The sequence below is a fragment of the Streptomyces sp. NPDC048507 genome, assembly GCF_043199995.1.
In the GTDB taxonomy this organism is placed as follows: domain Bacteria; phylum Actinomycetota; class Actinomycetes; order Streptomycetales; family Streptomycetaceae; genus Streptomyces.
Genome location: NZ_JBICWZ010000002.1, coordinates 222,424 through 280,094 on the forward strand (window position 1 = coordinate 222,424; position 57,671 = coordinate 280,094).

Annotated in this window: 43 protein-coding genes (2 of these 43 only partly in view); 22 read left to right on the forward strand and 21 right to left on the reverse strand. The window is 74.9% G+C overall.

Annotation, left to right across the window (positions count from 1 at the left end; genetic code table 11):
* From ACGFXC_RS06155 to ACGFXC_RS06210, 12 genes are all read right to left on the reverse strand, one after another.
* Positions 1 to 1,081, reverse strand: the 5' portion of a protein-coding gene (locus ACGFXC_RS06155) for a glycoside hydrolase family 13 protein (protein WP_393709995.1). The gene continues 617 nt to the left of window position 1, outside the view; the window shows 1,081 of its 1,698 coding nt (coding positions 1-1,081); its start codon is at positions 1,079 to 1,081; the stop codon falls past the left edge of the window.
* Positions 1,082 to 1,136: 55 nt separating this feature from the next.
* The gene (locus ACGFXC_RS06160) at positions 1,137 to 1,727 is read right to left on the reverse strand and encodes a sugar O-acetyltransferase (protein ID WP_393709997.1); all 591 of its coding nucleotides are present in this window, start codon (positions 1,725 to 1,727) and stop codon (positions 1,137 to 1,139) included.
* The gene (locus ACGFXC_RS06165) at positions 1,724 to 2,722 is read right to left on the reverse strand and encodes a methyltransferase (protein WP_393709998.1); all 999 of its coding nucleotides are present in this window, start codon (positions 2,720 to 2,722) and stop codon (positions 1,724 to 1,726) included. Before ACGFXC_RS06165 ends, ACGFXC_RS06160 begins: the two co-directional genes overlap by 4 nt.
* A gap of 262 nt (positions 2,723 to 2,984) precedes the next feature.
* Positions 2,985 to 3,251 (reverse strand): response regulator transcription factor, encoded by a 267-nt coding sequence (locus ACGFXC_RS06170; protein WP_393710000.1) that lies wholly within the window; start codon positions 3,249 to 3,251, stop codon positions 2,985 to 2,987.
* A 20-nt stretch (positions 3,252 to 3,271) separates the two neighbouring features.
* Complete coding sequence (locus ACGFXC_RS06175) at positions 3,272 to 4,108, reverse strand: HAD family hydrolase (protein ID WP_393710001.1); 837 nt, start codon at positions 4,106 to 4,108, stop codon at positions 3,272 to 3,274.
* Between the two features lie 61 nt (positions 4,109 to 4,169).
* Positions 4,170 to 5,018, reverse strand: coding sequence for an endonuclease/exonuclease/phosphatase family protein (locus ACGFXC_RS06180; protein WP_393710003.1), 849 nt, complete (start codon positions 5,016 to 5,018; stop codon positions 4,170 to 4,172).
* Positions 5,015 to 5,626, reverse strand: coding sequence for a DUF1349 domain-containing protein (locus tag ACGFXC_RS06185; RefSeq protein WP_393710005.1), 612 nt, complete (start codon positions 5,624 to 5,626; stop codon positions 5,015 to 5,017). Before ACGFXC_RS06185 ends, ACGFXC_RS06180 begins: the two co-directional genes overlap by 4 nt.
* On the reverse strand, positions 5,623 to 6,459 hold the full coding sequence (locus ACGFXC_RS06190) for an SDR family NAD(P)-dependent oxidoreductase (protein ID WP_393710007.1): 837 nt from the start codon (positions 6,457 to 6,459) through the stop codon (positions 5,623 to 5,625). Before ACGFXC_RS06190 ends, ACGFXC_RS06185 begins: the two co-directional genes overlap by 4 nt.
* The gene (locus ACGFXC_RS06195; protein ID WP_393710009.1) at positions 6,456 to 7,826 is read right to left on the reverse strand and encodes a glycosyltransferase; all 1,371 of its coding nucleotides are present in this window, start codon (positions 7,824 to 7,826) and stop codon (positions 6,456 to 6,458) included. Before ACGFXC_RS06195 ends, ACGFXC_RS06190 begins: the two co-directional genes overlap by 4 nt.
* Positions 7,807 to 9,615 carry a 1-deoxy-D-xylulose-5-phosphate synthase N-terminal domain-containing protein gene (locus ACGFXC_RS06200; RefSeq protein WP_393710011.1) on the reverse strand — a complete coding sequence of 603 codons (1,809 nt, stop codon included), beginning with the start codon at positions 9,613 to 9,615 and terminating at the stop codon, positions 7,807 to 7,809. The genes ACGFXC_RS06195 and ACGFXC_RS06200 overlap by 20 nt, the downstream gene beginning before the upstream one ends.
* On the reverse strand, positions 9,612 to 10,982 hold the full coding sequence (locus tag ACGFXC_RS06205; RefSeq protein WP_393710013.1) for an aspartate aminotransferase family protein: 1,371 nt from the start codon (positions 10,980 to 10,982) through the stop codon (positions 9,612 to 9,614). Before ACGFXC_RS06205 ends, ACGFXC_RS06200 begins: the two co-directional genes overlap by 4 nt.
* A gap of 114 nt (positions 10,983 to 11,096) precedes the next feature.
* Positions 11,097 to 12,173, reverse strand: a complete 1,077-nt coding sequence (locus tag ACGFXC_RS06210) for a phosphotransferase (protein ID WP_393710015.1) — start codon at positions 12,171 to 12,173, stop codon at positions 11,097 to 11,099.
* 564 nt (positions 12,174 to 12,737) lie between these two features.
* Between ACGFXC_RS06210 and ACGFXC_RS06215 the strand changes: the two genes are divergently transcribed.
* Positions 12,738 to 14,216, forward strand: a complete 1,479-nt coding sequence (locus ACGFXC_RS06215) for an MFS transporter (RefSeq protein ID WP_393710016.1) — start codon at positions 12,738 to 12,740, stop codon at positions 14,214 to 14,216.
* A 92-nt stretch (positions 14,217 to 14,308) separates the two neighbouring features.
* On the opposite strand, the gene ACGFXC_RS06220 is transcribed toward ACGFXC_RS06215, so the two are convergent.
* Both ACGFXC_RS06220 and ACGFXC_RS06225 read right to left on the reverse strand, forming a co-directional pair.
* Positions 14,309 to 14,779: a Dps family protein gene (locus tag ACGFXC_RS06220; protein ID WP_393710018.1), complete on the reverse strand. Its 471-nt coding sequence runs from the start codon at positions 14,777 to 14,779 to the stop codon at positions 14,309 to 14,311.
* 164 nt (positions 14,780 to 14,943) lie between these two features.
* Positions 14,944 to 16,824 carry an APC family permease gene (locus ACGFXC_RS06225; RefSeq protein ID WP_393710020.1) on the reverse strand — a complete coding sequence of 627 codons (1,881 nt, stop codon included), beginning with the start codon at positions 16,822 to 16,824 and terminating at the stop codon, positions 14,944 to 14,946.
* A gap of 296 nt (positions 16,825 to 17,120) precedes the next feature.
* On the opposite strand from ACGFXC_RS06225, the gene ACGFXC_RS06230 reads away from it, so the two are divergent.
* From ACGFXC_RS06230 to ACGFXC_RS06315, 18 genes are all read left to right on the forward strand, one after another.
* On the forward strand, positions 17,121 to 17,873 hold the full coding sequence (locus ACGFXC_RS06230; protein WP_393710022.1) for a DUF4118 domain-containing protein: 753 nt from the start codon (positions 17,121 to 17,123) through the stop codon (positions 17,871 to 17,873).
* A gap of 577 nt (positions 17,874 to 18,450) precedes the next feature.
* A complete protein-coding gene (locus tag ACGFXC_RS06235) occupies positions 18,451 to 18,594 on the forward strand; it encodes a hypothetical protein (protein ID WP_393710024.1) in 144 nt (47 codons plus the stop codon).
* Positions 18,591 to 18,680: a K(+)-transporting ATPase subunit F gene (gene kdpF, locus ACGFXC_RS06240; RefSeq protein ID WP_393710026.1), complete on the forward strand. Its 90-nt coding sequence runs from the start codon at positions 18,591 to 18,593 to the stop codon at positions 18,678 to 18,680. The genes ACGFXC_RS06235 and kdpF overlap by 4 nt, the downstream gene beginning before the upstream one ends.
* 8 nt (positions 18,681 to 18,688) lie before the next feature.
* On the forward strand, positions 18,689 to 20,353 hold the full coding sequence (kdpA, locus tag ACGFXC_RS06245; protein ID WP_393710028.1) for a potassium-transporting ATPase subunit KdpA: 1,665 nt from the start codon (positions 18,689 to 18,691) through the stop codon (positions 20,351 to 20,353).
* Positions 20,350 to 22,449, forward strand: coding sequence for a potassium-transporting ATPase subunit KdpB (kdpB, locus tag ACGFXC_RS06250; RefSeq protein WP_393710030.1), 2,100 nt, complete (start codon positions 20,350 to 20,352; stop codon positions 22,447 to 22,449). The genes kdpA and kdpB overlap by 4 nt, the downstream gene beginning before the upstream one ends.
* A gap of 6 nt (positions 22,450 to 22,455) precedes the next feature.
* Positions 22,456 to 23,172 (forward strand): potassium-transporting ATPase subunit C, encoded by a 717-nt coding sequence (locus tag ACGFXC_RS06255; protein ID WP_393710032.1) that lies wholly within the window; start codon positions 22,456 to 22,458, stop codon positions 23,170 to 23,172.
* A 175-nt stretch (positions 23,173 to 23,347) separates the two neighbouring features.
* Positions 23,348 to 23,716: an SAV_915 family protein gene (locus ACGFXC_RS06260; protein WP_393710035.1), complete on the forward strand. Its 369-nt coding sequence runs from the start codon at positions 23,348 to 23,350 to the stop codon at positions 23,714 to 23,716.
* Positions 23,717 to 23,729: 13 nt separating this feature from the next.
* The gene (lysA, locus tag ACGFXC_RS06265; protein ID WP_393710037.1) at positions 23,730 to 25,064 is read left to right on the forward strand and encodes a diaminopimelate decarboxylase; all 1,335 of its coding nucleotides are present in this window, start codon (positions 23,730 to 23,732) and stop codon (positions 25,062 to 25,064) included.
* 211 nt (positions 25,065 to 25,275) lie between these two features.
* Positions 25,276 to 26,697, forward strand: coding sequence for a hypothetical protein (locus ACGFXC_RS06270; protein ID WP_393710039.1), 1,422 nt, complete (start codon positions 25,276 to 25,278; stop codon positions 26,695 to 26,697).
* Between the two features lie 148 nt (positions 26,698 to 26,845).
* Entirely contained in the window at positions 26,846 to 27,808 is a 963-nt protein-coding gene (locus ACGFXC_RS06275) for a cyclase family protein (protein WP_393710041.1), read from the forward strand.
* Positions 27,809 to 27,918: 110 nt separating this feature from the next.
* A complete protein-coding gene (locus tag ACGFXC_RS06280) occupies positions 27,919 to 30,690 on the forward strand; it encodes a SpoIIE family protein phosphatase (protein ID WP_393710043.1) in 2,772 nt (923 codons plus the stop codon).
* 120 nt (positions 30,691 to 30,810) lie between these two features.
* Positions 30,811 to 32,376: a sugar ABC transporter ATP-binding protein gene (locus tag ACGFXC_RS06285; protein ID WP_393710045.1), complete on the forward strand. Its 1,566-nt coding sequence runs from the start codon at positions 30,811 to 30,813 to the stop codon at positions 32,374 to 32,376.
* A complete protein-coding gene (locus ACGFXC_RS06290; protein ID WP_393710047.1) occupies positions 32,373 to 33,428 on the forward strand; it encodes an ABC transporter permease in 1,056 nt (351 codons plus the stop codon). The genes ACGFXC_RS06285 and ACGFXC_RS06290 overlap by 4 nt, the downstream gene beginning before the upstream one ends.
* A 40-nt stretch (positions 33,429 to 33,468) precedes the next feature.
* Complete coding sequence (locus tag ACGFXC_RS06295; RefSeq protein ID WP_393710049.1) at positions 33,469 to 34,608, forward strand: substrate-binding domain-containing protein; 1,140 nt, start codon at positions 33,469 to 33,471, stop codon at positions 34,606 to 34,608.
* A gap of 153 nt (positions 34,609 to 34,761) precedes the next feature.
* On the forward strand, positions 34,762 to 35,448 hold the full coding sequence (locus ACGFXC_RS06300; RefSeq protein WP_393710051.1) for a response regulator transcription factor: 687 nt from the start codon (positions 34,762 to 34,764) through the stop codon (positions 35,446 to 35,448).
* Positions 35,449 to 35,504: 56 nt separating this feature from the next.
* Positions 35,505 to 36,851, forward strand: a complete 1,347-nt coding sequence (locus ACGFXC_RS06305) for a histidine kinase dimerization/phospho-acceptor domain-containing protein (RefSeq protein ID WP_393710053.1) — start codon at positions 35,505 to 35,507, stop codon at positions 36,849 to 36,851.
* A gap of 82 nt (positions 36,852 to 36,933) precedes the next feature.
* Positions 36,934 to 39,111 carry an MMPL family transporter gene (locus ACGFXC_RS06310; RefSeq protein ID WP_393710055.1) on the forward strand — a complete coding sequence of 726 codons (2,178 nt, stop codon included), beginning with the start codon at positions 36,934 to 36,936 and terminating at the stop codon, positions 39,109 to 39,111.
* Positions 39,108 to 39,851 carry an LmeA family phospholipid-binding protein gene (locus tag ACGFXC_RS06315; RefSeq protein WP_393710057.1) on the forward strand — a complete coding sequence of 248 codons (744 nt, stop codon included), beginning with the start codon at positions 39,108 to 39,110 and terminating at the stop codon, positions 39,849 to 39,851. Before ACGFXC_RS06310 ends, ACGFXC_RS06315 begins: the two co-directional genes overlap by 4 nt.
* Positions 39,852 to 39,860: 9 nt before the next feature.
* Here ACGFXC_RS06315 and ACGFXC_RS06320 read toward each other — a convergent pair whose 3' ends face one another.
* A complete protein-coding gene (locus tag ACGFXC_RS06320) occupies positions 39,861 to 41,000 on the reverse strand; it encodes an amidase domain-containing protein (RefSeq protein ID WP_393710059.1) in 1,140 nt (379 codons plus the stop codon).
* Between the two features lie 247 nt (positions 41,001 to 41,247).
* Between ACGFXC_RS06320 and ACGFXC_RS06325 the strand changes: the two genes are divergently transcribed.
* Positions 41,248 to 43,413: a transglycosylase domain-containing protein gene (locus ACGFXC_RS06325; RefSeq protein WP_393710061.1), complete on the forward strand. Its 2,166-nt coding sequence runs from the start codon at positions 41,248 to 41,250 to the stop codon at positions 43,411 to 43,413.
* 77 nt (positions 43,414 to 43,490) lie between these two features.
* On the opposite strand, the gene ACGFXC_RS06330 is transcribed toward ACGFXC_RS06325, so the two are convergent.
* The 5 genes from ACGFXC_RS06330 to ACGFXC_RS06350 all read right to left on the reverse strand — a co-directional run bounded on the left by ACGFXC_RS06330 (position 43,491) and on the right by ACGFXC_RS06350 (position 53,216).
* Complete coding sequence (locus ACGFXC_RS06330; RefSeq protein ID WP_393710063.1) at positions 43,491 to 44,816, reverse strand: hypothetical protein; 1,326 nt, start codon at positions 44,814 to 44,816, stop codon at positions 43,491 to 43,493.
* A 106-nt stretch (positions 44,817 to 44,922) separates the two neighbouring features.
* Positions 44,923 to 48,888, reverse strand: coding sequence for a hypothetical protein (locus tag ACGFXC_RS06335; protein WP_393710064.1), 3,966 nt, complete (start codon positions 48,886 to 48,888; stop codon positions 44,923 to 44,925).
* Positions 48,885 to 50,231, reverse strand: coding sequence for a hypothetical protein (locus ACGFXC_RS06340; protein ID WP_393710066.1), 1,347 nt, complete (start codon positions 50,229 to 50,231; stop codon positions 48,885 to 48,887). Before ACGFXC_RS06340 ends, ACGFXC_RS06335 begins: the two co-directional genes overlap by 4 nt.
* A complete protein-coding gene (locus tag ACGFXC_RS06345) occupies positions 50,228 to 51,406 on the reverse strand; it encodes a hypothetical protein (RefSeq protein WP_393710068.1) in 1,179 nt (392 codons plus the stop codon). Before ACGFXC_RS06345 ends, ACGFXC_RS06340 begins: the two co-directional genes overlap by 4 nt.
* Positions 51,407 to 51,527: 121 nt before the next feature.
* A complete protein-coding gene (locus ACGFXC_RS06350; protein ID WP_393710070.1) occupies positions 51,528 to 53,216 on the reverse strand; it encodes an oxidoreductase in 1,689 nt (562 codons plus the stop codon).
* Positions 53,217 to 53,318: 102 nt separating this feature from the next.
* On the opposite strand from ACGFXC_RS06350, the gene ACGFXC_RS06355 reads away from it, so the two are divergent.
* Both ACGFXC_RS06355 and ACGFXC_RS06360 read left to right on the forward strand, forming a co-directional pair.
* Positions 53,319 to 54,323: a hypothetical protein gene (locus tag ACGFXC_RS06355; RefSeq protein ID WP_393710072.1), complete on the forward strand. Its 1,005-nt coding sequence runs from the start codon at positions 53,319 to 53,321 to the stop codon at positions 54,321 to 54,323.
* A 433-nt stretch (positions 54,324 to 54,756) separates the two neighbouring features.
* Positions 54,757 to 55,524 (forward strand): CAP domain-containing protein, encoded by a 768-nt coding sequence (locus tag ACGFXC_RS06360; RefSeq protein WP_393710074.1) that lies wholly within the window; start codon positions 54,757 to 54,759, stop codon positions 55,522 to 55,524.
* Between the two features lie 80 nt (positions 55,525 to 55,604).
* Here the strand turns inward: ACGFXC_RS06360 and ACGFXC_RS06365 are convergent, their stop codons facing one another.
* On the reverse strand, positions 55,605 to 57,671 hold the 3' portion of the coding sequence (locus ACGFXC_RS06365) for a hypothetical protein (protein ID WP_393710076.1). 6 nt of this gene lie beyond the right edge of the window; 2,067 of the gene's 2,073 nt are visible here — the last part of the coding sequence; the start codon falls outside the window, past its right edge; the stop codon is at positions 55,605 to 55,607.

Sequence of the window (57,671 nt, forward strand, 5' to 3'; positions counted from 1 at the left end):
GGGCGAGGTCCGTGGGGATGCCGGGGGCGACGGTGGCGAAGTCGAAGGAGGTGTCGGCCCTGCCGTACCGGGTGACGGTGCGGGTGACGTCGTGGTTGCACAGCACCCAGCTCGCGGGGGCCCCGGCCCGGTCGGCGGTGGCGAGCGAGGCGTCGATGGTCTCCCGCATCCGGTCCGCTTCCCAGGGGCTGGCGAGGAACGCGAAGTTGAAGGCGGCGTGGAGTTCGTCGGCGCGCAGGTAGCGGGCCAGCCGGGCCCCGTCCCGGATCCAGATCTCGCCGATGAGGACGCGCTCGTCCGGGTAGGAGCGGGCGATCCGGCGCCACGCGCGGTAGATGTCGTGCAGTTCCTCGCGGTCGACGTACGGGTGCGGGGATCCGTCCGCCACCGCGGCGAGGTCGGGCAGGGCCGGGTCCTTGGCCAGCAGGTTCGCGGAATCGACCCTGATCCCGGCGACGCCGCGGTCGAACCAGAAGCGCAGCACCGACTCGAACTCGGCGCGCACGGCGGGGTGGTTCCAGTCGAGGTCCGGCTGGTCGGGGGTGAAGAGGTGCAGGTACCACTCCCCCGGTTTCCCGTCGGCGTCGGTGGTCCTGGTCCAGGCCGGTCCGCCGAACTCGGAACGCCAGTCGTTGGGCGGCAGTGCGCCCGACTCCCCCCGGCCGGGCCGGAAGTGGAACCGGGCGCGCTCCGGGCTGCCCGCGGGGGCCGCGAGGGCGGCCAGGAACCACGGGTGCCGCGCGGACAGGTGGTTGGGGACGATGTCGACGACGACGGCGAGGTCCAGGGCACGGGCCTCGGCGATGAGCCGCTCCGCCCCGTCCAGGGTGCCGAACGCGGGGTCGATGTCCCGGTAGTCGGCGACGTCGTAGCCGCCGTCGGCCATCGGCGAGCGGTACCAGGGGGTGATCCAGAGCGCGTCGACGCCGAGGGCGGCCAGGTGGGGCAGCCGGGCCCGGAGCCCGGCCAGGTCCCCCGTGCCGTCGCCGTCGCCGTCGGCGAAGCTGCGCGGGTAGACCTGGTAGACCACGCCGTGCCGCCACCAGCCGCGCGGGCGCCGTGGCGATCGGGTTGCGTGCACCGTCGTTGTCCTTTGCGCGCCGGGGCCGGATCTGACAGGGCGGGACGTACGGGTCTCAGCCCGCGGAGCGGACCACGCGCGCCGGGTTGCCCACGGCGACGACGCCGGCCGGGAGGTCCTTGGTGACGACGCTGCCGGCCCCGACGACCGTGTCGGGACCGATCGTGACGCCGGGCAGGACGATGACGCCGCCGCCGAGCCAGGCGCCGTCGCCGATCGTGATCGGTTTCGCGCTCTCCCACGCGCCGCGGCGCAACTGCGCGGATTCGGGGTGGTTGGCGGTGTACAGCTGGCAGCGGGGTCCCATGCGGACGTCGGCGCCGATGGTGATCGGCGCGCAGTCGAGGAGGACCGCGTCGAAGTTGATCCGGGAGCGGTCCCCGATCTCGATGAAGAACCCGAACTCGCACAGGAACCGGGGCACCACCCGCACTCCGTTTCCCACGCCGCCCAGCAGGTCCCGCAGGATCTTGTCCCGCTCGGGCTGGGCGGACAGCGCGGTGGCGTTGAAGCGGTCGAGGAGGTCCTCGCAGCGCTTGCGGTAGGGCCGCAGGGCCGGTTCGCCCGCCAGGTAGGGCTCTCCCGCGGCCATGCGGGCCCGCACCGCGCCGATCGTGCCGCCGGAGTCCCCGGAGTGCCCGGTCATCGCGGCTTGACGCCGACGACCATGGACTCCGGGCCCGCCAGGTGCTGGACCCGGGTGTCGGTGAAACCGCAGTCGCGCATCCAGCCGGTGCAGTCGGCGCCCGTGTAGTCGAAGCCCTGCGGGACTTCCATGTGCATGATGAGGCTGAGGATCAGACCGATGGCGTTGTCGCGCCGCTCGTCGTCGATGAGGGTCTCGTAGACCAGGACCGCACCGCCCGGGGGCAGGGCTTCGTAGGCCTTGCGCAGCAGGAGGCGCTTCTCCTCCAGTCCCCAGTTGTGCAGGACGTGCCCGAGGACGATGACGTCCGCGCGGGGCAGGTCGTCCGTGAAGAAGTCGCCCTCCCGGAAGGTCTGCCGGGCGCCGAGCCCGTGGCCCTCGGAATAGGCGAGGAATCCCTCCCGGGTCGGCGCCAGGTCGAAGCCGGTCGCGGTGAGGTGGGGGTGGCGCAGCAGGACCCGGGTGGACAGGGCTCCTTCCGCGCAGCCGATGTCGGCCAGCGAGCGGTACCGCTCCCACGGGAAGGACTCCGCTATGGCGCGTGCGGAGTCGATGCTCAGGGCCGTCATGTCGCGCTGGAAGGAGCGTACGGAGCCGGACGCGTAGAGGGAGGCGTAGTAGTCCCGGCCGGTGGTGGCTCCACCGAGGGCTTCGCCCGAGCGCAGGACGCGGGTGAGGTCGTCGGCCATGCCGGGGCTGCGCGCGAGGAAGCTGGCGCCGAGGTAGGCCTGTTGTCTCGCGGGGTCGAGGTATTCCGTGGAGGCCGGGGAGTTCGTGTAGTTCCCCGCCCGCTTCTCCAGGAGGCCGAGGGCCACCAGCGCGTCGAAGAAGTCGTCCGCGACGCGGCCGTGGACTCCGGCGCGGCCGGCCAGTTCCGCCGCTCCCAGGGGGCCGTCGGCGAGTTCGGTGAAGACTCCGAGCTCCAGTGCGCTCAGCATGGTCTTCGTTTTCCAGTGCGCCCACATCAGATCGACGACCGGTTGTGCGGAAGTCATGCCCGGAACCTCCCTCGTGCTCGGAAAACCTCGTGTGCCGCCGATCGGGGGCCGGGTGCCCCGGCCCCCGATCGCGGTCACCGGCGGATCAGCGCTGGTAGTGGATCTTGATGGTGCGGGCCTGGACGGTCTTGGCGGCGAGCTCGATCTTCTTCATGGGAATCTCCTTCGTCATGTGGGATGAGGATGGTCGTGCCGTCCGCGGCTTCCGGATTTTCGCTTTCCGTTCGCTGCTGACAGGTATGACTTTGCCGGGGTTCCCTCACGCGGCCAAGTCACGTGATTCCGGGACCGGCAGGGCCGCCGGGGCGGCCGGCTGCGCCGCGCACATGGCCAGGAAGGCCAGCTGGACGCGGGTCGTCGCGCCCGTCTTCCCGCGGATGCGCCGCAGGTAGGTGTCGACGGTGTGGACGCTCAGACCCATGCGGCGGGCGATGGTGCAGTAGGTGTGACCGCCGGCCAGGTGGACGAGGACCTCGCGTTCGCGCCGCGACAGCATGGCGACGGTTTCCTGAATGTTCTCGATCATCACAGAACCTCGGCATTCCTTCACGCGGACAGGGGGGATGGGGATGAGGAAGATGCGGACCGGGGGAATGCGGGCGGGGGTATAACCGGCGGGGGGAATGTCTCCGGTGGGAATGCGGGCCGGGAAAATTCGGGCCGGGGGAATTCGGGCCGGGGGAATGCGGGCGAGGAGGCCGGCCCGGTGAATTCCAGGGCCGACAGGTCCGGCAGGACGTGGTCGGCGCGCCCGTGGTCCAGGCTCCGGGTCAGGGCGGTGGGCACCGCGACGACCGTCATTCCGGCCGCCCGTGCGGCCTCGATCCCGGTGAGCGAGTCCTCGACGGCCAGGCAGCGGCCCGGGGCGGCGGCCAGGGCCGCTGCCGCCCTGAGGTACGCCTCGGGGTCCGGTTTGCGCCGGACGACGTCGTCACCGGTGACGACGGCGTCGAAGTGGCGGCCGAGGCGGTAGTGCCGCAGCCACCGGCGCACCCAGTCGCCGTCCGACGAGGAGGCCACGGCCAGCCGCAGCCCGGCGGCCCGGGCCCGCTCCAGGGCCCCGGGCACGCCCGGCAGCAGCCGGACGTGCTCGGGCGTCATGTAGCGCTCCCACAACGCCTCCAGCCGCGCCCGCAGCAGGGTGTCGTCGGGCTGCGGTCCGCCGCCGCCCAGGTCGCGCATACGGGCGAAGAGCCGCGGGTAGCCGTCGGGGCGCCCGCAGACCTCGCGGGCCCACAGTCCGCGCGGCAGCCGGTGGCCGTGCTCCTCGAACAGGGCGGCGCAGGCGAGGTGGTCGGGGCGGACCGAATCCACCAGGGTGCCGTCGAGGTCGAAGATCACGGCTTCGGGCCGGCCGGCCGCGCCGGGTGCGGTCGCTCTCACGGGGCGTCCACCGCCTTTCGGATACGGGTGGGGGTACGGGTACGGGCGCGCCCACGGGGGCTCACCGGCGGCGCAGCCGGATCGTGACGGGCCGGTGGTCCGAGGCGGGCGGCCCCCCGCCGGGGCGGCCGGGCCACGGGTCGGGGGACGCGTAGGAGACCAGCCCCGGCAGCAGGGACGGGGAGAGCAGGAGCAGGTCGATACGGCGCTCCGCCTCCCCGGGGCCGAGCGTGCCGTAGGTGGGCGAGCGGTCGCCCCGGTGCGCGCCCGCGTCGGCCAGCAGCGGATCGCGGGGATCGCCGAGGAGCCTGCGCACCGGTTCCCGGTCGGAGCGGCCGTCGGCGCCGAGGTGGTCGGCCCTGCGGTGGCGGGGTACGAGCCCCCAGTCGGGCTCCGGGTCGCCGGGCGGCAGGCTGTTGGCGTCCATGCCCACCACCAGCGGCGCCAGGGCGGGGTCGGCGTACCGGCGCAGGTGGTCCGACTCGATCCGCCGCCCGGTCGGGCTGAAGGGGTCGAGGTGGGCCACCAGGAACCGCAGCGGCGTCGTCCACCCCGGCAGGCGCAGGGTGACCAGGCCGTGGCCGTGCCAGTGCGTCAGCTCGGGCGACGGCCGCTCGACGGCGACCCGCCCGATGTCGCGCTGCCAGAAGACGGCCTGGTGGCAGCCGGTCCGGGCGGTGAACAGCTCGCCGTCCATGCCGAAGGCGGCCTTGGCGTCCTCGAAGAGCGCCCCGCCGTCCCGGTGCCAGCCCCAGCCCTCCGTGGTGAGCAGGACCCGCGGGCGCAGCGCGCCGACCAGGGCGCGCTGGGCGTGCCAGCGCTCGTCCCGGCCGGCGAGCCGCTCGATCCCGGCCTCGTACAGGTTCCAGAACATGACCAGGTCGCTCCCGGCGGTGGCGGCGGCGCTCACCGCCGGTCCGCCAGGGCGACGGGGGCCAGCCGGGCCCCGGTGAAGACGGCGGTGCAGGCTTCGGAGAACGGCGCCTGCGCGAACAGCCCGACCCGTACGCCGCCGCCGGCCGGGCCGAGGTGCGTACGGACGAACCGCCACGCCCCGGCCGGGTCCTCGCGGCAGAACACGGCGTGCCGTCCGCCCTCGCGGGTCACCAGCAGTTCGGCCGCCGGGCCGGCCAGGGCCGGGCCGGCCGCCTCGTCGGAGGCCGGGCGGGAGACGACGGTGACGACGGCCCAGCCGCCCGCCCTGGTGCGTTCGACGCAGACCTTGAACCAGCCGTCGGCGCCGTGGACCACGATGCCGCCGGCGTCGCCGAAAGCCCCGCCGGTGACGGCGACCCGGGTCCACACGGTGTGGTCGCCGGAGACCGGGCGGCTCAGCGAGGGGACGGCGGCCGCCTCGTGGAAGCCGGGCATGGCGAACAGGTCGGCGCCGCGCTCCGCGCGGACCTCCAGGGTCGCCGCGCGGCGGACCGGGGCCGTGCCGGGCCCCGAAAACGACCACCGGGGGTCGTCGAAGGGCAGGGCCCGGCCGGCCGGCACGGACGCCGCGGGGGCGCTCACGGGGCCGCCATCCCGCCGTCGACGCTGATCGCCTGTCCGGTCACCCGGGGGGCGGAGGCCAGGTACAGGACGAGGCCCGCGATGTCCCCGGGCGTCTGGAACTCCCGCTGCGGGACCATCGAGCGCATGCGTTCCCAGCATTCGTCCTCGCTCTCCCCGGGCCGGACGAACTCCGACAGGAGGTAGCGCCACATGTTGGACCGGACGATGCCCGGGCAGACGGCGTTGACGCGGATGTTCTCCTTGGCCACCTCCTGGGCGAGGGCGGCGGTGAAGCCGATGACCCCGAACTTGGCCGCGCAGTAGTGCGCCACCTTGGAGAAGCCCGAACGGCCGGACACGGAGGAGAAGTTGACGATGGAGCCGCCGCCGGATGCGCGCAGCAGCGGGAGGGCGGCCCGGGAGGAGAGGAAGACCCCGTCGAGGTTGCCGGACACCACGTGCCGGAACTCGGCGAGTTCCATGGTCTCCACCGGGCTGACGTGGGTGACCCCGAAGGCGTTGACGACCGTGTCGAGGCGGCCGGGGCCGTCCGCGATGCCCGCGTAGAGGCGGCGTACGGCGTCCTCGTCGGTGGCGTCGACCTCGGCGGCGGTGACGTCCAGGCCCTCCGCGGTGAGCCGGGCGGCCAGTTCGCGGGCCTCGGTGTGGCCGGTGACGGCGGTGGAGCGGTAGTGGTTGAACGCGGAGGGCAGCCGGTCGGTGTCGGCGGCGACCACGCGGGCCCCCTGGCGGGCGAAGGCTTCGGCCACGGCGGCGCCGATGCCGCGGCCGCCACCGATGACGAGCGCCACCTGTCCGGCGAGGGGGGCGGTGGGGCGGTCCGTTGTCATGGGGTGTCTCCCGTCGGTGTCGCGCCCGCCGGGGCGGGCGCGAGCGTGTAGGTCAGCGGCGGCAGGACCAGGGCGTCCAGCAGCCGCGGGAAGGCCCGGTAGTCGGCCAGGTTGCGTTCCGGAGCGGCGACGATGCGGCGCAGGGCCTGGTCGTCGTGGCCGGTGCGGGCGGCGAGGCCGTCCAGGGCCTCGGTCAGCGCGCCGTCGCGGCGGGCGAAGAAGTCCTGGAACAGGGCGGTGGCCGCCGCCGCGTCCGGGGCGCCGGTGGTGCGGGGGGCGACCCGGACGGCTGCGGGCAGCACCCGGTCGTGGCCGGCCGGGTCCGGGACGGGGTGGCCGGCCAGGGCCCGCAGGAACGTCGCGTCCGTGTAGGGCGCCACGGAGGTGAGGGCCGCCGGGGCGAAGTCGCGGCCGAGCAGCTTCGCCACCAGGACGTCCTCGTCGACCCGGCCCAGGGGCCCCACCCGTCCCATGTCGAAGCCGCCGCGGGTGTCGAGGACGGTGGGCAGCAGATTGCGGTCGGGGAGCAGTTCGACGGCCGGGCCGACGGCGGCGGCCAGCACCGGGACCCCGTGGGCCAGGGCCTCCACGACAACCCGGCCGAGGGTCTCGCGGGACGCCGTGCTCGGGAAGAGCAGCACGTCGACGGCGGCGAAGAAGGCGCCGAGTTCCTCCTGCGGCCGGACCCCCTCCATGCGCACCGCCTCCGGGGGAACCCCGCAGGCGCGCAGCGCGGCGCGCACGGCGCCGGTCTCCCAGCGCGGGTCGTTGGGCTTTCCCGCGCAGACCAGGGTGACCGCGCCGCCCGACTCCCGGTGGCAGCGGGCGAACGCCGACACGACCTGGTCGAAGTTCTTGGCGAGCGAGAGCGCTCCCAGGTAGCCGATGCGCAGGGGCGCGCCGGGCGGCGGGAGGGGACGGGGCGCCGTGCGGGGCAGCCGGTCGAGCATCGGGTAGGCCACGGCGGAGCCGGCGGGGGTCAGGGCCGGGAAGTTGCGCAGGAACAGCCGGCGCGTGTACTCGGTCGGGAAGAGGGCCAGGTCACCGTCCCTGAGCAGCGGGGCGCACAGCTCCTCCTGGGCCCAGTAGCCCGACCAGAGTGCGGTGTGTGCCTCGCGGACGATCCGGAACCGGCCGCCGCGCAGGGCGCGCCAGTGGTGGTAGAGGAAGGCGTACGGTCCCGAGCCTGCGTACACCACGTCGTCCTCGCCGAGTCCGGCGACGCAGTCCGCTCCCGTGGTCAGGTCGTGCAGGGCGACGGAGCCCCGGCGGGCGAGCAGCCGGGACATCTCGCGGTGCATGAGGACGGCGCCGTCGACGATGCCCTCGGTGTCCGGGGCGCGGTAGTCATGCGTATGCAGGCGCATGGCCGGACCCCTCCCGCTTCGAGGCCAGCCGGGCGAGGCGCTCGCGCAGCTGGTCGGGGCCCATCGCGTGCAGCGGCAGCTGGTGGCGGTGGACCCGGGTCTCGATGTCGCGGCGTACGGCGTGCACCTCGACCGGGAGCAGGTGCTCCGCGCGCAGCCGTTCCCCGAAGCCGCCGCCGGCTCCGTTGTACTCGACGCTCAGGACGCGGCGGGCGCGCCCGAGCACGGCGAGGGTGGCGGGGTCGAGCCGGGGCGCGAGGGCGGCGCAGTGCAGGTGCGCGACGCCGGTGTCGCGGTTGGCGGCGTCGACGAGGACGCCCGCGTAGCCGAAGGTGACCACGACGGCGTCGGGGTCGCCGCCGGGCGGGGTGATCCAGACGCCGCCGTCGATGTCGGCGGAGCAGTCCGGTGCCGCCGGCGGTTCGAACGCGGCGTCGATCATGCTGACCACGTGGGTGGTGGCCGGGTCCCGGGCGAGCCGGTCCAGGCAGGCGTGGAACTCGGCGGTGGTGACGGGCTCGTAGACGCGGGTGTGCAGGAGCAGGCCGAGCAGGTTGGTGGCGTTGTGCGCGCCGCCCCAGGCACCCCAGCTGCGGCCGGCCAGGACGAGCAGGTTGCGGACGCTGGTGGTGGCTTCGGTGAGCATGCTCAGCGAGTCCATGTAGTACATGGCGTCGGTGGCCACGACCTTGGTGACGTGGTCGGGGAGGGACAGCGTCATGCCGACGGTGAGGGTCTCGGCGAGTCCCGTGTTGGTGTACGGGACGTGCCCGCCGAGCCCGAACCGGGCGGCCATGTCGGGGGTGAAGACGGCCAGTTCGCCCTCGGCGCGCTCCCGGTGCGCGGCGAGCATCCGGCCGGCGGTGGAAGCGAACGACACCGGGGGCCGGGGGGCGTCGGGGGCGGTGACGGTGGCGCGGTCGGGGGCGGGGGCGGCCGCGGCCGGTTTGAAGCTGTGGTCGCCCTTGTGCGTGCGGCAGACGAGGGCGGCGGGGCCGGGACGGGCGAGCAGGTCGCCCAGGGCGGCCTCGACGGCCGCGTCGTCGCGGCCGTCGGCCTCCGTGAGGGTGCCGAGGTAGGCGGACAGGTAAGCGGTGTTGAGCGGTTTCGCCAGCGGCTCGATGCCCTTGCCGTTGGCGTCGACGACCAGCAGCAGGTTCGTCAGCCCCGCGTCGTGCGCGAAGCGCAGGGCCTCGAAGGCGGCGCCCTCGTGGAGTTCGCCGTCCCCGGCGAGGCAGACGACCTTGCGGTCCTCGCCTCGGCGCGTCAGGTCCCACGCGAGGCTGACGGCCTGCGCCACGCCGACGCCCAGGCTGTAGCGCATGGTGCTGCGGAAGCCCAGGTCACGGTGGACGACGCCGGTCAGTCCGCCCTGGTGGAGGGTGGCAAGCGGAGCGAAGGGGAGCGCGCCGCGCACGTAGTGCTCGGCGTAGAAGGCCGGCGCGATGTGCCCGCGGCCCACGACCAGTTCGGCCGGGCCCTCCCCCGCCCCGTCGGCCAGGCCGTGCGCGAAGCAGGCCCGGACCAGCGCGAGGGAGGAGAGGTTGCTCTGCAGGTTCCCGGAGCCCGCGATCTCGTGCATCCGCAGCAGGACCTCGGCGCTGTCCGCGTAGAGGCGTTCGGGGACCAGGGCGGCGACCTTGCGCAGGCCTTCCAGGAGGGTTCCGTCGTCGTGGCCGTGCAGCTCCAGCTCCGCCAGCTCCCGCTCGCTCACGCGCCGTTCGGCGGCGGTCAGGCGGGGCATCGCCTCGCGGGCGGGCGCGGCGAAGCGCTCGTACAGGCCGTTCACCGCTCGTCCCCGCGGACCTCGTCGAGGGTCCGGCAGACCTCGTCGAGGGTCCCGCAGACCTCGTCGAGGGCCTCGCCGAGGATGCCGGTGATCTCCTCCACCTCGGCGGTGGTGGTGACGAACGCGGGCGCGAGCACCACCCAGTCGTCCTGGCCGCGGATGATCAGACCGCGGCGCAGGCAGGCCGTGGCCACCCGCTCGCCGAGGCGTTCGTCCGGGCGTCCGGCGGCGCTCTTCAGCTTGATCCCGTAGAGCAGGCCGACGGCGCGGACGGTGCCGCGCCCGGCCGTGACCGCGCGGAGGCGGGTCTCGGTGTGAGCGGCCAGTTCCCGGATCCGTTCCTGGTAGCCGCCCTCGCGGAAGAGGGTGACGGAGGCGAGTCCGGCCGCCGCGGCCAGCGGGTTGGCGGCGTAGGTGTGGGAGGGGGCGAAGGACACCGGCCCGCCGTGCTCGCCGAGGTGTTCGGCGAGGTGGGAGCCCATCAGTACGGCGGCGAGCGGCGCGTACCCGCCGGAGATGCCCTTGCCGACGCAGAGGATGTCGGGGGTCACGCCGAAGGTCTGGGCGGCGAAGGGGGCCCCGGTGCGGCCGAAGCCGGTGACGATCTCGTCGAAGACCAGCAGGACGTCGTGCCGGTCGCACACCTCGCGGATCCGGGCGAGGTAGTCCGGCGGCGGGACGGCCATGCCCCGCAGGTGGATGACGGGTTCCATGACGATGGCGGCGACCGAGTCGGGCCCTTCGGCCTCGATGGTCCGCTCGATCATGGCGGCGGCGAGCGCGCCGGAGCGCTCCGGCGGTACGTCCCAGAAGGCTTCCAGGCAGTCCGGCGGCCAGACGTGCACGACGCCCGGCAGGCCGGGGCCGAAGCGGGTGACGTCGGGCCGTCCGGTCAGCGAGAGGGAACCGAAGGTGGCCCCGTGGTAGCCGTGGTAGTAGCTGAGGATCTTCACCTTGCCCGGGTTGCCACGGGAGTGATGGTGGAGGCGGGCGAGGCGCATCGCGGCCTCGATGGCCTCCGAACCTCCGTTGACGAGCTTGGCCGCCGTGATGCCGGGCGGCGCGAGGTCGACGAGGGCCCGGGCGAGTTCCAGGGCGGCGCGGTTGGTGCCGTGCAGGGGCGGGTTGAAGGGCAGCGTCCGTAACTGGTTGGTCACGGCGCTGACGATGGGCTCGCAGTCGTAGCCGAAGCAGGTCACGAAGACGCCGGAGAGGGCGTCGAGGTAGCTGCGGCCCGCGGCGTCGGAGAGGCGGATGCCCTTGCCGGATTCGAAGAGGAGCGCCTCGGGCGAGTGCGGGACCTCGAAGCAGAAGGCCGAGAGGTCCGATGGCCAGGACGAGAGGGGCCCGGTCGGGGTGGTGGTCACGTACGGCTCCTTCACGAGGAGGGGTGGAGGTGGGGGTGGAGGGAAGGGACAGGACGGGGCGCGGGCACGCCGGAGCGGCCCGTGCCGCGGGAGGGATGGTCTGTGGACCGGTGGTCAGCGGGCCGCGGGCCCGGCGAGCAGCCGGTGGGCGGCGAGTCTTCGCGCCGGGGAGAGCAGCTCGAAGTAGGCGAGCCACTGCGGGGTCAGGACGCCGCGGTCGAGGATGTCCTTGGCGATGTCGACGATGACGGGCAGCGAGTGCGCCATCAGGACGGGCATCAGCCGTACTTCGTCGCCGGGGCGCAGCAGCCCGCGGCGGCGGCCCGTGTCCAGGAGGCCGGCGAGGACGTCGCGGGCCGCGCCGGTGTCGGCGCCGCAGGCGAGCAGCGCCGTGTCGGCGGTCCAGGCGAGGTCGAGGAGGCGGTCGGCGACGTGGAGGTTGTCGAAGTCGAGGACGGCCAGCACACGGGGGACGGCGCCGTGGTCGAGCAGGAAGTGGTGCACGTGCAGGTCGCCGTGGACGACGGCGGGGCGGCCGGCTCCGGCCGTGAGCTCCGTGCCGCGCAACAGTGGTGCGGCGACGAGCAGTTCGCGCAGCACCCGGGCGGCGGCGCGGTGCCAGGGATCGTCCGCGCCCCGCTCCGCCCGGGGCAGGAGCCGGTGCTCGGCGTCCTCCAGGGCCGCCGGCCAGTGCTCCTCCTCCACCATCAGCGGCAGGTGTACGCGGGCCAGTTCATCGGCGACCGTGGCGTCCAGGCCGTCCAGTGCCGCGCGCAGGTCGAGCCCGGTGGCGACGATGGCCGCGGCCTGCGCGCGCCCGCCGTCGGCCCGCGCCCCGGGGCTCAGGGGCGACAGCTCGCACAGCACCCCGTCGTGGCGGACGGCGGGCCGGCCGTCGCAGGACGGTACGACGGGGAGGACGGGCACCCCCCGGTCCGCGCAGTGCGCGAGGATCCGCTCCTTGAGCGGGTGGAAGGCCTCGGGCCGGGTGCCTTCGGCGTTCAGCTGCGCCTTGAACACGTGGTCGCCGCCGGCCGCCGTGACCCGCCAGATCCCCGCCGTGTGCGTGAGCGGTGCGGCGCCCCCCACGGTCAGCGGGCCGAGTCCGGCTCCTCCCCACGCTTCGCCCCAGTGGGTGGCGAGGACGTGGCGCACCCAGTCCGCCGTTCCTGCCGGGGCGGCAAGGGTCATGGGGTGACCTGACCTTCCTGAGACGTACGAGCGCAGGAGGCCTGGGATCCTTTTGGGCCAATTGACGTTCCTGCGGCAAATGGGCTTCCCGAGGCACTGTTCCCGAGCCGACTCCGGCCTCGGTCACGATTTCCTCGCACCCCGCTCGTGCGCTCCTCGAACGACGTGCGCCGCCGCCCACCCGTCGCGGGCCCCCCGCCGGTGTGAGCTGCCTGCGGGGGCGGGCCCGCTGTCCGGCGTGCGGCGGGGCCCCGGGCTGTCGTATGGTGGCCCGGTTCCCGCGCCGAGCTGTCGGCGGCGGTGACCGGACCCCGCGTTCCTTCGATGCCGATCCCGAGGTGACTTCCCATAGCCCAGGCCATGTAGCCGTCCGCGTTCCCCACGTGCTGGTTCTTCGCACGTGTCCGGGGGCGGACGTCGCGCTGGTCTGAGTTGCGTCACCCTCCCCCGTCTTCCGTCTTCCCGGGTGCAGCTCTGCCGTCTGCCCCGGGTTCCGTGTTGTCCGGCCCCGGCGCGGCCGTCGGCATGGGCTCCCCGATCCCCCCGGATCAGGAGTTTCCCCCCGTGTCTTCCTCCGCGCTCGACGACGAGCCACAGCACACCCGCCCGTCCCCGGACGACCCGGCACCACAGCGTCCGAGAACGGCCCTGGCCGCCCGGATCGCCCTCCTCGTCCTGCTGACCGCCGAGCTCATGGACCTCCTCGACCAGTCGGTGGTGCTGACCGCGCTGCCCGCGATCCAGGAGTCGACCGGCGCGGGACCGTCCGCCGTGCAGTGGCTGACCACCGGCTATTCACTGCCCGTCGCCGTCGGGCTGATCACCGGCGGCCGACTCGGCGACCTCTACGGCCGGCGCAGGATCCTCCTGACGGGCACCGTCGTGTTCACCGCGGCCTCGCTCCTGTGCGGACTGGCCGCCGGGCCGGACGTCCTGGTCGTCGCCCGCATGCTCCAGGGGGTGGGCGTGGCGCTGATGATCCCGCAGGTCCTGGCCACCCTCCACGTCACCTTCGACGGCGAGAGCCGCAGCCGGGCGTTCGGCCTGTACGGGGCCGTCCTGTCCCTCGCCAATGTCCTGGGTCCGGTGATGGGCGGCCTGCTCACCGAAGCCGACCTGTTCGGGCTGTCCTGGCGGCCGGTCTTCCTCGTCAACGTGCCCGTCGGCCTCGCCGTCCTGCTCCTGGGACGCAGGTTCATCCCCGAATCGACGGTGAAGAAGGCCGCCCGGCTCGACCTGACCGGTGCGGCGTTGTCCGCGCTGGCCGTCGTCCTGATCGTCTTCCCCCTCTCCGAGGGACACCTGCACCACTGGCCGCTGTGGTGCTTCGCCGTGCTCGCCGCAGGTCTCCTCGTCCTGGGCGTCTTCGTGGCCCACCAGCGGAGCAAGCAGGATGATGCCCCCCTCGTGCCCCTGTCCCTCTTCAGGGGGCCGCAGTTCTCCGGCGGCACGGCCGCACAGCTGATGCACGGCCTGCTGTGCGGGCTGTTCTTCATGACCTGGACCCTGTACCTCCAGGACGGCCTGGGCATGAGCCCCGTCCACGCGGCCCTGGCCTTCGTCCTGCTCGCCCTGGGAGAACTGGCCGGCGCGACGGTCGCGGCGAAGAGCGCCGGGCGCTTCGGCCGCCGCCTGCCCCAGAGCGGAGTTCTCGTCACGATCGCCGCGATGGCCGGCCACGGCTTCCGGGCCGCCGCCGGTCAGGGGGACCTGACGCTGCTGGGGATGGCCGCTCCGGTGGTCCTGATCGGCTTCGGTCTCGGCATGGTCGGCGGCCCGCTCGCCGACCTGTCACTGGCACGGGTCCCGCACGAGGACGCCGGGGCCGCCTCGGGCCTGTTCAACACGGCGATCCACCTGGGCATCGCCCTCGGGACCGCGCTGACCGCCCTGGTGTTCTTCGCCACCACAGGCGGTTCACCCGACGCCGGACTCAACCGCGAGGCGTTCATCGGCGTGCTGTGGTGGGCCGGCGGCTTCCTCGCCCTGATGTGGGCCCTGATGTTCTGTCTGCCCGGGCGGACGGACAGCCGGGCCGGCTGACCCACGGCCGGTGCCCCGGCCACCACTCGGGTGGCCGGGGCACTGGTGCAGCGTGATCCGGATGTGCAGGGCGTCCCGCCCCGCCGCCCGGATCAGGCGGTTTCGGCGCGGAACATCCACTGGTGCTTTTCGAGGTCGCCCGTCAGGCCGATCAGGATGTCCTGGGTCACCGGGTCCGGGCCGTCCGTCGCGCGGATGCGCTCGCGCATGCCCGCGATCACCTCGGCCAGCGCGTCCACGAGGATGCTCACGGCATCGGCGTCCTTAATCCATCCCTCCGGGACGGCCTTGATCGCGCTCGAGTCCGCCACCGTCGCCGCGCGGCCGTCCGGGGACACGCCGAGGGCGGAGGCGCGCTCGGCGACCACGTCGGAGTGGGCACGGGCCGTGGTGACGACCTCGTCGAGCTGGAGGTGGACGGAGCGGAAGCGGGGGCCGACGACGTTCCAGTGGACCTGCTTGGCGACCAGCGCCAGGTCGATCAGGTCGACCAGCGCGCCCTGCAGCGCGGCGCCGACGATCTTCAGGTCTTCTTCCGGAAGGGCGTTCCTGACGGTGGACACAGGGAAACACTCCGTTCTGCGATCGGCCGCGTCGGTTTTCGTACGCGGACAAAGGCTCCTCTACCCCGGCCTTCGCCGTGAAAACGGTGCATACAGCGTCTTTCTGCCGAGTCTCCAGCGCCCCGGATCTCCCTCCCGCCCAGAGCGGCGCGTCGGGGGCCCGCTCACTTGCGCCCGGCCGCGAGGCGCAGCCGCAGCCGGCAGATCACCGCGTCCGTGTCGCGGCGTACGGCGCGGGCGACGACGGACCCGCGCTGGTTCTGCAGCAGCCGCTGCCACGGCCGCGCCGCCTCGGTCTCCGGGATGAGGACGGTGACCTGCGTACCGGGACGCGCCCGCGCGAGCTCGCTCACGTACGCCGCCACCGGGCGGCCCAGCGCGCCCGCCCGCGCCGACAGCTCGACCAGCTCGACGCCGGGGTTCCACGACTCCCAGTCCCGGCGCAGCCCTTCGGCCTTCGCCCGGTCCCCGGGCTCCGGGTGCGTCACGGTGACGGCGAGGACCTCGTCCCCCAGGGACCGGGCCGCGGTCAGCGCCTGACAGGTCAGCTTCGACAGCCCGGACACCGGTACGAGGACCAGCGAAGGGGACCGCCGTGGCGCCGGCGGCACCGAGCCGAGCTCCAGCCGTTCCCCGATCTCCGCGTACGCGCGGTGCACCTTCTCGAAGCCGAGGACGAGCAGGGGCAGTGCCAGGACGACCAGCCAGGCGCCCTCGGCGAACTTGGTGGCGGTCACGACGGCCGCCGATACGCCGGTCAGCGCGGCGCCGAGGCCGCTGAGGACCGCCTTTCCCCGCCAGCCGGCCGGCCGGTCCCCGCACCAGTGCCGGACCATGCCGGCCTGGCAGAGGGTGAAGCCGACGAACACCCCGATCGCGAAGAGCGGCACGAGTGCGTTGGTGTCGCCGCCGGAGAGCACCAGCAGGGCGGCGGAGACCACGGCCAGGGCGAGGACTCCGTACCGGTGGACCTGCCGGGCGGCCCGGAGGGCGAACAGGTGCGGGAGGTGGTGGTCCCGGGCGAGCAGGCCCATCAGCACCGGCAGTCCCGCGAAGGAGGTGTTCGCGGCGAGCGCGAGCAGCACCACGGTGGCGAACTGGACCACGTAGAAGGCCGCACCGTGCCCGAGGGAGGCGTCCGCGAGCTGGGCGAGGACGGTGACGCCCTCCACCGGCCGCAGGTGGAAGCGGCCGATCAGGACCGACAGCCCGATCAGCATCACGCCGAGGAGGGCCCCCAGGGCGACCTCGGTGCGCTGCGCCCGCCGCACCGCCGGAGTGCGGAAGGACGGCACGGCGTTCGCGACGGCCTCGACGCCGGTCAGGGCCGAGCAGCCCGCCGCGAACGCCTTGAGCAGCAGGAGCGCGCCCACCGCCGTGGCCCCTTCGCCGAGGGCGGCGGCGGGCGCGGCGGCCGGGGCGGTGTCCGCCGGGGCGTCCCGCAGCAGCCCGGCCACGATCACGGTCAGGACCGAGCCGACGAAGACCGCGGTGGGGACGAGGAAGGCCCTGGCCGCATCGACGACCCCGCGCAGGTTCACGGCCGTGACCAGCGCCAGGACGCCGAGGCAGAGCGCCACCCGCTCGCCGTGCAGGCCCGGGAACGCCGAGGTCAGGGCGGCCACGCCGGCGGTCACCGAGACCGCCACGTTCAGTACGTAGTCCAGGACCAGGGAGGCCGCGGCCACCAGCCCGGCGCGCCGCCCCAGGTGCCGAGCGGCGACCGCGTACGAGCCGCCGCCGTCCGGGAAGGCGGCGATCACCTGCCGGTACGAGGCCACGAGGACGGCGAGCAGCGCGGCGATGGCCAGGGTGACGGGCAGGGTGCACCCGAGGCCCTGGGCGCCGGCGGCCGCCAGCACCAGGACGACCGCCTCCGGCCCGTAGGCCACCGAGGCCATCGCGTCCAGGGACAGCGCCGCCAGGCCCTGCGACGCGGTGAGCCGGTGCCGCTCCGCGGGGTCGTCCGGGCGGGTGCCGGGAGGCTCCGCCCGGGCCGGGCCGCCGGGGGCCGTCGTCGTGCGTGTCGCTGTGCGTGGGGCCATGTCGCCGTTCCTCCGAGTGGGCAAGGTCAGGACAGCGTCCGGACGCCCCGGCCGCGGGACCAGAACCTTGGCGTGATCCGTACGTCCCCGGGGCGCTTCTTCACGCGTCCCTTACGCCCGGTGCGGGCCGGGCGTACGGGCTGCGTCAAGAGGGCCCCGGTGACCGCGCGCGATCCGCCCGGCGGGGTGACGCTGGTGGTGGGCGGTCCTGCGCACCCGGCCGCCGCGGGGACGCCCCCGAGGCCGGCCCCGGACCGCACCGCACCGCACCGTCCGACGGGACTGGAGGCACCCAGATGTCCGGGTACCGGCTGCACGACGGCGCCGCGCTGCTGGCGGCCCTCGTGGTCCCCTTCCTCGTGGCGCTCGCCCTCGTGCCCTTCCGCACGGGCCTCTCGGCGACGAACGAGGCCCTGATCGTGGTCGTCGCGGTGGTCGCCGTCGCCGCGTGCGGTACGCGGGCGGCCGGAGCGCTGGCCGCCCTCTCGGCGGCCGCCTGGTACGACTTCTTCCTGACCCGGCCCTACGAGAGGTTCGCCATCGCCGAGGGCGACGCGGTCCAGACGGCGGTGCTCCTGCTGGTCGTCGGGCTGATCGTCTCCCAGCTGGCCGTGCACGCGCGCCGGCTGCGCACCGTCGTCGTCAGCGACTCGGCGTATCTCTCCGGCCTCCAGGCGACGGCCCGGCTCGCCGAGGGCGGCGGCTCCGCCCAGGAGGTCGTCGAACGCGTCCGCCGCGAGCTGGTCGCCCTGCTGGAGCTGCGCAGCTGCCGCTTCGAGTACGGCGCCCTGCTGGGGCACCTGCCCCGGCTTGAGCACGACGGCGGCGTCTGGCTGCGCCGCGGGACGCGGATCACGCAGTACGCGGAGTGGCCCGAGGGGGAGACCGAGCTGCGGATCACCGGCGGCGGGCACTACTACGGCCGCTTCCTGCTCGGACCGGGTACCGGCCGGCCGCTGCCGCCGGAGCAGGCCCGGCTGGTGGCCGTGGCGCTGGCTGCGCAAGCGGGCGCCGCCCTGGACACGGCCGGCCTCTCCCGCCGCGGCTGACCCCTCGCGGATCCCGCCCCGGATCCCCCACCACCCGCCCCCGCCCGCGCGACCACCCGAACGCCCTGCGTGGGTAACCACCGTCGGCCCCGCCCGAGTGGCCACCGTCGACCCCGCCCGCGCGACCACCGTCGGCCCCGCCCGAGTGGCCCCCCTCGACCCCGCCCGCGCGACCACCGTCGGCCCCGCCCGAGTGGCCCCCCTCGGCCCGCACAGGTGAGCACCCGAACGCCCCGCGCGTGGGTGACCTGCCGCAAGCCCCTGCGCGGGTGAGCCCCGGCCCCCCGCAGGGGCCCTACGGCCCTGCACGGGGCGTCCGCCGCGGGTCGAACCGCGGCGGGCTCCCGCAGGTACCCGCCGGGGTCGGCGCCCCGGATACGCGCGGGCCCCACGCCCGGGCCCGCCCCCGGGATGCCGCGCCGGGCTCCCGCAGGTGCCCGCCCGGGCCGGCCCCCGGGATGCCGCGCCGGGCTCCCGGAAGCCGCCGCAGGCGGCCCCGCGTCAGGGAGGCGTCAAGAGTTCCCAGGGGCCCGTATGGAGCCCGTCAAGGTGGCTCAACAGCGGGGTGAAGACACGGTTGTCTCGACATCGGCCACCTGGCCGATTCGTTTCTTCCCACTTCACTCAGGAGCTCGCGATGGCCGATCTGGCCTTCGTCGTCACCACGGTCGCGGTGTTCGCGCTGGTGGCCCTCGTCGCCCGGGGGGTGACCAAGCTGTGAGCGCCGAAAACGTCGTCGGCCTCCTCGTGGCCGTCTCCCTGCTCGGATACCTCGTCCTCGCCCTCGTGTACCCGGAGAGGTTCTGAGCCCCGCCATGAGCCCCGTAACCGCTGGCGTGCTCCAGCTGCTCGCCCTGGCCGCCGCGCTCGCGCTGGCCTGCCGGCCCCTCGGCGACTACATGGCCCGCGTCTACTCCTCCGAGCGGCACCACCGGCCCGAGCGGTGGATCTACCGGGTCATCGGCGCCGATCCGGACGCCGGGATGCGCTGGCCCGCGTACCTGCGCGGCGTCCTCGCCTTCTCGGCGGTCGGCGTCCTGTTCCTCTACGGCCTCCAGCGGGCCCAGGGCGTGCTGCCCGGCTCGCTCGGCTTCTCCGCGATCGACCCGGACCAGGCCTTCAACACGGCCGCGTCCTTCGTCGCCAACACCAACTGGCAGTCCTACGCCGGTGAGCAGGCCATGGGCCACGTCGTCCAGACGGGCGGCCTGGCGGTGCAGAACTTCGTCTCCGCCGCCGTCGGCATGGCCGTCGCGGTGGCGCTCGTACGGGGCTTCGCGCGCTCCCGCACCGGCGAACTCGGCAACTTCTGGGCCGACCTGGTCCGCGGCACGCTCCGCATCCTGCTGCCCCTGTCCGTGCTCGGCGCGCTCGTGCTCGTCGCCTGCGGGGCGATACAGAACTTCGCCGGGATCCACGAGGTCGGCCAGTTCCTGGGCGGCCCGCAGCAGTGGAACGGCGGCGCGGTCGCCTCGCAGGAGGTCATCAAGGAGCTGGGCACCAACGGCGGCGGCTACTTCAACGCCAACTCGGCCCATCCCTTCGAGAATCCGACCCCCTTCTCGAACCTCTTCGAGATCTTCCTCATCCTGCTCATCCCCTTCGCGCTGACCCGCACCTTCGGCAGGATGGTCGGCTCCCTCAAGCAGGGGTACGCGATCCTCGCCGCCATGGCGGCCATCTGGCTGGGCTTCACCACTCTCATGATGTGGACCGAGTTCGCCCACCACGGTCCGGCGTTCGACGTCACGGGCGGCGCGATGGAGGGCAAGGAGACCCGCTTCGGCATCGCCGGTTCCGCGATCTTCTCGGTCGCCACCACGCTCACCTCCACCGGCGCGGTCAACTCCTTCCACTCCTCCTACACCGGTCTCGGCGGCGGGATCCAGCTGCTGGGCATGCAGCTCGGCGAGATCGCGCCCGGCGGCGTCGGCTCCGGCCTCTACGGGATGCTGATCATGGCGGTGATCGCGGTGTTCCTCGCGGGACTGATGGTCGGCCGCACCCCCGAGTACCTGGGCAAGAAGATCGGTACCCGCGAGATCAAGCTCGCGGCCTGCTACATCCTCATCACCCCGGCCCTGGTGCTGGGCTTCACCGCCGCCGCGATGGCGCTGCCCACGCCCGTCCACTCCATGGCGAACTCCGGCGCCCACGGCTTCTCGGAGATCCTCTACGCCTACACCTCCGGCGCCAACAACAACGGCTCCGCCTTCGCGGGACTGAACGCCGACACGCAGTGGTTCAACAGCACCATCGGCATCGCCATGCTGCTGGGCCGTTTCCTGCCGATGGTCTTCGTCCTCGCGCTCGCCGGCTCGCTCGCCGGGCAGCAGCCCGTCCCCGAGACGGCGGGCACCCTGCGCACCGACAAGCCGCTCTACTCGGGCCTGCTCGTCGGCACGATCGTCATCGTCACCGGCCTCACCTACTTCCCGGCCCTCGCTCTGGGTCCGCTCGCCGAAGGGCTCGCATCATGAGCACCGTCACGCCCACGAGGGCTCCGCAGCAGGACGCGTCCCCCGGCCACGGGCCGGCCGCCGGACGGGTGGGCGCGGGCCTGTTCGATCCCCAGCAGCTGCTGAAGGCCCTCCCGGACGCCGTCCGCAAGCTCGACCCGCGCGTCATGGTCAAGTCACCCGTGATGTTCGTGGTGCTGGTCGGCTCGTTCCTCACCACGGCCCTGGCCCTGAAGGACCCGACGGACTGGTTCGGCTGGGCGATCACCGTCTGGCTGTGGCTGACGACCCTGTTCGCCAATCTCGCCGAAGCGGTGGCCGAGGGCCGCGGCAAGGCCCAGGCCGACACCCTCCGCAAGGCCAAGACCGACTCCGTGGCCCGCCGCCTGGGCGCCGCCGGGGAGGAGCGGGTCCCCGGCACGCAGCTGCGCGTCGGCGACCTGGTGGTGTGCGAGGCCGGGGACGTCGTCCCCGGCGACGGTGACGTCGTCGAGGGCGTCGCCTCCGTCGACGAGTCCGCCATCACCGGCGAATCCGCCCCCGTCATACGGGAGTCCGGTGGTGACCGCAGCGCCGTCACCGGCGGTACGAAGGTCCTCTCCGACCGGATCGTCATCAAGATCACGACCAAGCCGGGCGAGACGTTCATCGACCGCATGATCGCCCTCGTCGAGGGGGCCGCCCGCCAGAAGACCCCCAACGAGGTCGCCCTCAACATCCTCCTGGCGTCCCTCACGATCGTCTTCCTGCTCGCCGTCGTCACCCTCCAGCCGTTCGCGGTCTACGCGGGCGCCAGGCAGTCGTTGATCGTCCTGACCGCACTGCTGGTCTGCCTCATCCCCACCACCATCGGCGCCCTGCTCTCGGCGATCGGCATCGCGGGCATGGACCGTCTCGTCCAGCGCAACGTCCTCGCCATGTCCGGCCGCGCCGTCGAAGCCGCCGGGGACGTCTCCACGCTGCTGCTCGACAAGACCGGCACGATCACCCTCGGCAACCGGCAGGCCGCCGAATTCGTACCCGTCGAGGGCACCACGGAGGCCGAACTGGCCGACGCCGCCCAGTTGTCGTCCCTCGCGGACGAGACCCCGGAGGGCCGTTCCGTCGTGCTCCTCGCGCAGGAGGAGTACGGGCTGCCCGCCCGGCGGCGGGACGGGCTGACCGGCGCCGAATGGATCGCCTTCACCGCGCAGACCCGCATGTCGGGCGTCGACGTGGCCGGGCGCAAGACCCGCAAGGGGGCGGCCGGTTCGGTCATCGCCTGGGTCGAGGAGCGGGGCGGACGGGTCGCCCCGGACGCGGGCCCGCTGACCGGCCGCATCGCGCAGGCCGGCGGTACTCCGCTCCTCGTCGCCGTCGAGGACGAGAACGGCGCCCGGGTCCTCGGCGTCATCCACCTCAAGGACGTCGTCAAGGACGGCATGCGCGAACGCTTCGACGAGCTGCGCCGCATGGGCATCAAGACGGTCATGATCACGGGCGACAACCCGCTGACCGCCAGGGCCATCGCCGAAGAGGCCGGCGTGGACGACTTCCTCGCCGAGGCCACCCCCGAGGACAAGATGGCCCTCATCAAGCGGGAGCAGGCCGGCGGCAAGCTCGTCGCGATGACCGGCGACGGCACGAACGACGCCCCGGCGCTCGCGCAGGCCGACGTCGGCGTGGCCATGAACACCGGCACCTCGGCCGCCAAGGAGGCCGGGAACATGGTGGACCTGGACTCCGACCCCACCAAGCTCATCGAGATCGTGGCGATCGGCAAGCAGCTCCTCATCACCCGGGGAGCCCTGACCACCTTCTCCATCGCCAACGACGTCGCCAAGTACTTCGCGATCATCCCGGCCATGTTCGCCGTGGTCCACCCCGGCCTCGACAAGCTCAACGTCATGGGCCTGGCCTCGCCCGAATCGGCGATCCTCTCCGCCGTCATCTTCAACGCGCTGGTCATCGTCGCCCTCGTCCCGCTCGCCCTCAAGGGCGTCCGGTACCGGCCCACCAGCGCCGACCGGATGCTGCGCCGCAACCTCGGCCTCTACGGACTCGGCGGCCTCGTCGCCCCGTTCGTCGGCATCAAGCTCATCGACCTCCTCCTCTCCCTCATCCCCGGAATCGGCTGATCCGCCATGAACTCTTCCGTAGCCAACGCCGCCCGCCCCCTCGGTGCCGGCCTGCGCGCCCTGCTGGTCCTGACGGCGGTCTGCGGCGTGCTGTACCCGCTCGCCGTCACCGGGATCGCCCAGGCCGCCTTCCACGACAACGCCAACGGCTCCGAGGTCAGGGACGGCAGCGGCCGGGTCGTCGGCTCCTCCCTCATCGGCCAGAGCTACGACCTGCCGAAGCGGAACCCGCAGGACGCCGCGGAGGCGGCGGCGGCGGACCTCAGGTGGTTCCAGCCCCGGCCCTCGAACGGACGGGGCGCCAACGGCGTCAACACCCGGTACGCGCTGATCCTCTCCGGCGCCACCAACCGCTCCGCAGACGACGGCGCGGTGGGCGGCCGCTGCACCGGGGACGCCGCCGAAGGCACCCTCTGCGCGCAGGTCGTCGCCGCGAAGCGGGCCGTCGTCGCCGACAACTCCACGGCCACCCACCGGGTCGACCCCCGGGACGTGCCCGCCGACGCCGTCACCTCCTCCGGCTCCGGCCTCGACCCGGACATCTCCCCCGCGTACGCCCGGCTCCAGGCCCACCGGGTCGCCGAGCGGAGCGGGCTGCGCGTCGAGCAGGTCGAGGAGCTCGTCGCCCGGCACACCCGGGGCCGCACCCTCGGCTTCCTGGGCGAACCCCGCGTCAACGTCCTCGAACTCAACACCGCCCTGCGGGCACTGACCCGCGGCTGACCCCCCGGCCCGGCCGCCGTCAACGACGCGTCAGCGGCGGGGGCCGCGCCGTCAAGCGCGCGTCAGCGACGGGGCCGGGGCGGGCCGGGGACGGCCGGGCGGGCATACCTTCGCGGGAGCGCCGTCCGGCCCTCCCGCCGGCCGGCCACCGCACGCTCCCCGCTGGAGGAACACCATGGCCACCACCGACCGCTGCGAAGACCCCGAACCCTGCGAACGGGTCCCGGCCGGACCCCTCCTCGTCCCCGTCCGGCCGGGACCCGCGGGCCGCACGGCCCGCTTCTTCCGCACCGCCCCCGGAGAGCGGACCGCCGTCGCCTTCACCACCGCCGAGCGGCTCACCGCGACCCTGGGTGCGGACCAGCCCTGGATCAGGCTCTGCGAACCGGCGCTGCGCGCCCTGGCCCGGCCGCTGGGCATCCGCCTGGTCACGATCGACCCCCAGCTGTGCGCCCCGGCCGCCGCGCCGCCCGCCGACGCCGCGCCGCCCGTCGCCGCCGGGCCCGCGGCGGCCGTCTCCCGCCCGCACCTCCTGATCGGCTGAAGGGCCCGCCACCGTGTCCGTCACCTTCGCCACCGCTCCCGCCACGGCCGCCGACGGCCTGGGCGTCTGGCCGTCATCGGCCCGGCCCGCCCCCGGGGGCGACGTCACCGTCGCCGGGGTCTCCCTCGCCGAGGCCGCCGACCGGTTCGGCACCCCGCTCTACGTCCTGGACGAGGGCGAGGTGCGCGACCGCTGCCGCGCCTACCGCGCCGCCTTCCCCGACGCGGACGTCGTCTACGCCGCCAAGGCCTTCCTCTGCCGGGCGGTGTCCCGCTGGATCGAGGAGGAGGGCCTGGGCCTGGACGTCTGCTCCGCGGGGGAACTCGGCCTCGCCACCACCGCCGGGTTCCCGGCCGCACGGATCGTCCTGCACGGCAACGCCAAAAGTCCCGACGACCTGTCCACCGCCCTGCGACTCGGCGTCGGGCGGATCGTCCTCGACAGCGCGCCGGAGATCGCCCGGCTGGCCGGGCTGGTCCCCGACGGCGACCGGCAGCCGGTCATGGTGCGGGTCGTACCCGGCATCGCGGCGGGCGGCCACGCCAAGATCCGTACCGGTACGGAGGACCAGAAGTTCGGCCTGTCCGTCACGGACGGCTCCGCGCAGCACGCCATCGCCCGGGTGCTGGCCCGGCCCCGGCTGGAACTCGTGGGCCTGCACTGCCACATCGGATCCCAGATCACCTCGGTCAAACCGTACGTCGCCGCCGTGCGCCGGATGGTCGGGCTGATGACCCAGGTGCGCGACCACCACGGGCTGGAACTCCCCCAGCTGAACATCGGGGGCGGGCACGGCATCGCGTACCGTCCGGGCGAGCCCGTCCTCGGCCCGGCGGTGCTGGCCGCCCGGGTCCGGGCCGAACTGGAGGACGGCTGCGCCCACGCGAGGCTTCCCGTGCCCCGGCTGACGGTGGAGCCCGGCCGCGCGCTCGTCGGCCCGGCCGGGGTGGCCGTGTACCGGGTGCTCACCGTCAAGGAGACCGCGGGGCGCACCTTCGTCGCCGTCGACGGCGGCATGAGCGACAACCCCCGGCCCGCCCTGTACGGGGCCCGGTACGCGCCCCGGCTGATCGGCCGCGGTTCCACGGCCGCGCCGGCCGTCGTCACGGTGGTGGGCCGGCACTGCGAGGCGGGCGACGTCCTCGCCGAGGACGTCGCCCTGCCGGGCGACGTCCGGCCCGGAGACCTGCTGGCCGTTCCCGCCGCCGGCGCCTACCAGCTGTCCATGGCGTCCGGCTACAACCTGGTCGGCCGCCCGCCGGTGGTCGCGGTCCGGGACGGCGTGGTGCGGCTCCTGGTGCGCCGCGAATCCCTCGCCGACCTGAGCAGCCGCGACATCGGCCTGTAGGCCCGGCCGAAGGGCCCCCCGTCCGCCCCCGCCGGGCCGCCGCCGGCCGGGGGCGGACGTTGCGCCCCATCTGGATGAAGTTTCAACGGCCTTCCTTCACAGGCGAGTTGGCCGGACCCGGAATGACTCCCACCGGGTCGGCGTGACATGATCGACTTTCGCGTTACCCATCAGTAACGACCCCTCGCCGCCAAGAAGGTCACACACTCACGTGCGCACGCTCACCCGCCGGCTCCTGCTGCCCGGCATGACCACCCTCGCGCTCGCCGCCACCGCCTGCTCCACGGCCGCCCCCACCGGCGCGACCGGGACCGCCTCCGCCCCCACCGCCGCCGCCGCGCGGACCGACGACGGCGCGCGGGAACTGGACGTGAACGCCGTGCCGCAGGAGCCTGCCGCACCGACCGCCCTCGCCCGCACCCGCGCCGACGGCGGCCGCCCCGAGAAGGCCCCGCTCCAGGTGGCCTCGTACGACAGGGCGAGCGGACGGGCCGTCATATCCAAGGCGGCACCCGCCTCCCCCGCCTCCCGCGCCCCTTCCGCCTCCGCCTCCTCCCCCGGCCGCTCCGCCGCACCCGACGCGCCCGTGGCGGTGGGGGACGTCATCGCCAGCGCCCCGGTGCCCGGCGCCCCGGACGGCCTGCTCGCGAAGGTCACGGAGGTCGTCGGGAAGACCGGGCGCGGCACCGAGGTCAAGACCGCCTCCACGACGCTCGCCGCCGCCCTGGGGAACGACACGGCCGACGGCAAGGTCCCCGTCGACCCGGCCGCGTTCCGCGTCGAACCCCTGATGAAGGGCGTCACCGTCTCCTGGGCCAAGCCCGGTGGCGTGCGCTCCGGACCGCACGGCGCGCAACTGCCCCTGGGCAACCTGCGGCTCGACGTGGACGCCGCCGTCGACACCGCCGAGGGCGCTCCCGCCTCGGCCGGGGCCTCGGTCTCCGGTTTCGTCCAGCTCGCCCCCGAGGTGGAGTTCTCCTACGACGGCGGCCCCGGCGCCGCCCCGGGCGGGGCGTTCCTGGGCATGAGCGGCGACTGGTCCTCCCAGTGGGAGCTGGCGGGCCGCGCCGCGGCGAGCACCGGGACGCCCCGGCGCATCCCCTTCGCCAGGCTGCACAGCGACCCCGTGATCCAGGTGGGGCCGGTGCCGGTGGTCGTCAACCTCGACTTGACCTGCTACGTCCAGGTGGAGGCGGACGGCCGCGTGACGCTCGACGTCCGGCAGGACGTGAAGGGCGGCTTCCGCGTCGGCGGCGGCTATGCGGCGGGGCGGGGATGGACCCCGGTCAGCACCTCGACCGTGCGGAGCACCCCGGTGAAGGCCGAGGTCAGCGCGGCCGGGAAGGTCAGGGCCGCGGTCGGCGCCGAGGCCTCCGTCGGTCTGTACGGGGCCGTGGGCGTGACCGCCGACTTCGCGCCCTACCTGCGGGGCGAGGCCGACGCCGGGGCGACGGCCTCCGGTGACGGCAAGGCCGCGGCGGCCGGTTCCTGGGCCGTGCACGGCGGCTTCGACCTGAGCGGCCGGCTCCGGTTCGGGCTGTCGCTGTTCGGCACCCCGGCGTTCGCGCACGACGTCCCGCTGGGCAGCCTGAACCGCGAGTGGCCCCTGGCCCGCGGCCGCGCCACCTCCTGACGGACCCCGCCCGGCGCGGTCCCGCGCGTCCCGGGCCGGGCGGCGCCCCGGGGCGGGGATGCTGGCCGAGGGCGGGCACCGCGCGGTACCGGCCCCGCCGTGCGGCCACCCGGGCGGCGGCCGTACGCACCTGGAGGGCCGAGTCCGCATGAGCAGCGATCCCGCACCCCCGCCGGCCGGTCACGGCAACGGCCCGGCCGTCTCCCGGGCCGAGTTCGACGCCCTCTTCGCATCGGTCCGGACCTGGGGCCGCTGGCCCGCCGGCGCCGCGGACCGGGGCGCCTGGAACGGCGTGGGTCAGGAGCACGTACGGCGGGCGGCCGCCCTGGTCCGGTCGGGCACGGCCGTCCCGCTCGGGCGCCCGTGGGACACCGGTGCGGGCCCGGACAACCCGCGGCCCGCCCTGCACTACATGTCGGACCTGGGGGACGTGGAGGCCGCCGAGCCGACGGCGTACAAGGACTTCCTCGGCGCCGACTACCACGGCAAGGCGGTGACCCACCTCGACGCGCTCTCCCACCTGGCCTACCGGGGGCAGCTGTACGACGGGCGGGCCGCCCGCGCGGCCGTCGGCGCCGGCGGTGCCCGGTTCGGCGCCGTCGGGGCGCTCGGCCCCCTGGTGACCAGGGGCGTCCTCCTCGACCTGCCCGCCGTCCTCGGCGTCGACTGGCTGGAGCCCGGCCGGGCGGTGCGCGCGCAGGACCTCACCGGGGCGGAGCGGGCACTGGGCGTGACGGTGTCGGACGGCGACGCGGTGCTGCTGCGGACCGGCCGGTTCCGGCGGCGCGGCGCGTGCGGCCCGTGGGACCCGGGCGGGGCGAGCGCGGGGTGGCACGTGGACGCCGTGCCGCTGCTGGCCGGGCGGCGCGTCGCCCTGCTCGGCTGCGACGGGGACAGCGACGTACGGCCCTCGCCGGTCGAGGGGGTGCACTCGCCCGTCCACACCCTGGCGATCACCGCGATGGGGGTTCCGCTGCTGGACAACCTCGATCTGGAGGCGCTCTCCGCGGCGTGCGGCGAGGCGGGCCGGTACGCGTTCCTGCTCGTCGTGACGCCGCTGAACGTGCCCGGCGGGACGGGTTCGCCCGTCAATCCGGTCGCGGTGCTGTGACTCCCCCGCCCCGTCCGTTCCCCGCTCCCTCTCCACCCACCCTCCGAAAGGGTGAGGAATATACTCAAACCGGGCGATCGAGAGCGTTCCGGCGAGGGGAAGTGGTGCAGATGGGGGCCGTGGGAGACCGCGTCGGCCCCGTGCGTTCCCGTGACCGGTTCCTGCACGGCGACCGGCCCGGACCGGGCGGGGGCGGGGAGGGCGTGCGCGGTCCGATCCTGAGCTCCTGGGAGCGTTGCGTGCTGCTGGGCCTGTCGCCGGACCAGTCCGAGCTGCCCTTCACCGAGGAGTACGACCCGGACGGTCCGCTAGTCCGCGCCGCCGTCCCCGTGCTCGACCGGCTCCAGTCGATCTTCACGGGCAGCCGGATGAACATCTGTCTCGCCGACGGGCACGGCACGGTGCTGGCGCGCCGCTTCGGCGACCCGGCCCTGCCCCGGCACCTCCCGCCGATCCAGATCCTCCCCGGCTTCGTCTTCGCCGAGCGGGTGGCGGGGACGAACGGCATCGGCCTGACCCTCGCGGAGCGGCGGCTCGTCCAGGTCCACGGCGCCGAGCACTTCGCCGAACGGTCCCAGTCGAGCGCCTGCACCGCGATCCCGGTACGCGACCAGCTCAGCGGCCGCATCGAGGGCGTGCTGTGCCTCGGCTACCCCTACACCGACGCCGATCCGGCGCTGGTCCCGCTGGTGCGCCGGGCGGCCGAGGCCGTGGAGCGGCGCCTGATGGAACAGAGCTCGGACCGCGAACGCGGCCTGCTGCGGGCCTACCTCGACGCCGCGAACCACACCCCGCACGACGGGCGGGAGGTCCACGACGGCCACCCGCTGGCCATGGCCGAGCTCCTCCAGAGCGAGCTGGACCAGTCCGACCGCTCGCTCCTGAAGGAGCGCGCCACCGAGCTGATGTCCACGGCCCGGCGGGCGGCCACCGAGGTGCCGCTGTCCCGCGGCCGCCGGATCACCCTGATCAGCCGCCCCGTGACCAGCGCCGCGGGGGTCGAGGGGGTGGTGATCGAGGCGCTCATCCCCGAGGACCCCGAGCGGCACGCCCCGGCCCCCGGTCCCCGTCCGGCCCCGTCCGCCCCCGCGGGCGCCCGTACCCTCGGCCCGGAGCCCGCGCCCGCCGGACCGCCCGCCGGACCGCGCGGTGACGGCACCGTCCGGGGGCTGGTGCTGGTGGGCGAGCCGGAAGTGGGCAAGTACGCCGTCGCGGCCCGGCGCCGGCTGGAACTGCTGGCCGAGGCCGGCAACCGCATCGGGACCACCCTGGACGTGGACCGCACCGCCCGGGAACTCGCCGAGACGGCCGTGCCCCGGCTGGCGGACTTCGTCACCATCGACCTGCCCGAGGCCGTCCTGCGCGGCGAGGAGGCCCCCAACCCCACCACCGAGATGCGCCGTACGGTGGTCCACGGCATCCGCGATGACTGCCCCTTCTACCCGGTCGGCTCACCGGTCACCCTCGGCCCGAGCACCCCGCACGTCCGCTGCATGACCAGTGGGGAGCCGGTCCTGGAGCCCGATCTTCGGGCCGCCTTCGGCTGGATCGCCCAGGACCCCGGGCACACGGAGCGGCTGCTCGCGCACAACATCCATTCGCTGATCACCGTCCCGCTGCTCGCCCGGGGCGTCCTGCTCGGCATCGCCTGCTTCTACCGCTCGCAGGACCCGGCGCCGTACGGGGACGACGACCTCGCCCTGGCCCGGGAGCTCGCCGCCCGCGCCGCGCTGTGCATCGACAACGCCCGCCGCTACACCCGCGAGCACACCCTGGCCCTGGCCCTCCAGCACAGCCTGCTCCCGCGCGGGCTCCCCGCCCAGGGCGCCGTCGAAGTCGCCCACCGGTACCTGCCCGGCGAAGCGGGTGTGGGCGGCGACTGGTTCGACGTCATCCCCCTGTCCGGCACCCGGGTGGCGCTGCTCGTCGGGGACGTCGTCGGCCACGGACTGCACGCCGCCGCCACCATGGGCCGGCTGCGGACCGCCGCCCGCAACTTCGCCGAGCTGGAACTCGCCCCCGACGAACTGCTCACGCACCTGGACAACCTGATGGTGCGCCTGGACCGGGAGGAGGGCGGTGACCACCCGGCCCCGGGCAGCACCGGCATCGTCGGCGCGAGCTTCCTGTACGCCGTCTACGACCCCACCTCGCGCGGTTGCGTCCTGGCCCGCGCCGGTCACCCGCCGCCCGCACTGGTCCTCCCCGACGGCAGCGTGTCACTCCTCGACCTGCCCGCCGGACCCCCCCTCGGCCTCGGCGGGCTGCCCTTCGAATCCGCCGAGTTCACCCTCCCGGAACACAGCCAGCTGGTCCTCTACACCGACGGGCTGATCGAGGACCGGCGCCGCGACCTCGACGTGGCCCTGGACCAGCTGCGTACCGCCCTGTCCCACCCCGACCGCGCCCCCGACGACACCTGCCGGGCGGTCCTGGACGCCGTGGCCCCCGCCCACCCGGGCGACGACATCGCGCTGCTCGTCGCCCGGACCAACGCCCTGCCCGCCGACCGGATCGCCAGCTGGGACCTGGCCGCCGACCCGTCCCTGGTCGGCGAGGTGCGCGCCGCCGCCGTGCGGCAGCTCCGCCGGTGGGGGCTGGACGAGTCCGCCTTCGCCACGGAGCTGCTGCTCAGCGAGCTGGTCACCAACGCCGTCCGGTACGGCACCGGGCCCGTCCGGGTACGCCTGATCCACGACCGCACCCTGATCTGCGAGGTGCACGACGGGAGCAGCACCGCCCCCCGCATGCGCCACGCCGCCTCCACCGACGAGGGCGGCCGCGGGCTGTTCCTCGTCGCCCAGCTCGCCCAGGCCTGGGGCACCCGGTACACGGCCTCCGGGAAGGTCATCTGGGCCGAGTGCGCCCTCGACGCGGCGTGACGCGCGCGGCCCGCTCCCGGCGGCGTCGAGCGGGTCCAATATCGGAAATAACGGTCCTGATCGGCATAGAATCCCCCATGTAGTCGGGAACACCTCGGAGGCCGACCCCCGGAGAAGTCTGTGCATCACGCTCCCGACACCGGGGCGGGCCCGGCCCCGCGGCCGGACACGGAACCCCTCGTCCGCATTCGGGGCCTCGGCAAGCGGTTCGGCGGCACCCGCGCACTGGACCGCGTCGACCTCGACGTCCACCGGGGCCGCGTCCTCGCACTGCTCGGCCCCAACGGCGCGGGCAAGTCCACGCTCATCAAGGTGCTCGCCGGGGTCCACCACGCCGACGAGGGCGAGGTGACGGTCGCGGGCCATCCGCTCGGCTCCCACGCCGCCGCCCGGAACATGGCCTTCATCCACCAGGACCTCGGTCTCGTCGAGTGGATGACCGTGGCCGAGAACATCGCTCTGGGCACCGGCTACCCGCTGCGCGGCGGCCTGATCTCCTGGCGGCGCGCCCGGGAGCGCTGCGCCGGGGCGTTGCGGCTCGTCGCCGGGCACCTCGACGCCGACGCCCCGGTCGCCGCCCTCGCCCCGGCCGAACGCGCGCTCGTCGCCATCGCCCGCGCCCTGGCGGCCCGGGCCGCACTCCTCGTCCTCGACGAGCCGACGGCCACCCTGCCCGCCGCCGACTGCGCCCGGCTGTTCGACGTCCTGCACGTCCTGCGCGACCGGGGGCACGGCATCCTCTACGTCAGCCACCGGCTGGACGAGGTGTACCGGGTCGCCGACTCCTTCGCGGTGCTGCGCGACGGCCGCGTCGTCGACCGCGGTCCGCTCGCCGGACACCGCCCGGACCGGCTCGTGCGCGCGATCGTGGGCGGCGGCGCCACCGCCCGCCACCCGGCGCCGGGCGCGCGGAAGGGCCCCTCCCCCGGCCCACCCCTCCTGCGACTGGAGGGCGTGAGCACCCCGCGGGCCCGGGACGTCAGCCTGGAGCTGCGGGCCGGCGAGGTCCTCGGCATGGTCGGCCTCACCGGCGCCGGCCACGCCGACCTGGGCCGCGCGCTCGCCGGGGCCCGGCCGATCCTCGGCGGCCGGGTCCTGCTGGAGGGCCGCCCGTACCGTCCCCGTACGGTCCGCGCCGCCCTCGAAGCGGGCGTGGGCCTGGTGGCGGGCGACCGGCAGGAGGAGGGCTGCGCGGCCGAACTGACGGTGCGGGAGAACTTCCACGCCAATCCGCGCGCCACCGGCGGGCCCGCACCGCGCTGGATCTCCCCCCGGCGCGAGCGCGCCGGGGCCGCCGCCCTGATCGACCGGTTCTCGGTGCACCCCCGCGACAGCGAGGTGCCCATCGCCACCCTGTCCGGCGGCAACCAGCAGAAGGTCATGATCGGCCGGTGGCTGCTGCGGGGCGGCCCGCGGCTGCTCGTCCTGGAGGAGCCGACCGCCGGCGTGGACGTGGGCGCCAAGGCCACCGTCCACCGGCTGCTCGACGACGCGCTGGCCGGGGGGCTGGCGGTGCTGCTCGTCTCCACCGATTTCGAGGAGGTCGCGGGCGTGTGCCACCGCGCGCTGGTGTTCGTCCGCGGGACCGTGGGCGCCGAGCTGAGCGGCGCCGCCCTCACCGTCGCCGAACTCACCCGCACCGCCTCTGCGATGCCCCCCGTCACCGGGGACGGGACGGGCCGATGAGCGCCGCGCCCCGGCCGGTGCGGGACCGCCTCCACGGCCATCACATCGGCGCCTACGGCCTCCCGTCCCTCGCCGTCCTGCTCTTCCTCGTCTTTTCCGTGGCCCTGCCGGCCACCTTCCCCACCCGGGACAACGTCTTCGCGGTCCTCTCCAGCCAGTCGATCCCCGCCGTCCTGGCGCTCGGAGCGACGATCCCCATCGCCACCGGCAAGTTCGACCTGTCCATCGGCTACGGCCTCGGCCTGGCGCACGTGCTGGTGATGGAGCTCGTCGTCACCGAGGGCCGGCCCTGGCCCCTCGTCTGTGCCGCGGTGGTCTGCGGGGCGGCGGCCGTGGGCGCCCTGAACGGCGTCATCGTCGAGTTCGGGCAGATCGACTCCTTCATCGCCACCCTCGGGACCGGCAGCATGATGTACGCCGTCACCGGCTGGATCACCGACGGCGCCCGGATCGTCCCCGGCCCGGCCGGGCTGCCCCCGTCCTTCACCGCCCTCTACGACTCCCGGTTCCTCGGTCTCCCGCTGCCCGCCTTCTACGTCCTGGCCGTCGCCGCCGCGCTCTGGGTGGTGCTGGAGCGGCTGCCGCTCGGCCGCTACCTGTACGTCATCGGCTCCAACCCGCGCGCCGCCCGCCTCATCGGCATCCCCACCCGCCGGTACTCCGTGTACGCCTTCGCCGGATCGGGCCTGGTCGTCGGCTTCGCCGGGGTGCTGCTCGCCGCGCAGCAGCAGACCGGCAATCCGAGCGTCGGGCTGGACTACCTGCTGCCCGCCTTCGTCGGGGCCCTGCTCGGCTCCACCACCATCAGGCCGGGCCGGGCCAACGCCCTCGGCACGGTCGTGGCCGTCGCCGTCCTGGCCATCGGCCTCGCCGGGATCGGCCAGCTCGGTGCCCGGTTCTGGGCCACGCCCCTGTTCAACGGCGCCACCCTGCTGATCGCCGTCGGCCTGGCCGGGTACTCCGCCCGCCGCCGGCTGCGCGCCGGGGCCACCGCAACCGCAACCGCCACAGCCGCAGGCACCGGCACCGGCACCGGCACCGGTCATCCGTAGGCCGGCCCCGTCCCGTACGCGCACCCGAGCCAGGAGCACCGTGCACCCGAACCGCCAGGCCACCCTCACCGCCGCGGCCCTGCTGGCCGCGGCCGCCGCCCTCCTCGCCGGGTGCGGGGGCGGCCGTACGGACGGCGGGGGTCCCACGCCCTCGGCCGGCTGTCCCGCCGTCCTCGGGCGGGCCCTGGCCGCCGTCCGGCAGGCCGAGAACACCGAGACCTCCTGGACCGGTCCCACCGAGGGCCCCGCGGCCGTACCCGGCAAGACCCTCGTCTACGTCGCGCAGACCATGACCAACCCCGGCGTCGCGGGGGTCGCGCAGGGCCTGCGGGAAGCGGCGCGGGCCATCGGCTGGCAGGTCCGGGTGATCGACGGCGGCGGCACCCCCGCCGGACTCCAGGCGGCCATCGGCGAGGCCATCACCCTGGGACCCTCCGGCATCGTCATCGGCGGCTTCGACCCCCGGCTGACCTCCCGCCAGGTGGAGCAGGCCCGGCGGGAGCACATCCCGGTCGTGGGCTGGCACGCGGTCGGCTCCCCCGGCCCGGACGAGGCGGCCGGGCTGTTCACCAACGTCACCACCAAGGTGGAGGACGTCGCGCGGATCAGCGCCGACTGGATCATCGCCCGGTCCCGCGGCGACGCCGGGGTCGTCGTGTTCACCGACGACTCGATCCCCTTCGCCCGCACCAAGTCCGAGCTCATCAAGAAGGAACTCGCCGCCTGTCCCGGCGTGCGGGTACTGGCCTACGAGAACATCCCGATCCCGGACGCCAGCAGCCGCACCCCGCAGGAGGTCGCCTCCCTGGTGTCCCGCTTCCAGGACCGCTGGACGGACTCCGTCGCCATCAACGACCTGTACTTCGCCGACGCCGCCCCGGCCCTGCGCGCGGCCGGCAAGCCGGCCTCCGGGCCGCCCTTCAACATCGGCGCGGGCGACGGCGACCCCTCCGCCTTCCAGCGGATCAACAGCGGCCGCTACCAGGCCGCCACCGTCCCGGAGCCGCTGTCCCAGCAGGGCTGGCAGATCGTCGACGAGTTCAACCGCGCCTTCGCGGGCCGCCCCGCCAGCGGCTACGTCGCCCCGGTGCACGTCGCCACGGCCGCCAACAGCGCGGGCGCCACCTCCTGGGACCCGCCCGGCTACCGCGAGGCGTACCGCCGCATCTGGGGCCGCTGACGACCGCCGGGGGACCGCCGGGGGACCGCCGGGCGGCCCGGCCGCGGGGGGAGCGCGGGATTGTTCGGGGAGTGTACGGGGGGACGGCGCGGCCGCCGGGCGGCGGTCCGGCGCGGTTACCATCGACGGGGTCGCCGCAGGTGAGAGGCAGTGATGACGGACTCAAAGGGCCTCGTGCTGATCGTCGAGGACGAGCGCCACATCGCCGACGTGCAACGGCTCTACCTGACCCGGGAGGGCTACGGCGTCCACGTCGAGGCCGACGGGAACTCCGGACTGGCGGCGGCCCGGCGGATGCGGCCGGTGGCGATCGTGCTCGACATCGGCCTGCCGGGACTCGACGGCATCGCATTCTGCCGCGCGCTGCGGGACGCCGGAGACTGGACGCCGATCCTGCTGGTCACCGCGCGCGGAGAGGAGGCCGACCGGATCCTCGGCCTCGAACTGGGCGCGGACGACTACCTGACCAAGCCGTTCTCACCGCGCGAGCTGGTCGCCCGGGTCAAGACCGTGCTGCGCAGGACGGCGGGACCGCCGCCGCGGGCCGCCGAGAGCGTCGGACGGCTCAGCCTGGACCCGGTCGGCCGCACCGTGCGCCGCGACGGCGCGCCGGTCGAGCTCACCACCACCGAGTTCAACCTGCTCGGGCACCTGCTGCGGCACGTCGGGCAGGTCTTCACCCGTGAGCAGTTGCTCGCCCAGGTGTGGGGGTACCCGGGCTACCGCGACACCCGGATGGTCGACGTGTTCGTCTCGCAGCTGCGCGCCAAGCTCGGGGACGCGAGCCCGATCCGTACGGTCCGCGGCGTCGGCTACGGCGCGACGGCACCCCGGCCGTGACGGGGCCGGCCGTACGGGGGCCCCGCCCGGGCCGCGGTTCCCTCGCCCGCAACCTCGTGGCCCTGACGACCCTGGTGGCGGCGCTCGCGGTCGCGCTGACCGGGCTGATCGCCTGGCAGACGGCGGCGCACGAGGCCGAGCGGCGCGAGCGCGACCAGCTGGCACGGCAGGCCACCGTACTCGGCCGGCTGCCGCTGCTGAACGAGGCGCTCTTCAACGGCGCCCAGGCCCTGGGCGGCCCCAACGGGGTCGCGATCGCGGTCATCGCGCCGGACGGGACGGTGACCGGCAGCGCCACCCCGGCGGTCGGGCTGGCCTCGAAGTCGGCCCTGCTGGCGGGACGGGCCGTCTCCACCTCGGGCGTCCTGGACGGCCGGGAGGTGCTGATCGTCGGGCGGCCGGGCGTACGCGGCGGCGCGGTGGTGCTGACCGAGCCGTACGCGGTCGTCGCGGACCACACGGACCGGATCCGCCGCAACGTCGTCGCGCCGCTCGTGGCCGGCATGCTGGGCGCGGCGCTCGCCGGGGCGCTCCTGGCCCGCCGCATTGCCCGGCCGCTGGTGCGGGCCGCGCGGGTCGCGCACCGGCTCGCCGACGGCGAACGCGGGGTGCCCGCCCCGGTGGACGGCCCCCGGGAGACCGCGGAGATCGGGCGGGCGCTGAACGTCCTGGACGCGGCGCTGGCGCGCAGCGAGAACCGGCAGCGGGAGTTCCTGCTGTCGGTCTCCCACGACCTGCGCACCCCGCTGACCGCGGTGCAGGGGTACGCCGAGGCGCTCGCCGACGGACTGATCGAGCCGGACCGGGTGGCCGAGGTCGGGGGGATCCTGGCGGACGAGACCCGCCGCCTGGACCGGTTCCTGGCGGACCTGCTGGCCCTGGCCCGTCTGGAGGCGGACGACTTCCGGCTCGCCGCGGCCCCCGCCGACCTCGGCGCGGTCGTGGCCGCGGCCGCGGCGTTCTGGTCGGGGCCCGCGGCGCGGGACGGGGTCGACCTGCGGGTGGAACGGCCGGCCGGGCCCGTCGTCGTGACCACGGACGCCTTCCGGGTCCGCCAGCTCCTGGACGGCCTGGTCCGCAACGCCCTGCGGGTCACGCCCCGCGGCGCGCCGCTGGTCCTCGCGGTCGCGGCGGCCCCGGACGGCGGGGCGGTCCTCCAGGTCCGCGACGGCGGGCCCGGGCTGAGCGAGGAAGACGTCCGCGTCGCCTTCGACAGCGGCGCCCTGCACGCGCGCTACCGGGGCGTGCGGCCGGTCGGCAGCGGCCTGGGACTGGCCATCGCGCACCGGCTGGCGGGCCGCCTCGGCGGAGCCGTCCGCGCCGAGGGCCACGGCCCGGAGGGCGGCGCCGCCTTCACGGTCACCCTCCCTCCGGGGCCGGAGCCGGAGCCGGCCACCGGGTGAGGGGGCGCGGACGGGGGCGGCCTTACGTTCCCCGCACACGGCGCCCACGTTCGCCTTACCGGCGCCGGGCACCGTGGGCCGCATGAACATTTCCTCGGCCGGGGAGCCCGGACTCCTCCACCGCGGCGGGCGCTGGTGCGCCCTGCACGCCCGTCGGGTCGTCGCCGTGTGGGTCCTGCTCCTCGCGGGACTCGCGCTGGCCGACCACAGCTGGGGCGGCGGCTTCGCGGACAGCTTCTCCCTCCCCGGGACCAGCGCCCAGAGGGGCGCCGACCTGCTCGACGCGCACGGCGGCGCGGCCGGCGGCGCGGCGGCCCCGATCGTGATCGCGTCCGGCGCGGGGCCGGTCGGCGAACACCGGACCGCGCTCTCCGCCGCCGTCGCGGGCTTGGGGCGGCTGCCCGAGGTCGTTTCCGTGGCCGATCCGCTGACGACCCCCGGGGCGCTGTCCGCGGACGGCGCCACCGCCCGGATCACGGTCCGCTTCGCGCGCAGTCCCACGGGCTTCGACCCGGCCTACCTGGCCGGGGTGGACGCCGCCGTCGCCCCGCTGCGCGCCGAGCACCTCACCGTCGAGTACGGGGAGCCGCTCGGGCAGCTGGCCGCCCCGAGATCCGCCGACCGGGTGTCGGAGGCGGTCGGTCTGGCCGTCGCCGTGCTCGTGCTGCTGCTCGGGTTCGGCAGCGTCGCCGCCACCGGGCTGCCGCTGCTGACGGCCGTACTGGGCCTGGCCATCGGCCTGAGCGGGCTCGGGCTGCTGGCGGGGCGCTTCGACTTCGGGCAGGCGGCGCCGACCCTGGCCGCGATGATGGGCCTGGGCGTCGGCGTCGACTACGCGCTCTTCCTCGCCACCCGCCACCGGGCGCTGCTGGCGGCCGGGGCCGAGCCCGCCGAGGCGGCCGGCCGTACGGTCGCCACCAGCGGCCGGGCCGTCCTGGTCGCCGCCGCCACGGTGGCCATGGCCCTGGGCGGGCTGTACGTGTGCGGGGTGGGTTTCATCGCCACCCTCGGTGTCGCGGCCGGACTCAGCGTGCTGGTGGCCGCCGCCGCGTCGGTGACGCTGACTCCCGCGCTGCTGGGCCTGCTGGGGCACCGCGTCGACCGGTGGTACGTGCGCCGGCCGGTCGCCGAGCCCACCGGGGACTCCGATCTCTGGCAGCGCTGGGCGGTGCGGGTCAGCCGTCGGCCCTGGGCGTTCCTGACCGGCGGTCTGCTGCTGCTCGCCCTGCTGGCCGTCCCGGCCGCGTCCCTGCGGCTGGGGCACGTCGACGCCGGGGCGCAGTCCGCCGGCCGCACCGACCGCCGGGCGTACGACCTGATCGCCGAGGGGTTCGGGCCCGGCGCCAACGGCCCCGTCACCGTGGTCGTCCAGCTCGACAGCGGCCGCGTCGCCGATCCGCAGCGGCGCCAGGAGCTCGCCGACTCGATGCGGCGCGAGCTGGCCGCCGTACCCGGTGTCGCCTCGGTGACGCCTCCGGCCCCGAGCCCCGACCACGTCCTGCTGATCAGTACCGTCACCCCCGGCGCCGCCGCGCGGGACGCGGCGACCGCCCGGCTGATCCGTACGCTGCGGGACGACACGCTGCCGCGGGCGCTGGCCGGCACCGGCGTCACGGGCTACGTCACCGGGCCGGCCGCCGCGGGGCAGACCTTCACCGACACCCTCGCCGCCGGACTGCCCCGGACCGTGGCGGTGGTGGCGGCCGCGGCCTTCCTGCTGCTGCTCACCGTCTTCCGCAGTCCGCTGATCGCGCTCAAGGCCGCCGTGCTCAACCTGTTCTCCATCGCCGCCGCCTGCGGCGTGGTCGTCGCGGTGTTCCAGTGGGGCTGGGGCGGGGCGCTGCTCGGGGTCACGGAGAAGGTTCCGGTGGAGTCGTACGTGCCGATGATGATGTTCGCGATCGTCTTCGGGCTCTCCATGGACTACGAGGTGTTCCTGCTCTCCCGCGTCCGCGAGGCGTGGCTGCGGCTCGGGGACAACCACCTGGCCGTCGCGACGGGCCTCGCGGCGACGGCCCGGGTGATCACCTGTGCGGCGCTGATCATGACGAGCGTGTTCCTGGCGTTCCTGCTGTCGGCGAACGTGGCCGTGAAGATGCTGGCGCTGGGACTCGGGGTGAGCGTCGTCATCGACGCGACGGTGGTGCGCCTGCTGCTGGTGCCGGCGTCCATGTACCTGTTCGGGCGGGCCAACTGGTGGCTGCCCGGCTGGCTGGACCGATTGCTTCCGCGTCTGGACCCGGAGGGGGACGACCGATGAGGAACCCGTTGCGCAGGCGCGTGCGCGCGATGTCCCGGCGCCGTCGCGTCCCGGCGGTCGTGAGCGCCGTCGTCCTGCTGGCCGTGGGCGGGGCGGGGGCGGCGGAGCTGACGGCCCGTGCGGCGGTCCGGGACCGGGTCGCGCGGGCGGCTCCCGCGCTCGGCGCGGACGTGACGGTCGGGACGGGGGGCGACTGGGCCCTGTGGGACCTGGTGAACGGGAGCGTGCCGCGGCTGGAGATCAGCAGCCGGGACGCCCGGTTCGCCGGCCTGTCCGGGATCCGCGTCCGGGCGCGGCTCGACGACGTGCGCCTGGGGCCGGCGCCCTCCGTGGGCGCCTCGCGGGCCCTGGTGGAGGTGTCCACCGGGTCGATCGCCGACGCGATCCGCTCCCGGGCGCCGTCCGTACCGGTCGCCTCGGTCACCACCGTGCCGGCGGACGGGACCGTGGTCGCCGCCGTCGGTCCGGGCGGCGCGGGACGGCTGACGCTGCGGCCCGTGCTCGCGGACGGCAGGGTCACCCTGAACGTGGACGGTTTCACCCTGTTCGGGCGGTCCGTTCCCGCCGGGCGGTTCGCCCCGGACGGCTCGGGGCCGGGGCCGGGACCGGGGCCGGGCAGCGGTGCGCGCTATCCGCTCGGGCTCCGGGCCACGTCCCTGCACGTCGGGGCGGAAGGGCTGGACGTCACGCTGACGGGCGGTCCCGCCCGCCCCGGGGATGCCGCGGCGGGCGGGACCTGAGGGCAACCGTCAGGTGCGGTACGCGAAGTAGACGGCGTCCGGGTAGGACGCGATCAGGCTCGCGAGCGACTTCCGGTAGGTGTTGGTGGAGTGGTAGGTCACGTACGGCATGCCGGCGGCACTGCGGTACGTCACCATCATGGAGTGGTCCTTGGACCCGTCCTTGTTGAAGTCCACCTGCACGATGTCGCCGACGTCCGTCTGGTAGACGTTGGCGAGGTTGGCGGCCCGCTCGTTGGAGAGCGTGAACCAGGCCCACTCGTTGGCACCGACCCACGAGTCGGACTGGCGGGCGCCGTCGTACCACCAGTTGCGGTAGTCCGAGGTGGAGCCCGGAACGGCCTTCCAGCCGCCCGCCTTCAGCGCCTGGCTGATGAAGTTGGTGCAGTCACCGCCGGCACCGCTGAACTTCCGGTACGCGGGGTTGTAGTTGCTCCAGTACTTCTCGGCGTACTTCGCCATGGCGGCGTAGTCGTAGGCGCCGCCGGTCTTGGCCTTGGGCTTCGCCGGCGCCGGGTACTTGGTGGACGCGGGCGTGCCGTCCGGGTACTGGTTGCCGTCGTCCTTGACCACGTTCGCCTTGGCTGCCACGGGCTCGTTCACCGCGACGGGACCGGCTTCCTGGGACTTGATCGAGGTCAGCTCCCAGGCACCACCCTTCTTGCTGGTGAGCTTGAGCTCGTAGCGGGTGCGGAAGTCGGTCGTCGCCGGCTCGTCCCCGCGCAGCTTCTTGTAGGTGAGCGTGGTCTGCTCGGTGACTTCCACGGTCGCCTTGCCGCCGGTGACCGTGGCCTTGTCCACGGAGACCTTCGTGTCGGCTCCCGTGTAGGCCTCACCGAGCGCCGCCAGCCGGGTCTTGCGGGAGCGCAGCGACGATATCGCGGCGTCCTCGTCCTTCTTCAGCTGGGAGGACATGCGCGCCTTGGTGGAGTTACGGGCGGAATTGTGACGGCCCGCCTGTTCCTCGACCAGGGCTTCGGTGCGCTGGGAAAGCACGTCGTCCGCCATGCGGGCGAAGGTGTCGACCGTCTTACGGTCGGCTGCTTTGGGGCCGGATTCCGCACTCGCAGAGGAAGCGAGCAGACTTGCGGACGCCACGCCCACGGTCAGGGTCGCACCCACGGCGAGCCTGAACCTCTTTGGTATCACTATTTTTCCCCTTGTCACCCGGTCCACTCGAACCGAGGCACGGAATCTTCGCACAACTTCTCCACACCTTCGTCCCGTTCCGTTTGGCGGACCCCCGCCGCGGCCCCGGCGGTGCCCGAACCGTGCCCGCGGGTTCCGGATCGCCCGCGCCGGGCCGCCTCCGCGGCGGTGCGGGGCAGCCCCACACGGGGCGCACAGGCGGTGCATCTAGGGTGTGGGGAAAAGTACGGCGGAAAGGGCATACGGAGTGGGCAGGCAGGAGAAGGCCGGAAGAGGGCGTTCGCACGGCAGGCGGGCGGCTCCGGCAGACGGCGGCGCAGCCCCCTCGGGCCGCCGCAGGAGCACCGGTTCGCGCCGTCGCACCCCCACGGGCCCCGGCCGGCTCCGTACCCTCACCGCACCCCTCGCCACAGCCCTCGCACCGGCCCTCGGCTCCGCCGCCACCGCCGTCCGGCCGCTGCTGCGGCGGCTGCGGCCCGCCTATCCGCGGCCGGGCCGGGCGGGCTGGCGCCGCTGGATACCCTCCTGGCGCCAGTGGCTGGGCGCGTGCCTGTACGCCTTCATCGGCATGGTGGGCTTCGTCGCGTGCGCGTACGCGGTGACGGACATACCCGACGATCTCAACTCATTCGCCAAACAACAGGACAACATCTACTACTACGCCGACGGTTCGACGATGGCCCGGACCGGCTGGGTCAGCCGGCAGGAGATGCCGCTCGACAAGGTCCCGGCGCAGGTCCAGGGAGCCGTCCTCGCGGCCGAGAACTCCAGCTTCTACTCCGACCCCGGCGTCTCCCCCTCCGGCGTCCTGCGCGCCGTGCGCGCCGCGGTGACCGGCGGCGAGACCCAGGGCGGGTCGACCATCACCCAGCAGTACGTGAAGAACGCCTACCTGAGCCAGGACCGCACCCTCTCGCGGAAGTTCACCGAGCTGCTCCTCGCGGTCAAGCTGGACAACCAGAAGGACAAGAAGCAGATCCTCCAGGACTACCTCAACACCAGCTGGTTCGGCCGCGGCACCTACGGCATCCAGCGCGCCTCCCAGGCCTACTACGGCAAGGACGTCTCCCAGCTCAACGCGAGCGAGGGCGCCTTCCTGGCCTCCCTCCTGAAGGGCGCGGGCCTGTTCGACCCCTCCCTCGGCAAGGAGAACCACGAGCGGGCCGTCGAGCGGTGGAACTGGATCCTGGACCGCATGGTCGAGACCGGCCGGCTCTCGGCCAAGGAGCGCGCCACCTACACGAAGTTCCCCGAGCCCTCGCAGACCTCGCTCTCCGGCACCCCCGGCGCGCAGACCGGCTACCTGGTGGAGCTGGCCAAGCAGTACGCCATCAAGGCCGGGCACATCAAGGACTCGGACTTCGACCTCGGCGGCTACCAGGTCTACACGACCTTCGACCGCAACCGGATGACGGCCCTGACCGCGGCCGTGCAGAACGCGCAGAAGGCCTTCGACGCGGAGAAGCGGCCCGACACCGACAAGCACGCGAAGATCGGCGCGGCGAGCATCGCCCCCGACGGCCGGCTGCTGGCCGTGTACGGCGGCCCGGACTACCTGAAGCAGGGGTTCAACGAGTCCAACGCCACGACGATCCCGGCCGGCACGGCGTTCACTCCGCTCGTGTACGCCGCCGCGCTGGAGGAGGGCATCACGCGCACGCGCGGCAAGGCCCGTACGCCCCTGTCCCCCGCCGCCCTCTACGACGGCAACGACCAGGTCACCGTACAGACGCCCGAGGGCCCGTACTGGGACCGCAGCGGCAAGGTGGTCAAGGGCCGCAACGACGGCGCCCGCAACTGGGGCCAGGTCACCATGCGGCAGGCCGTCGCGAACTCCGTCAACACCCCGCTGCTCCAGCTCGGCCTCGATGTCGGCCTGGACCGGGTGGACACCTTCGCGCAGCGCGCGGGGCTGCTCGAATCGAGCCTCGGCCCGCGGATCCCGACCTTCGCGCTCGGCGAGAACTCCACGCCCAGCGCGATCCGGATGGCCGGCGCGTACGAGACCTTCGCCGCCCAGGGCATGCACACCGACCCGTACTCGGTCCGGTCGGTCACCCGCAACGGCGCGTCGGTGCCCGTCGCCGCGCCGAAGCCGGCCCGGGCGGTGTCGGCCAAGACCGCCCGCACGGTGACGGAGGCCCTGCGGGACGCCGTCAGTGACGGATCGGCGAAGACGGCGGCCAAGGCGCACCCGGGCGCGGCGGGCAAGACCGGTACGACGGCCGCGAACACGGCGGGCTGGTTCGTGGCCAGCACCGAGCAGGAGTCCACGGCCGTGGTGGTCTACCGGATGTCGCTGACCGACCTGGTGCCGCTGCCGCTGACGGGACTCGGCGGGGACGCCCCCGGCACGCTCGGCAGCGACCGGGCGGTACGCCTGTGGGCCGACTACATCAAGGCCGTGAAGTAGCCGCGAAGCGGCCCCGGGAGCGACGGAACGGGCCGGGGGGCGGCCCCCCGGCCCGTCGGCGGTCCGCCCGGCGGCCGCTACTTGATCAGCGTCTTCCAGTCCGGTTCCTGCGCCGGGTCGAGCATGCGCAGCTGGGCCAGCACCTTCGGGTCCTGCGCGTCGAGCCAGTCCGACAGCTCCTTGAAGGAGACGCAGCGGACCTCGCTGCGGGGGCACACGTCCCGCATCACGTCCTCGACGGCCTTCATGTAGATGCCGCCGTTCCAGTCCTCGAAGTGGTTGCCCACGAACATGGGCGCCCGGCTGCCGTTGTAGACCCGGTTGAAGCCGTTGAGGTACGACATCCGGGTCTGCGTCTCCCAGGCGGAGAACTTCGTCGGGTCGCCCTGGGTGCTGTCGCCGGACTGGTTGTACAGGAAGTTGAAGTCCATGGAGAGGACTTGTGACTCCTTGCCCTGCAACGGCACGAGTTGGAGGGGGAAGTTCCAGATGTCCTGCTTCTTGGACGGCCACATCTGGAAGTCGCCGGAGGAGCTCGCGTCGTAGCGCCAGCCGTACGGCTTGATCGCGGTCAGCAGGTTCTTCTGGCCCTCCAGGCAGGGTGCCCGGCCGCCGACCATCTCCCGGTCCGGGTCGAAGGGCAGCGGCGCCTCCTTGGAGAAGCCGGTGTTGGTCTTCCAGTTCTTCATGAAGGAGTACTGCTGGTCGATCTCACTCTTCCACTCGTCGACGCTCCAGTCGCCGCCGCCCTTGGGACCGCAGAAGTGCCCGTTGAAGTGCGAGCCGATCTCGTCGCCGTCGGCCCAGGCGCCGCGCAGCTGCTCCAGCGTGGTCTTCACGTGCGGAACGGTCGGGTAGGAGATGGCGGAGGCGCCCTGGGGGTGCTGCGGCGGGCGGTAGAGCTGCTTCTTGCCGTCCGGCAGCAGGTAGATGCCGGTGAGGAAGAAGGTCATGTGGGCCTTGCTCTCCTTGGCCACCTGACGGAAGTGCGAGAAGAGGTGGTCGTCGCCCTCCAGCGCGCCGTCCCAGGAGAAGACCACGAACTGCGGCGGCTTCTCGCCCGGCTTCAGCCGCTCGGGCTTGAGCTGTCCGGGCTGCGGTCCGGTGTTGGAGGTGGAGCCGTCGCCCAGCACCTTCACCTTGCCGTCCCACGGTTCCTGCGCCGCCTTGCCGGCGCCGTTCCCCGAGGTGCCGCCGGCGGCGGAGTCCGCGAAGTTCGCGTCGCCCCGGGTGGCTCCCGAGGAGTCACCGAGGGTGAACGCGTACGCGGTGGCGGCGGCCCCGCCCAGGGCTATCACGGCGGCGGCCACGCCCAGCCGCTTGCGGTTGCGTGCCTTGCGGCGGACCTTGCGGGCACTCCTGGAGTCCGCCCGGGCGTGCGGAACGGCGTCGGTGTCGGCCATCGCAGTCGTATTCCCCCCTGATCACCGCAGCAGGGCCGCGCGTGGATGGTTCGTACGAATATAGAACTTGTCGCCACACCGGCCGCACCCGTCCCCCTCGGCTACGTCACTTCACAGCCAACCCACAGCCCTCGACGTCGCCCACCACGGCGCACGCGGCGGCCCTGGGATCGCGTGCCAGGCGCACCACCGAGGTCGCGTCGTGCTCGCGCACGAAATCGACGTTGCCGATGAGCACCCGGCCCGGAGCGAGGCCCAGGGCCTCGAAGTGGCGGGAGGACTGGTATCCGACGCGGAAGGGTTCCGTGCCCGGCCGGACGAACCACACGGTCAGGTCGATCAGCCCGGTCGTGACGGCGATGGCGCCCCAGTCACCCGCGCCCACCACCTGCATGCCGGTGTTTCCCTGGGGCACGGGAAGCGCCCCAACCTGCCGGGGCGCGTCCGGATCGCGCAGGTCCCAGCCCTCGGTGCCCACGCGCACCACCCGGCCGTCCTCGGCGAACAGCAGCCCACCGGCCGCGCCGGAGCGCACGGTGGCCCTGCGGCGCGGCTTCGCGGGGTTCTCCAGGTCCCACACGGCCAGGTCCGCCGGTCCGCCGCCCAGGACGAGGAGGCGGTCGTCGGCGGAGAGGGCCGCCCCGCGGTCGTCGGAGCCCGTCGGGGCGGGCGCGGTCGGGGCGGGGGCCGCGGCCGCGGCGTTCGGGCCGACGGCGGCCGGGAGCGGACCGGGCCGCCCGGCCGCGAGCGCCCCGGCGGGGCGCACCCCCGCACCGGCGGTCGCCGAGGAGGCGGCGGGCGAGGGGGCGGGCGTCGAGGGAGCGGGGTACGTCTGTTCGTCGTCGCCCGCGCCGTCGCCCTCGCCCGAGTACTCCTCCGCGGTGGTGGGCCTGATGGAGGCCGACGTGGGCCTGATGGAGGGTGCCTGGTCTTCCGGGAACCCGGTGTCGTCGTCCATCGGGGCACCCGGGCCCCTGTCGGCCGGACCGGCGGAGCTCGTCGTGGACTCCCCCGTGATCCGGGCGGGCGGCCCGGCCGGGACGCCCTCGTCCCCCACCGTCCAGACCAGCGCCTCGCGACCCCCGGACAGCACGGCGACCACGAACCGGCCGCCGCGTCCGATCATCAGCCCGGTGATCAGGCCGGTGGCGTTGCCGGGTCCGTCCGGCGGGGGCCGGACGTCGGCGGGCAGCGGGAAGGCCACCTTGAGCCGTCGGGGCCGGCCGGGATCCTGCACGTCCCACACCGACAGGACGTCGCCGTCGAGCAGCGCGAGCCGGGTGCCGTCGTGGTCGATCGCGATCAGGTCCGCGGCGGGCACGGCCGACCGCCGGCGGTAGGGCGTCCCGGCCGCCGTGTCGTACAGGGCCACCTCGCGCTCGCTCTTCCTGGTGGCCGGGACCAGCTGGTTGAGGGCGAGCAGCCCGTTCCCCGGCGCGTGGGCGGCCGCGGTGTAGGGCGTGACGGGCCCGGGATCCATGGCCCCGCGCAGGTCCGCCACGTCCCAGAAGCGCACGACGCGGTCTTCGCCGCAGACCGCCAGCCGCGTCCCGTCCGGGCTGTAGGTGAACAGCGGGTCCTCCGGACTGTCCGGCCCTGACGACGCCCGGTCCGCGCCGTTGGTGCGCAGCACGACGTCGGATCCGATCAGCGAGACCCCCGTCTGGTCCACCGTGGCGCCGCCGCCGCGCGGTCCGGGCACCATCACGTTCGCCCCGCGCACCGCGTCGACGAGCCGTGGGGTGTCCCCGTCGAGCTGCCAGAGGTCGACGAAGCGGTTCTCCATGCCGAATCCGGCGGCGAGCGGGTGTGAGGTCGTGGTGTAGAGCAGCGTGCCGTCGGTGCGGGAGAAGGCCACCCCGGTGTTGGGGTTGATCTGGCCGCCGCCACCGGGACGGGGATCGGCGGACGCGGTGTACTGGCCCGGGTCGATCGTGACGGTCTCGGGGAACCCGTCCCGGGTCAGGTCGTGGACGTGCACGGCGCGCGTGTCGGCGACGGCGGCCCGCCGCCCGGTGACGTCGACGGAGATGCCGATGAGGCCGTTCTCCCGCTGGGCGGCGGTGACGGGGAGCTCGCCGAGGCGGCGCGGGGCATCCGGTTTCTCCACGTTCCACAGGGTCACCGTCTCCTGCGCATCCGGATCGTTGGCCGGGACCGGAGCCGGGGCCGGCACGGGGCCGGCGGTGGCCAGGATCCTGCCGTCCCCGCTGACGGCGGCCTGGAGGACCACTCCGCCGGGCAGGACGGCGAGGCGGCGCGGGTGGGCCGGATCCTCGAAGGTCCACAGTTCGGCCGTGCGGTCCCGCATGCCCACCAGGACCGCGGCGCCCGCCGGGGAGGACAGCGGCAGGAGGACCTGACCCGTGTCGCGCAGGGGCCGCTTCGGCTCGGTGTCGGGCGCACCGGTGCCCAGCGTGGCGACGGAGGCCCGCGAGGCCGTGTCCCAGACGGTGATCCGCCCGGGCTCGCGGGTCAGGAAGGTGCGGCCGGCGTTGGTGTAGCCGACCGCCTCCAGCGCGGGCCGGTCACCGGATCCGGGCGGGAGCTCGCCGCGGTAGCGGGACTGCAGGAGCGTGCGCAGCAAGGAGTCCAGGCCCGCCGTGTCGGGGGCCCGGTGGTAGGCCGCCAGGGCCAGCCGCAGTGCGCGGGCCGGATCGGACGCCCGGACGGTGTCGGCCTCGTTGAGCATCTTCTTGGCCTGCTGGAGGACGCGTTGGTGCCGCTGCTCCCGCCACTGGTAGGTGCCGATGCCGCCGGCCACCACGGCCAGGACCAGGGCCAGGACGAGTCCGCGTTTGAACATCTCCCGGCCGTTCCAGCTGCGCGCCTTGCGCAGCGCCGCCTCCCACCGGGCGGCGGTCAGCACCTCCGGGCGCGGCGGCCCGTCGGGCAGTTCCCGGGCCGCCGCGCGGGCCACGGGCCCGTCGGGCTCCGCCACGACGACGAGCTTGAGTCCGCGGGCGGCGCGCAGCTTCGGCCGGAAGCCGTCGACGGCCGTCAGCTCCCCCCGGGCCGAGACGCCGCCGGTGACCGCCCGGTCGGCGTTGACCCGCCTGATCGCGACGGACAGCCGCAGCGCGGTGCGCAGCCAGGCCCCGCCATTGCCCCGGGCGGCCGGGACCCGGATGCGCGCGGTCTCGCCGAGCAGCACGGCGAAGGCGGCTCCCAGGGAGGGACCCACGACCTGGGCGGGCGGCCTGGCACCGCGTTCGGCCAGGTCGATGCCGTGCAGCGACCACACCACCGTGCCCGTCAGCGCGTTCCCGGCCGTGGCCCAGGCGTGGGTGAGGGACTGCCCGAAGTCTTCGTCGCCGGCGAACAGGGGCAGCGTCGCGGGATCGGGCACCAGGCCCCGGGGGCCGTGCGGGTGCAGGGTCATGGACAGGTTCCCGGCCGCGCCCACGCCCTGGAGGTCGAACAGGACGCGCAGCGAAATGGGTCTGCGCGCGCGGCCGGGCAGATCGCGCCGGGCCAGCCCGGCCAGGGCCAGGGCAGCCGCGAAGGCGGGACCGCCGGTGGCCCGCGGCCCCGCGGCCGTCACGAGCCGGTCGAGTGCCTCCCGCAGCCGGGCGTCGCCCGCGGCCAGTCCTTCCGGCGACCAGGGGACGGTCGTGTCGCGGGGGGTGGAGCGGGCCTCCTCGTACCAGCGCAGGACGGTGGCCGTGCGCCGGGGGTCCGGTCGTACCGCGAGGAGTTCCAGGCCGAGGGCGGCCTGGACGCGTACGGCGAGCAGGTCGACGGGGTCCTCGTCGTCGAAGGCCTCGGTGAGGCCCGAGGCCTCCCGCAGGATCCCGGTGGTGCGCCGGTTCTGCAGGAGGGTGACGTCCGAGGCGAGGGCGTCGTGCAGTCCGGTGTTCTCCTCGTACAGGAGGTGCAGCGGGGCCGGATCGCCGCCCGTCACGAGCCGGGTGACCCAGGGGACGAGCAGGCTCGGGATGCCGGACAGCAGCCACCGGGCCTCGGCGGAGTCGATGGCGTCGAGGCGGCCTGCGGCGAGGTACCCGTCGAGGCGATCGAGGGCGCGGGCCGTGTCCCGCGTGGCGGTGGCGGCGGGGGCGGTGTCCGTCACGACTGGGGGTCCTCCTTGATGGCCGCCCGTACGGGGTGGCCCTCGGGCAGTGCGCCGGCCAGGGTTCGCCAGGTCCGCCGGTCGGTGCGGGGGATGGTCGCGCTCATGGTGGCGCGGACGGCCCGCACGTCGAGGAAGGGCAGCTCCTCGGCGCCCAGCGGGGGTCCGGACTGGTCGGCGGAGATCTCCGCGCCGGGGACGGCCCGCAGGCCCAGGTCTCCGCTGAGGCCCGCGCCGGTGGGGACCAGCAGCACGTACAGCTCGGGGTGGCCGGCGACGCCCGTGACCCGGACGGGGAGCAGTACGACGCCGTAGTCGGTGGGCAGGCTCCGGGCGGTGTCGGCGGGGAGGGTCGCGGTGATCACGACCGACACCTCGTCGTGGGAGTCGACGGCCAGCCGGAGCGTGACCGCCTCGCGCTCCACGCTGTCCTCGGCCTGCTGCGTGCCGCCCGAGGCCGTCGGGGCGAACTGGTTGCGCACCCTCGCGGGGCTGCCGTAGTACAGGACGGTCCGGCCGCTCTCGCGGGCGGCGAGCCGGGCCGCGGCCGCGCGGGCGGTGGCGCCGAGCAGGGCGTCGGACTCGGCGATGGCGGTGAGCAGTTCGGCGAGCTCGCTCCGGGTTCCGGCGGGCATCCGGTCGGCGGGCGCGGTCATCAGGCGCGTGCACAGGGCGGTGGTGGCGACCCGCCGGATCCGGGGGTCGGCCGCCCGCTGGGCGGCGGCCAGCTGTTCGAGGGCCGCGCTGAAGCGGGAGCCCGTGGGGGCGAAGTAGTGGCGCAGTCGGGGCGTCGCCCCGGCGGGCGCCGTGCCGGGCGCGCGCAGGGCGCGGGTCACCTCGGCCGCGAGCCGCTCCACCCTCTCCCACGGCAGGACGTGGAAGCATTCCGGTTCCGGCCGGCCCTCGTCGGCGAGCCGGTCCAGCAGGCTGAAGCTCAGTCCCGGGTCGGCCGCGGCGAGCAGGTCCCGTTCGGTGTCCGCCAGCCGCAGCGCGGGCCAGCGGCGCTCGATGGCGGCGACGGCCTCGGCGGTGTCGGGGTCGGCGGGCAGGGGGCGTGCGTCGTCGTCGAGTTCGAGGTAGGCCTCCCCGGTGTCCGGGCGGTACAGGCCGAGGGCCTCGCCGCCGTCCGTCAGCGGCAGCGACCGGCGCTGCCATCCGTCGGCGAACCGGGGCAGGTCACGGGCGTCGGCGCGCTCGTCGCCCTCGTTGAGCGGCCCGTACGCGGACCAGCGGACGGCGCCGCGCGCCGGGCCCCCGTCGTGCGCGGGGCCGGGCTGCGCCGGGAGCGGGGCCGGGCGGGCGGCGCGGACCCAGAGGGTCAGCGGCCGGTGTACGGCGGTCATGCCCGCTCCTCCCCTGCCGTCGTGCGGCGTGCGTGCGGCCCGGTGACGGGCTCGTTGTCCGGTTCGGCCACCGGGCTGGCGGCGGGTGGGGCTGGCGTGATGGGCTGGGTGGGCGCGGTGGGCGGGGTCTCGGTGGCAACGAGCCGGGCGACGAGTTCCACCGTGGCCGGGCCGAGCCGGCCGGCCAGCTCCAGCGCCCGTTCCCGTCCCTCCTCGGGGACGCCCTTGCGCCACGCGTACCCCAGCGCGCCCCAGTGCTCCTCCCCGATCCGGCCGACGAGGCCCGCCGGCACTCCGGCGGCCCAGCGCACCAGGTCGGTGACGTCGGCGTCGGGGTGGCGGACCGCGAACTTCAGGAACCGCAGCAGGACGTGCGCCTGCCGGGACGGCTGCCGTTCGGCGTTCAGGCTGGCCAGCACCCGCGGGCGGGACCTCAGATGGGTCAGGCCCAGGCCCGTCGGATCGGCGAGGACGCGGTGGGTGTGGTCGTAGTAGAGGCTGTTGACCGTCAGGTCCCGGGAGGTCACGTCCTCGCGGAGGTCCCCTCCCCAGGCGGGGAAGAGGAAGTCGGTCACCGCGAGCGCCTTGTACTCCAGGATCCGCGGCGTGCGCAGCCGGGGCGGGGCCAGGTGCACCACCAGGCTGTCCGGGCTCAGTCCGTGCCGGTAGTCGCCGAGTCCCGCGAGCTCCTTGCGGCTCACGACCTCGCGGAGCAGCGCCTTGGGCGGGAGGGTGCCGGCGAAGTCGAGGTCGTTGGGGCGGGCCGCCGGCCCGATGTCGGCCAGGTCCCGTACCGCCCCGCCGATCAGCCAGAACGGGTGCCCGGCGGCCGGCACCGCTTCCATCAGCCGGCGGACGAAGGCCCCTTCCGTGCCGCTCTCGTCCAGGCACCGGTCGACCGCGGCCGCCATGCCGGGCACGATGTCCTCGGCCGGGTGCACGTCGCGCTCCGCGCAGCGCTCCGCGGGAGCCGGGCCGCAGCGCTCCACCCGGTCCGGCGTGGGCAGCGGCCGGTCCCCGGGGGGCGTCAGGGCCTGCCGGTTCCCTTCGAACAGCACCACCTCGTCGCCGTCGCGGGTCAGGGCCAGCCCCAGCAGCGGCTCACCGTCCACCCGGTCGCCGCGTGCCAACGACGCGTCACGCGCCCGGGGGTAGAGGTCCCGCAGATCCTTCATCGCGTTCTCCCCGTGCAAGGTTCCTCCCTCGTTCCGTGCTGCCGTTCCGCGCCGCCGCGCCGCCCGTTCACGGGACCGCCCCGGGCCGGTGGCCGCCCGGCGGGGAAGGTCCGCGTCCCGCTCAGGTCCGTGACAGGGCCCGTCCCACCCCGAGGGCCACCGCCGACGCGAGGACCCAGCCGACGCCGATCAGCGCATAGCTCAGCCACTGGGTCGCTCCCCCGGCCTGGTACGCCGACGCCTGGCCGAGATCGACCAGCGGAAGGAGCAAGTCCATTGTGTACGCGGCCGCATGGAAGCGGGGCGCCTTCCCGGGATCCAGTGGTGTGGGCCCCGCGACGGTGAACACGGCGGTGCCGAGCGCCACCAGCGCCACGAGCCAGCCCAGCGCCCGCCACGGCCGGAACCCGTACCCGACCGTCAGCTCCAGTACGGTGTTCGCCGCCCGGGCGAGGCCGGTCAGCGAGCGGCGCCGTCGGCGGCGGGCCGCGTACCGCACCAGGCGGCTGTCGGTCGGACGCCCCAACCCGGTGTAGTGCTGGGCCAGTTGTTCGTAGGCCTGGGCCGCGGACCCGTCCTCGGGGTCGCGCTCCAGCCAGCGCAGCCGCTCGGCCGCCGGGAGCACCGGGTGCAGCGACGTGTAGGTGAGGCCGCCGAGCCCGGCCCGCGGCGGCCAGCCGTCCGGGTCGTCGAGGAGGACGCCGACCCGGGACTGCGCGAGGTCGATCGCCGGGACCCGGATGCCGCGCAGATCGAGGGTGTCGCGCACGTGCGCCCCGACCGCGGACACCGTGCCACGGGCGACGACCAGGCCCCGGGCCCCGACGTCGGAGGCGGTGAGCCGGTCCAGGCTCAGCGCGGTCCGCCCGCCGGGGTGTTCGAGCCGGGCGCCGGTGAGGTCGAGCCGGGTGCGCAGTTCGGCGCCGGTCAGCCGGACCTCGCCCCGGGCGGTGAAGGGCGCCGAGCACCAGAAGGCCCCGCGCACGCTCGCTCCCGACGCTCCGAGCGCGATGCCGTCCGGGTGGTCCAGGCGGGCCCCGGTGAGCTGGACGCTGCCCGCGACGTCGGCGTTGAACATCCGCAGCGCCCCCTCGACGACCAGGCGCCGGGCCAGCAGCCGGTCCCCGAGGACGGACCGGTCGAGGACCAGGGCGTCCCCGCCCGGGGCGCGGACCTCGGCGCCGTCCAGGCACACCCGGCCCGCGACCCGCGTCCCGGCCAGCCGGACGGCCCCGGCGGCCCGGAGCCCCTGGTCGAGGTCGAGCGCGCCGCCCACCGTCAGGCCCTCGGCGGCCAGGGCCGCTCCGTCGGGGCCCGGGCCGAGGCGGCTCCCCGTGAGCACCACGTCCGTCTCGGCCCGGCCCCGCTCCAGCCGCACCCCGCCGGGGATCTCGCAGTGGCGCACCTCCAGGGGGCCCTGGACCCGGATCCGGTCGGCGTCGAGGGCCGGGACGCGGCATCCCACCAGGGCGAGCCCCGGCAGGAGCGCGCCGGTCCAGGTCATCGGGGCGTCGAACGCGCACCCGTCGAAGCGGATCTCCGTCACCTCGGGCCCGACCGCGACCCCGGCGAGGTCCAGCCGCCCCGCGACCCGCGCTCCGCGCAGCCGCAGCGCGGGCGCGTCGCCCGCCGCCGCCGGGCCGCGGCCGCCCCGCAGCAGCAGCGCGATCACCCCGGCCCGTACGGTGCGCGCGGCCGGATCCGGCTCGCCCGCCAGGTCGAGCGGGGCCCCCTCGGCGAACGCCTCCCACAGCCGGATCTCGGCCGGGTGGGCGACTCCGGGGAGCCGGGCGACGGCGGGGGTGTTCATGGGTAACCTCCCCCTGGGGGACGGCGGTTCGGGCGCGTCCCGATGGACTCGTCCGAGTGCACCACCGCTCTGTCGCAGTTCTGTCGCACGGGGGGCCGTCGGATGTCCGGCACACAGCAGGAGAACGGGACGTACGAGGCTGCGGCGGCCGCGGGCGAGCTGCTGCGGCACCTGCTCACCGACCGGCCCCACTACCGCGCCGCCTGGGAGCGCGAGCAGCGCCGCGTCCGCCGCGGGCCCGCCGCGCATGCCGGGACGGGGCCGGGTGCTTCGGCGGTGGCGCGCGTGCTCGCGCTGCACCTGTGGGAGACGGGCGAGCGCGCCGACACCGAGACCGACCTGCCCCGACGCCTCAAGGACCGGGTCCACCGGGCCCTGACCGGGGGGATCCTCAGCCGCGAGACCCTGGAGTGGTTCGTCGGGGCGTTCGCGATGCCCGCGCAGGACGCCACGGCCCTGCGCGCACGGTGGGCGGGGAGCGAGGAAGGGGAGGGTTCCGGGGGCGCCGGGGGCGCCGGGGCGGCGGCCGGACAGGGGCCCATCGCGCACACCCTGACCGCTCCGCAGTTCCTGCCGCTGCGCCAACGCCACCGCACGGTCTCGGTCTTCGAGCGTCACGTCCTCGGCCCGGACGGCGCGCCGCTGCGCCACCGCACCACCCGGGCGATCATGGCGAGCGAGGACGGGGTCACCGCCTTCCCCTGCCGGCTGCCGCCCGGCGCGGTCGGCGTACGGGTGCTGCGCGGCGCCCGCGTCACGGCCCGGCACGAGCTGCCGGGCAGTACGCCGGTACTGGAACTGACCCTGCCCGCGCCGTTGGCCGCCGGGCAGATCGTCTCGCTGGAGTACGAGGTCGCCTACGGACCCGGGCCGCGGCCGGCCACGGAGTACCGCCGGGTCGCCCACGCCCGGGCGGAGAACCTCGACCTGGTCGTCGAATTCCCCCGGCGGCTGCGCCCGCGCCGGGTCTGGTGGTCGACCTGGGACGACCACGCCGACGGCCGGCTGCTGAGCCGCTCCCCCGCCCCGCTCGCACCCGACGGGTCGGTCCACCGGTTCGTACCCGCCCTGGAGCACGCGGCGGCCGGCTTCCACTGGACGTGGTGACGGGCCCACCACCGGGCGCCTCCGCCGGCGGTTCGACGCCGGGCGGTTCCCTTCCGATCCGTGACATGCCTCACGGGCCGTCCACCGGGACGGGGGGCCGCGCGAAGCCCTCAAGCGCGTCGACATTTCGCTCTTTGTGCCTATTTGGCGTTGACATGCCGCACTCCGCCAGAAACGGAATCAGTGACTCTCATTTTTCTGTGCCCAACGTGACTGCTGAGAGGTGGTTCTAGCGGCACGTCAGCTGCCTCCGGTACGGACGGCGGGGCGGGCATGCACGATCTTCCGGCCGATTCAAGCCGGGTGCGCGGCCCGCCGGGCGGCCCGGCGGGGGCGGCTTGCCAGCTCCCGGCCCGGCTTCTAAGAATGGCGGCTCCTCCGGCGCCCTGCGGTCGGGCGCCGGGAGCTTCGCGATCACCGAGTGAGGTCACGCATGAAGAAGCACCGTAAGAAAACGCACTACAAGAAAATAGCCGTCGCCGTCGGAGCGCTCGCGGTCGTGGGCGTACCCACCGCCGCCATGGCGTGCCTGGACCCCCAGGGCTCCGACCACGTGCGGTCCGCCGCGTCCCGGCAGGACAGCCGCCCCTGGCAGGACGCCCCCCTCACCGGTGCCGGATCCCGCCCGGTTCAGGCCGAGACCCCCGAGGCCCCCGAGGCCGCTCCGGCGGAAGCCGTACGGCCCGTGCAGCCGGCCCAGCCCGTCGCGCGGCCCGCCGACGAGGCACCCGCGGAACCGGCCGCCGAGACCCCGCCGCCCGCGCGGCCCGAGCCGGCCCAGCCGTCCGCCGAGCCCTCCGCCCCGGCCGGCTCCGAGACGCTCTCCGGCCCCCGGGCCGAGGTCCTCGCGCTCGTCAACAAGGAGCGCGCCGCCGTCGGCTGCCCGGTCCTCACCGTGAACGCGAAGCTCACGAAGGCCGCCCAGGACCACAGCGCGGACATGGCCGCCCACTCCAACATGTCGCACACCGGATCCGACGGGTCCGACCCGGGCGCGCGCATCACCCGCGCCGGGTACGAGTGGCGGACGTACGGCGAGAACGTCGCCTACGGGTACGCGAGCGCCGCCCAGGTGATGGAGGGCTGGATGAACAGCCCGGGCCACAAGCGCAACATCCTGGACTGCTCCTACAAGGAGATCGGCATCGGCCTCGCGCAGCCGGGCCAGTACTGGACGCAGGACTTCGGCGCCACGCGCTGAACCGCCGACGGGGGCGGCCGGATCTCCGGCCGCCCCCGCTCGCGTCGGGCCCGGCTCGCGTCAGGCCGGCGCCCGCCGGGTCACAGGGCCCGGGGCGGCCCGATCAGCGGGGTGCGCACGGGGGTGGCCAGGCCGACGAACACCACGAGCTGACGCCCGCCCGGGTTGGTCTGCACCGGGACCAGATCCCAGTTGTTGGTGAGCCACACGTTGCCCGACGGGTCGATCTGCACGGCGGTGTTGCGCACGAGCCCGTCGAAGCCGTATCCGGCGGTGGCGGGCGAGATGGGCTGGCCGGTGCGGTGTCCCGGCGGGCAGGCCTCGGTCCGCACCCCGCAGAGCCGGGTCACCCGCTGCCCGGAGAAGTCGGCCACCCAGACCGTGTCCGAGCCGTCCACGGCGATCCCCCAGGGCACCATCAGGCTCCCCGAGGTGAACGGCCGCGCCGGGGTCGACCCGTCGGGCCGGATGAGGGTGACCGAGGCCCCGTCGGCAGGCGGGCCGCCCGCCGGGCCCACGGCGTCGGCCAGCTGCTGCGGGGTGGCGTCCTCGCAGGGCACGGGCACCTTGCCGCTGTTGGACACCCACTGGTTGCCCCGGCTGTCGGAGGCGATCCCGAGCGGCTTGTCCAGGCCGCCGCCGGTCACGGTGCGCTCCAGCGTGCCGTCGGGAGCGAACACGGCCACGCTGTCGCTGCCGTTGCCGGTGACCCAGGCCCGGTCGCGGCCGTCGAGGGACACCGAGAACGGCTTGATCAGCCCGCCGTCGGCCACGGGCAGGTTGACGGCGCGCTCGGGGCGCGCGCCGGGGATCCGGGTGACGCTGCGGTTGCCGCAGTTGGCGACCCAGAGCGTGCCGTCGCGGCCGACGAGGGCGCCCTGCGGCTGTACGTAGCCGCCCTGGCGCCAGCCGCGCGGCGGGGACAGCGCCCGGCCCCGCGGGTCGAACTGCGAGACGCTGCGGAACAGCCGGGAGGGGTCCAGGGCGCAACCCTGCCCCTGGAAGCCGAAGTTCGTGGCCCACACGTCGCCGCTCCGGTCGATCGCCACCCCGTACCCGGCCCCGTAGAGGCCGCCGCCGGAATAGGGCGCGCCGGGCGCGTCCCGGCCGTCGGGGCGCAGGCGCAGCAGCTCGTGGCCGCCGCAGACCGGGTCCCTCCGGTCGGCTCCGTAGGTGTAGTTGTTGACGATCCAGGCGTCGCCGCCGCGGTCGAAGGCGATGTTGCCCGGGCCGTCGAGCTCGTGCCCGTTGCCCTCGTAGCGCAGGGCCAGCGTCCAGGCCGTCGGGGCCGCGTCCAGGGCGGGGGCGTAGACGGGCCGGCGTTCGGCCAGGGCGAAGATCCGGCCGGGGCGGCCGCCCGGTGCGCGGGCGATGTCCGCCACCGCCTGGAGGGTGTCCCGGGGCCGCTCGCCGCCCGCCGGCCGGGCGGCGCCGAACAGCTCCGCGCAGTCCCCGGCCCGGGCCGTGCAGGCGGCGAGCGCGTTGGCCAGGGAGTTGAAGGTGCGCAGCGTCGAGGTCTGGGTGCCGTTGGGCGGGGCCGCCAGGAAGGCGGAGACGCCGCCGGTGTGCACGTCCGCGAGGTTGTGCGCCACTGATGCGGCGTTGCGCGGCCCGGGCGCGGGGCCCGCGAACGCGCCGTCCTTCGTGAACTGGGCCAGCGCGAACCCGGCGGCGACGGTGGTCCGCTCGGTGACGCCCAGCGGCTCTTCCGGCCCGCCGGGGGCGCCGGTGAGCACGGCCGCGAAGCGTACGGGGGGCGTCGTCTCGGGAGGCGTCCTGCGGTCCCGGCCGTCCGGGTGGGCGGCCTCGGGGCCTGGGTCGTCCGCGGGCGGTGCGTCGGCCGTCAGGTACACGACGGCGCCCGGGTCGCGGGGCGGGGCGTAGGCGACGCGGAAGCGGCCCCGGCCGTCCGTGCGGGTGCCGCCGAGCCGGCGCGGCCGGTCGCCGGCTCGGGTACCGGCCTCGTACACGGTGACGACGGCGTCCGGCACCGGGCCGCTGCCGCCCCGCACCACGCCGGCGCGCGAGACCTCCCCGCCGCCGTCGGGTCCGGGCTCGCCGGTGGCGGAGCCCGTTCCCGGTCCGGCCGCCACGGCGGCCGAGAGCAGGACGGCCAACAGGGCCGCCCGGTGGTGTCCACGGCGCAT

Bases quoted from the DNA above. Each gene is read 5' to 3' on its own strand.
- ACGFXC_RS06195 (WP_393710009.1), bottom strand. From the start codon at position 7,826: ATGCGCCTGCATACGCATGACTACCGCGCCCCGGACACCGAGGGCATC.
- ACGFXC_RS06190 (WP_393710007.1), bottom strand. From the start codon at position 6,459: ATGACAACGGACCGCCCCACCGCCCCCCTCGCCGGACAGGTGGCGCTC.
- ACGFXC_RS06290 (WP_393710047.1), top strand. From the start codon at position 32,373: ATGAGCGCCGCGCCCCGGCCGGTGCGGGACCGCCTCCACGGCCATCAC.
- ACGFXC_RS06300 (WP_393710051.1), top strand. From the start codon at position 34,762: ATGACGGACTCAAAGGGCCTCGTGCTGATCGTCGAGGACGAGCGCCAC.
- ACGFXC_RS06230 (WP_393710022.1), top strand. From the start codon at position 17,121: ATGTCCGGGTACCGGCTGCACGACGGCGCCGCGCTGCTGGCGGCCCTC.
- kdpA (WP_393710028.1), top strand. From the start codon at position 18,689: ATGAGCCCCGTAACCGCTGGCGTGCTCCAGCTGCTCGCCCTGGCCGCC.
- ACGFXC_RS06315 (WP_393710057.1), top strand. From the start codon at position 39,108: ATGAGGAACCCGTTGCGCAGGCGCGTGCGCGCGATGTCCCGGCGCCGT.
- ACGFXC_RS06260 (WP_393710035.1), top strand. From the start codon at position 23,348: ATGGCCACCACCGACCGCTGCGAAGACCCCGAACCCTGCGAACGGGTC.
- ACGFXC_RS06280 (WP_393710043.1), top strand. From the start codon at position 27,919: ATGGGGGCCGTGGGAGACCGCGTCGGCCCCGTGCGTTCCCGTGACCGG.
- ACGFXC_RS06330 (WP_393710063.1), bottom strand. From the start codon at position 44,816: ATGGCCGACACCGACGCCGTTCCGCACGCCCGGGCGGACTCCAGGAGT.
- ACGFXC_RS06160 (WP_393709997.1), bottom strand. From the start codon at position 1,727: ATGACCGGGCACTCCGGGGACTCCGGCGGCACGATCGGCGCGGTGCGG.
- ACGFXC_RS06210 (WP_393710015.1), bottom strand. From the start codon at position 12,173: ATGACCCTTGCCGCCCCGGCAGGAACGGCGGACTGGGTGCGCCACGTC.
- ACGFXC_RS06170 (WP_393710000.1), bottom strand. From the start codon at position 3,251: ATGATCGAGAACATTCAGGAAACCGTCGCCATGCTGTCGCGGCGCGAA.
- kdpB (WP_393710030.1), top strand. From the start codon at position 20,350: ATGAGCACCGTCACGCCCACGAGGGCTCCGCAGCAGGACGCGTCCCCC.
- ACGFXC_RS06165 (WP_393709998.1), bottom strand. From the start codon at position 2,722: ATGACTTCCGCACAACCGGTCGTCGATCTGATGTGGGCGCACTGGAAA.
- ACGFXC_RS06310 (WP_393710055.1), top strand. From the start codon at position 36,934: ATGAACATTTCCTCGGCCGGGGAGCCCGGACTCCTCCACCGCGGCGGG.
- ACGFXC_RS06275 (WP_393710041.1), top strand. From the start codon at position 26,846: ATGAGCAGCGATCCCGCACCCCCGCCGGCCGGTCACGGCAACGGCCCG.
- ACGFXC_RS06345 (WP_393710068.1), bottom strand. From the start codon at position 51,406: ATGAAGGATCTGCGGGACCTCTACCCCCGGGCGCGTGACGCGTCGTTG.
- ACGFXC_RS06355 (WP_393710072.1), top strand. From the start codon at position 53,319: ATGTCCGGCACACAGCAGGAGAACGGGACGTACGAGGCTGCGGCGGCC.
- ACGFXC_RS06350 (WP_393710070.1), bottom strand. From the start codon at position 53,216: ATGAACACCCCCGCCGTCGCCCGGCTCCCCGGAGTCGCCCACCCGGCC.
- ACGFXC_RS06225 (WP_393710020.1), bottom strand. From the start codon at position 16,824: ATGGCCCCACGCACAGCGACACGCACGACGACGGCCCCCGGCGGCCCG.
- ACGFXC_RS06255 (WP_393710032.1), top strand. From the start codon at position 22,456: ATGAACTCTTCCGTAGCCAACGCCGCCCGCCCCCTCGGTGCCGGCCTG.
- ACGFXC_RS06340 (WP_393710066.1), bottom strand. From the start codon at position 50,231: ATGACCGCCGTACACCGGCCGCTGACCCTCTGGGTCCGCGCCGCCCGC.
- ACGFXC_RS06360 (WP_393710074.1), top strand. From the start codon at position 54,757: ATGAAGAAGCACCGTAAGAAAACGCACTACAAGAAAATAGCCGTCGCC.